Here is a 57,671-nt window from a genome sequence, read left to right on the forward strand (position 1 = left end):
TCCGAGAGGGCGGGATGCCGTTCGAGATGAGGGTCAGGACGCCGGCGCCCGACGGGGAGACGGCGAGATAGCCGGCAGGCCGGCATGTCAATCCTGGTCTAACAGAGCCTTATTTAATCCCCGTCCCAGAAAAATCATCCCGCGCGGGCGCTTGGCTCACGCGGGATGATGGCGTCTTATTTATCCTGCTCTAGCAGATCGGACGGCGTGCGGTCGGGCTTGCCACCGCGGAAGATCTCGCGGCCATGCAGACGATGCTCCAGGTCACGTTCGGCCTTTTCCTCGTCAATCTTGGTCTGGCTCACCGACGGGTCCTCAATCAGCGACGACACCGAGTTCACCTGCTTTTGAATGCGCTCGGAAATCGTGTCGTCCATACTCACGATATGCATCTTCCAGTCGATGTTCGTAGCGGTCGATGAGCTCTTGGTCCACACGAACGTCAGAATGGCGCTCTGATGACCCCTCGCGGGGAACATGCCAAAGAAGGAATCGTGCTGAATGTTGCTGTCCTCATCGATATAGGCGTGCACGTTGTACACCACGCGGTCAATCTTATCGTTGAGCAACGCGTTGGTCGCAAGCGCCGCAGCCTGAATCTGCCCGTTGGACAGCAGCTCGAGCTCGTTGGCAGACGACGTGTCCAACACCGTCACCTCTACCGTACCCGTGCGCTCGTCCGCCTCGTCGACGCTAAAGTCGAGCGGGAACTGCGTAAAGCCGTTGCCCCACTCAAGGCCGCCCTTGAGCGCGGTCGAAACGGTATCGACCGAAACGCTCTCGGACAGATTGGCGGTATTCAGACGGCGCATCACGCCGTAGCCAATCTGCATGCCCACGATCAGCACCAAGATGCCGATAACCACGACCATGGCAGTCTTCGTAATGGTATGGCTCACCTGCGAGCCCGAAGGATCGTCCTCGGACAGCGGGTCGATATGTTTTGCCTGGCTCGCGCGATCCTCGCTGCGCAGCCGCGCCAGCGTCGCCTTGTCACCGCGCTTGACGGCAGCCTCTTTCTCGCGCATGCGCTCGGTACGCTTTTTGGCGAGCGTCGGATCCAAGACGCCGGATGCATCGATTTCGGAGAATAACTCCGTCACTTCTTCCGGAGTCAAAGGGTTCTTGTCAGCCATAAACTTCCTGTCGTATCAATCAGTCGAGCTCGTGCGCACGCGCACCTTCGAACTGCATTCGATAGTAACGGGCATAAGTGCCGCCACGGGCGAGAAGCTCCTCGTGCGTGCCACGTTCCACAACGCGACCATGCTCAACAGTCGCAATCTCGTCAGCATGCTTAATAGTCGAGAGACGGTGGGCGATGATAATCGTGGTGCGGCCGCGCGCCAGCTCTTCGAGCGACTCCTGCACCGCTTCCTCGCTCTCGTTATCCAGAGCACTCGTCGCCTCATCCAAAATAAGGATCTTGGGATTCTTGAGAAACACGCGCGCAATGGCTACGCGCTGCTTCTGGCCGCCCGAAAGACGGCTGCCGCGCTCGCCCACCACGGTGTCGTAGCCTTGCGGAAGCGACTCGATAAAGGTATCGATATTGGCGCGGCGGGCCGCCTCGGCGATCTCTTCTGCCGTGGCGCCCGACTTGCCGTAGGCGATGTTCTCGCCAATCGTACCGTCAAACAGATAGACATCCTGCTGCACCAGGCCAATGGCGCGGCGCAGACTCTGTTGCGTCACGTCGCGCACGTCCTGGCCGTCGATGCTGATGGATCCGTCCGCCACGTCGTAAAAGCGCGGCAGCAGCGAACAAGTCGTAGACTTGCCGCCGCCCGAGGGGCCAACCAGGGCAATGGTCTGTCCGGGCTTGATGGACAGATTCATATGGTCGATAACAGGGCGTCCGTCGGCGCCGCCCTCGCCCAACTCAACATCCTCGTAGCTAAAGCACACGTCGCGATATTCAACCGCGCCTGCCGTCACCTGCAGGTCCGCGGCATCCGGCTTATCCTGGATATCCGGGGCGGTCGAAAGCACCTCGTCCATGCGCTTAAAGCCGGCGATGGCCTTCTGATACGTTTCGGCCGAATTGACGAGCGTCTCGAGCGGCGTGCAGAACAGTGAAATGTAGAGCGCGAAGGTCGCCATATCGACCGCCTGCAGTTGGCCTTGCGCCACCAGCCAACCACCCAGCAGCACCACGATCACGTACAACACGCCCGAGAGCAGGCCATACGTCGCGGTGTAAACGCCCATGGCGTGATACATATTCTCTTTGGACGAAAGATAGCGGTCGTTGGAGGCGCGGAACTTGGAGCGTTCAGCCTCCTCGTTCGCAAAACTCTTGACCACGCGCATGCCGGCCAGCGAATCCTGCAGCTGAGCATTAATACCGCTGATCTTTTTGCGGTTGTCGCTAAAGACCTCGCGCATGCGCATGTTCTGCCAAAACATGATGGCCGCAAACACCGCCGTCACCACGGCCATAGCAAGCGCCAGCACCGGGGCAATAGCAAAGAGGATCACAAACGAGCCGACGATCTCGATGCCGCAGATGATAATCCACTCGGGCACGTGGTGTGCCGCCTCGCAGATATCGAACAGGTCGTTGACCACGCGGCTCATCATGTCACCCGAGCTGTTGCGATCGAAGTACGCAAAGCTAAAGCGCTCGTACTGATCGAACAGGTCCTCGCGCATCTTGGACTCCATGCGCGCGCCCATCACGTGGCCCCAGTAACTCACAAAGTAGCGACAGGCGCAACGGATGGCATACATCAGCACCAGACCAACCGCGATCATACCGAGCGCCTGCATAATAGCAGCCTGACCCTGGGTAAAGAGCCCACCAGTCAGATTGCGCAGAATAATAGGAAACGCCAGGTCGATGGCGGCAAGCACCAGGGCGCAAACAGTATCGGCAACAAAAAGCCCCATCTGGGGCTTGTAATAAGACAAAAACCTTCTAAACATGCAGTCCTCGGAGAGAAATAAATAGCGTGAGAAATCCGGTTGAACCGGTCGGGTTGAAAACAAAGCATCCCAACAAACATAACACCGATGTTCTGGCAGCGTCAGCGAAAACGTCCCTAAGCGAGCAAGGTGCCTTGAAAGAGGAGCGACGCGTACTTCGGTACGCGAGCGGCGATTGAAAGGCAGATTGCCGCTTAGGGGCGTTTGCAGCGTCGACTCGTTACGCGGTTTGGTAAAACCGCGTAACCTAGAGCTCGGCTCCGCCCAACCTATGCGCGATGCTATCGCAGGCCAAGGCGCCCACGACGGTCTTAGCATCTTCGATCTTGCCGTCGAGTACGGCGTCGATCAGTTCGTGCAGCGGCACGAGGTCCACGTTGACAAACTCGTCATCATCGGGGTTGGGTGCATCGAACTCGAGCTTGGTGGCCAGGTAGATGTGAATGATCTCGTCGCAAAAACCACAGGACGTGACAATCGACGTCAAAAAGCGAATGCGACCAGCCCTAAAGCCCGTCTCCTCATGCAGCTCGCGCTTGGCGCAATCGAGCGGGTCCTCGCCCGGGTCGAGCTTGCCGGCGGGAATCTCGACCGTCACGCGGTCGATGGCGGTGCGGTACTGACGCACCAGTACGATCTTGCCGCTCTCAGTCAGTGCCACAACGGCCGCCGCACCCGGATGGCGAACGATATCGCGGGCGCTGCGGTGACCGTTGGGCAGTTCAACCTCAAGACGGTGGACGTCGAGGATCTTGCCCTTCCAGGCACACTCCTCCGAAAGAATCTTCTCGTGCAGCTCGGCATCGTGAGGGTCGTCGTCGCCCAGCACCAGCGCCGGCTCGTCTGCGACCTCGCCACCAGGCTCGCCCTCGGCGTGCCCATACATGCGGCTGTCCTCTTCGACGATCTGCGCGTCCACGAGCTCTTCGTTCTTCTCGTCCATCCGTCTCATCCCTCTCGGACTTTAGGCATCCCAGGCGTCGCGGCCACGCAGCGCGCGCAGACCGATGTCATGACGCAGGGTCTTGCCCTCAAAATCAATCTTCTCGCAGGCCTCGTAGGCAAGGTTGCGAGCGTTCTCAAACGTATCGCCCAGCGCGGTCACGGCAAGCACTCGGCCACCGTTGGTCACGAGCTGACCGTCCACCACGGCGGTGCCGGCATGGTACACGGTCACGTTCTCCATGGCCTCGGCATCGGCGATGCCGGTGATGACTTTGCCCTTCTCGTAGCTGCCGGGGTAGCCCGCGCTCGTCAGGACAACAGCCACAGCCCACTCGTCACGCCAATCGAGTTCAATCTGATCGAGCTCGCAGTTGGCACAAGCCAGCATGACCTCGACCAGGTCGTTCTTAAGGCGCGGGAGCACGACCTGAGTCTCGGGGTCGCCAAAGCGGGCGTTGAACTCCAGCACCTTGGGGCCGGCGGGGGTGAGCATAAAGCCGCCATACAGGCAGCCGCGGTAATCGATGCCCTCGGCAGCAAGCTCGGCCACGGTCCGCTCCATGACCGTCACCATGGTGGCGTGCTCCTCGTCGGTCACGATGGGCACCGGGCTGTAGACGCCCATGCCACCGGTGTTGGGGCCCTTGTCGCCCTCGAGTGCACGCTTGTGGTCCTGCGAGGTGGCCATGGGGCGCACGGTCTTGCCGTCGGTAAAGGCCAGCAGCGAGCACTCGGGGCCAACCAGCATCTCCTCAATGACAACGGTGTTGCCGGCATCGCCAAAGGTGCCGCCAAAGCACTCGCGCACGGCTTCCTCGGCCTGCGCAAGCTCAGTCGCCACGATAACGCCCTTGCCTGCGGCCAGGCCGTCAGCCTTCACGACCAGCGGGGCACCCTGCTCGCGCACATAGGCAAGAGCCGAAGCCTCGTCAGTAAACGAGCCGTAGGCGGCCGTCGGAATGCCGGCACGCTCCATGAGCTGCTTGGAGAATAACTTGGAACCCTCCATCTGAGCGCCCTCGGCACCCGGGCCAAAGCAGGGAATGCCCGCCGCACGCACGGCATCGGCAACGCCCGCCACGAGCGGAGCCTCGGGGCCAATCACCACGAGTCCGCATCCGTGGCTCTGGGCAAACGCCGCCACGGCCGCAGGATCGCAATCGTCGAGAACCACGTTCTCGCCGCAGCTCGCGGTGCCGCCGTTACCCGGCGCAATGTAGAGCTTGCCGGCGCGCGGTGATGCTGCGAGCTTTGCTGCCAGAGCATGCTCGCGGCCGCCGCTGCCCAACAACAGGATGTCGATGGTTTGAGTGTCCGCCTTCAAGGGTGCCTCCTCTATGGATGAACGGTCCGCCAACCATGCGGACCCATTACAAAGCAAATATACCCCTCGGCCGCCCGCCTGGGCTGCAAAGGGGTATATCGCAATAACCGAATAGTGCCGATTACTTCCAGAATCGGTTGATGATCTGCTCGCGACCGGCGCCGACGCCAATGAACGTCACGCGGGTGTGTGCCAGATCCTCGATAAATGCCACGTAGTCCTGAGCCTCCTGCGGCAGCTCCTCAAAGCTGCGGCAACCGGTGATGTCGCACTTCCAGCCCGGGAGCTCCTCGTAGATGGGCTTGGCATGCTCAAAGCGCACCTGGTGCTCAGGCACGCTCGTGTAACGCTCGCCGTCAACGTCGTAGGCAACGCACACCTTGATGGTGTCGAAAGCCGAAAGCACGTCGAGCTTGGTCATGGCGATATCGGTGAGGCCGTTGACGCGCGAGGCGTAGTTGGCGATGGGGCCGTCGAACCAGCCGCAGCGACGACGGCGACCGGTGGTCACGCCGTACTCATAGCCTTCCTCGGTCAGCGTATGGCCGGCCTCGGACTCATAGGAAAGCTCGGTGGGCATGGGGCCCGAACCGACGCGGGTGATATAGGCCTTCATGACGCCCAGCACGCGGTCGACATTCTTCATACCGACGCCGGAGCCGGTGATGGCGCCGCCGGCGGTGCAGTTAGAAGACGTCACGTACGGATAGGTGCCGTGGTCGATGTCGAGCAGCGTCGCCTGGGCGCCCTCGAACAGCAAATCCTTGCCCTCGTCGATCATGTTGTTGAGCAGCAGGCTCGTCTCGGTGATGTAGGGGCGCAGGCGGTCGGCCATGGGCAGGTACTCGTCGCAGATCTGGTCCACGGTGTAGGTGGGCAGGTGGTAGATGAGCTCGAGCTCGGGATTCACGCGGGCAAGAGCGGTCTCCAGCTTGTCGCGGAACAGCGTCTCGTCCAGCATGTCCTGCATGCGCAGACCGATGCGGGCCATCTTGTCCTGGTAGCACGGACCGATGCCGCGCTTGGTGGTACCGATGTTCTTCTTGCCGAGCTTCTGCTCAAAAGCACCATCCAGATCGATGTGGTACGGCATGATGATGTGCGCGTTGCCACTGATCTTGAGGTTCTTGGTGGTGATGCCGTCGGCCTCGAACATGTCAATCTCCTCAAGGACAACCTTGGGGTTGACGACGCAGCCGTTACCGATCACCGACACGTGGTCGGAATACATGATGCCGGAGGGCACCTGGTGCAGGCCGTACTTCTTGCCGTTGACGACGATGGTGTGGCCAGCGTTATTACCGCCCGAATAGCGCACGACGGCATCGAAGTCGCCGGCGACCAGGTCGCAAATCTTACCCTTGCCCTCATCGCCCCACTGGGCACCGACCAAAACGGTTGACGGCATGTTTACTCCTTACATTCATGGACTGTCTACGCGCCACGCCGGCACGCAGAAGCACAAAACATTCCCAGTATACCCGTGCAACGGGTGCCTGTCCTACTCCTCGGTATGCGCCCCATCAAGCTCATAGAACTTGGTGGATGCCGGCAGGAACATCAGGTCGACGTCACCGATCGGGCCCGAACGGTTCTTGGCCACGACGATACGCGTAACGCCCTCGTCGGGTCGATCGTCACGCGAGGCCTCGGCCTCATCGGCGGAGCGGTCCAAGAACATAACGATGTCGGCGTCCTGCTCGATGGAGCCCGATTCACGCAGGTCGGACAGCTGCGGGCGCTTGCCGGTACGGGACTCGACCTGACGCGACAGCTGCGACAGTGCAATGAGCGGGATCTTAAGCTCCTTGGCCATGATCTTTAAACCGCGCGACATCTCGGAGACCTCGACGGTACGGCTCTCGGAGCGACGTCCCGGCGGAGGACTCACCAGCTGCAGGTAGTCCAGGATAATGATGGCCTTCTCCTTGTTGTGGAGCATGCGGCGGCTCTTGGCGCGGATCTCGGTCACCGTGGTGCCGGGCGTATCGTCAATCAGAATGTCGAGCTTAGACAAGGTCTGCGTGGCCTCGTTGATATTGGCCCACTGCTCGGGGCTAATGCGGCCCGTACGGAAGTCGCTGATCGAGATCATGGCGTAGGCGCAAATCAGGCGCTGGGCAATTTCCTTGCCCGACATCTCCAGCGAAAAGAAGCCGACGGTATAGCCCGCAGCGGCGGCATTCAGCGCCAGGTTCAGAGCGAACGACGTCTTACCCACGGCAGGGCGGGCGCCGATAATGATGAGCTGGCCCTCGCGGAAACCCATGAGCATGCGGTCGAGCGACGGGAAGCCGGTGGGCACGCCCGCGGCCTGTCCACCGGCCTTACACACTTCCTCGGCCTCGTTATAGGCCTCGACCATAAACTCGGTCAGTGTCTTATAGCTCGACTTGACCTCGCGCGCCGTGACCTTAAGCAGCTTGCTCTCGGCCAGCTCCACGACCTCCTTGGTGTCGGTGGGGGCGTTATAGGCCAGCGCGTTGATCTCGTTGGTGGCACCGATCAGCTCGCGCAGCATCGAGTCGCGACGGACGATGGCGGCATGGTGCTGCCAGTTCACGAGCGACAGGGTCTGGCCCATCAGCTCCAAAATGTAGGCCTCGCCGCCCACGGCATCAAGCTTGTTGATGCTGCGCAGGTAATCGATCAGCGAGATAGAGTCGATGGGAATGCGGCTGTTGTACATATCGACCATCGCGGTGTAGATGGTCTTATGAATGGGCCGGTAGAAGTCATCGGGCTGCAGCTCGACCTGGGCCTCCTCTACCACCTCGGGTGACAGCAGCATAGCGGCCAGTACATTGGCCTCTGCATCTTGGTTTTGAGGGAGACCCAACTTGGAGCCACGGTCCTCGACCGTCAGCCCCGTCTCCCTTTCGTCATATGCCATGAGCATCCTCATTCATATCGCTTGCGAGCATCCATAGTATCAGCCACGGTCCCAAAACGGGCCGCGCCCCGGCAATCATCACCGAACGAAACGGATGAACGGTCCCGCATTTGGGACTTCACCACAACGCATGCCATGGCGCTCGCCAAGCGTAGAAAACAAAAGGGCGCCCTGGTCTCCCAGAGCGCCCTTCTTAGAACAAGATTGTTGCGTTGCAGCAAATGCTACTCGGCAGCAGCCTCAGTCTCGACCTCGGCGGTCTCGGCCTCGGCGACCTCAGCGGCCTCCTCGACCTCAGCCTCGGCAGCGAGCTCCTCGGCGGTAACGCCAACGAGAACGACAACCTCGGCCTTGATCTCGCGGTACAGCGAGATGGCAACGGTGTGGGCACCGGCAACCTTGATGGGCTTACCGAGCTCGACGCGCTTGCGGTCGATGTCCATACCGAGCTGAGCCTTGATGGCGTCAGCGATCATAGCGGCGGTAACGGAGCCAAAGAGGATGCCCTCGTCGCCGACCTTGACGTCAACGGTGACCGTCTTGCCCTCGAAGGCAGCCTTGGTCTCGTTGGCGGTAGCCAGACGGACGGCCTCGCGCTTGGCGATGTTGTTGCGACGCTCGTCAAGCTGCTTGAGGTTGCCCTTGGTGGCGGCAACAGCGAGCTTCTTGGGGAACAGGAAGTTCTCAGCGTAACCCTGAGCGACCTCTACGACGTCACCCTCGCCGCCCTTGCCCTTGATCTCATCGAGAAGAATAACCTTCATGATGCGTCTCCCTTCTTAGCCGCGGTCGCGGTTGCCACGAGAGGAAACCACGGGGACGGTGTACGGCAGGAGAGCCATCTCGCGGGCGCGCTTGATGGCGTTGGCGATGTCATGCTGATGCTGCGTGCAAGCGCCAGTGACGCGACGGGGCTTGATCTTGCCACGGTCGGTCATGTACTTACGGAGAAGCTGAGTGTCCTTATAGTCGATGAACTCAGTGTTCTCCTTGCAGAACTGGCAGTACTTACGACGCGGCTGACGTGCAGAAAAATCATTAGCCATGTCAAAATACCTTTCGTTTGGCAACTTCGGCGAACCAAAGCCGCCTCTCACTCAAAAATAGGTGAACAGCCCTTAAAACGGGATGTCCTCATCGTAGACGTCGACCGCGGGCGGCGTAGCCACCGGTGCGGCAGGACGTGCTGCGGGCGCGGGGGCTGCGGGGGCGTAACCGCCCTGATCGTAGCCACCCTGGCCACCACGGGAGCTCATAAACTCGATCTCATCGACGATGACCTCAAGCTTGCTCCGGCGCTGGCCGTCGCGCTCCCAAGAGCTGTAGCGCAGCTTGCCCTCGATCGCAACCTTGTTTCCCTTTGCCAGGAAACGGCTCACGGCCTCGGCGCGCGTGCCGAACATAGTGCAGTCGACAAAGTTGGGATAGTCCTCCCACTCGCCAGTCTGCGGGTTGCGGCGACGATCGTTCACGGCGACGCCAAAGGACAGAACCTGGGTTCCGCTAGCGGTGGCGCGCAGCTCGGGATCACGCGTGAGGTTACCGGTGATGTTCACTCGATTGATGCTCATAACTCACTACTTCCTCTTGGGGCACAAGCCCAGTCCAAAACGACAGTCTTACTCCTGGTCGTCGCGACGGACGATCATGTGGCGGACCACAGCGTCGGTGATGCGCAGGACGCGATCAAGCTCGGCGATCTGGGTAGGATCTGCGTGGAAGTTGATGAGGGTGTAGTCACCATCGGTGAGGTCGTTGATCTCGTAGGCGAGCTTGCGCTTGCCCCACTCGTCAACGGAGTCGACCTTGCCAGCGCCCTCAGCGATCGTGGTATCGATACGCTTCATAACAGCGAGACGAGTCTCGGGGTCGAGCGACGGGTCAACAAAGAACAGCAGTTCATAAGCCTTCATATTGTCACCTCCTCTGGGCAAATGTGGCTTCAGGTCGTGAAGGTGCGCCTGAAGCAGGAAAAGACTTGGTAATAATATCTTTCAACCTCCCAGGCTGCAAGAATATGCAGCTACAACCTCATGACCTCCACATATGTCCATACTCACACGGCACTTCATGCGTCTTCCAACCAAATGCTGACCAAATGCTTGACGGATCTGTGGACAAGACACGGCGCTGCGGGGACAAACTGAGCCAAGCCGCAGGTCAACAATTGCAAGGCTGTGGTCGCGAAATACATACCAGTGGTTCACAACACCGTTCAAAGATTTTTAAAATTGCTGCCATGTCGTTTATAAATACCCATTTTGAACAATTTGCCGCATGTAACCCTGCTGGTCAGAGCCCGTTTTTGCCCTCCTAGATCCCGTCACGAAGCCAAGCGTTTCAAAAAATGCCAACTTTTCTGTTTGCACTTTGCGATTCCTCGTGTATACTGACTTTCGCATTTAACGGAGAGTTGTCCGAGTGGCCGAAGGAGCACGATTGGAAATCGTGTAGGCGTCAAAAGCGTCTCCAGGGTTCAAATCCCTGACTCTCCGCCAGTTAATTCCAAAGCAGGCCTTCGAGCCTGCTTTGTTTTTACCCCACGCGGAGGGGTGGCAGAGTGGTTGAATGCGGCGGTCTCGAAAACCGTTTGGCCTGTATAAGGTCACGAGGGTTCGAATCCCTCCTCCTCCGCCATTTTGGTTGAGAAAGCTCCCGAGAATGGGAGCTTTTTTGTTATCGGATCCCCTCTCGGCCGCACATCCCAACCAAACATGTACGTCACCCTCCAAAAACGACATTTTTTGACATCTTTGAAGGCTGACGTACACGTTTGGATTGAGCTCACGGGAGTGGCACTATTCGGAAGGTGCCTCTTCGTCTCGCATGCCTTTCCAGTTGCGGATAAGCGTCTTGCGTAGTTCGTTTTGCTCTCGCTGGTACCCGGTGTCGGTACAGCGAGGCATGCCGAGTGCTTCGCGAATGTTGTTCATGGCGCGGTGAAAGGCGAGCTGGCTACCGAACTGAGCCGAAGTGAGCGTAACGATTCGATATCCCATTTGGGAGAGAACGGCCTCTCGCTCCGCATCTGCCCCCTTGCGCTCGAACTCATCGTGAAAGCCGCCCTTATATTCGATACCGAGCTCCCTGCGCTTGTAGGTAACGAGCGCATCGATTTTGAGTGTTCGAGCTTTGGCGCAATGCCAGAGACGTTGAGGGATCTCGAGCGGTTTGTTGAGTTCGATACCTCGGATGCCAACCCCGCCTTCGCTTGTTGGGAGCGAGAGGGCGATTGCCGAAGCGGTCTCCATAGGCGAGGCCGAGTGATCGTAGATGTGCCTGAGCGCGAGCCGTGCACGTGTGGCACCGGGTTTGCCGGGGTGCCGATCGAGCAGTTCGGTTATTTCATCCTTGGAGGTGGCGGCTGGTTGCTCGGTATAATGGTCGGCGGGATTGAGCCTCATGCGATAATCGCCGCAAACTTCATAGCCATATTCGAGATATTCGATCCTATCCATCCACTCGGCAGCGAGCACGAAGGTGAAGGCTTCGTCGGTGATGAAGATTCCGGGCGTCAACTCGTCAATATGCTCGTAGGGAAGATTTTGTCCAAGAATGTGGCAAATGACGCCTTTGGTGCGAATTCGCTCGAATTCGAATACAACCGAGATATCGATAGTTTTGAGCATATCGGACGGAATGCCGCAGTCGGTAAGGGCCTGTCGTATGCGCGCAACGCGTTGCTGGGTGGAGATGCCTCGTACGCCTATCTGGTAGTCGTGCCGCGCAAGAGACTGAACCAAATTCTGGGGCGCATGATGGACAAGCCATGCGGTTTTATGCGAAATGAGAACAGGAGTATCCATTGAGGGCCTCTCGCTCTGAGCCGGTATCCAACTCTTATGTCCGTTGAAGTGGGGGAATATACCGGATGTGAGTAAATTAACTCACTCATGCTGTGAGCTCAATCCAAACATGTACGTCAGCCTCCGAAGATGTCGAAAAATGTCGTTTTTGGAGGGTGACGTACATGTTTTGGATCCCTGGCATTCCAGCAACGCCACGCCCGCATCCGCTGCTAACCGTTTACCGAGCAATGGGGTCGCAATCGGCGCCGAACATGTACTATGTACGGGCATTGTCCAAACCCGTAACTCAAAGGAACCCATCTTGCCCGTCGTCGCCGCTATAACCGTTACCCCACATGCCTCGGATGCCATGGTCGCTATTCCCTTTTGGCTCGAGATGTTCGCTGTTGTCGCGGCATCGATCTCGGGTGTGCTGGTTGCGCGCGAACACAAGCTCGACCTGGTGGGCGCGGTCGCGCTCGCGGTGGTCTGCGGTCTGGGCGGCGGTCTTTTGCGCGATATGACACTCCAGGTCGGCAACGTCTACATCCTCAACCAGCCAATGGCGCTGCCGCTCTCCATCGCCACGGCGGCCATCATCTACATCTTCCCGGCAATCGTCGATAAACCAGAGAAACTCATCCCATTGCTCGACATCATCTCGGTCGGCATCTACGCCGCCACCGGAGCGGACAAAGCACTGGTTTATGGCTTTGCGCCGGCCGTATGCATCATGATGGGCTTCTTCACCGCGGTGGGTGGCGGCATGTTGCGCGACGGCTTTATGGGCGTGGTTCCGGGCATTTTCCAACGTACTAACTTTTATGCCATCGCCGCCATCGCCGGATCGACAAGCTATGTGTGTATCGTTATGAGCGGCATCATGAGCAATGTCGCCGCGCTGGTCGTATGCGTCGCGGTGACCATGGGCCTGCGCTGGCTCTCGCTGCGCTTTGACATCAAAAGTCCCACCGAGGAAGACATCGCGCGCTTCTTGCATCGCAAAAAGTAGACAGCGCGGCACGACCCTTCGAAATGCAACCGAGAGGTTCTTTTAGAGCGCGCGCACGTTGGGTACCCTGTTAGATATATGCCGAGTATCTAACGAAGGATTCACTATGCCTTGCAACCTAGAACCGTCGACCAAGCGCCGCAAAGCGCGGGTCCATATCGCCCTTCTATTCGCACTGATTGCGCTTGCGCTGACCGCGCTTCCCAAGACGTCGTTCGCCGGCACAGACACCGCGGGCAACGTGCTCGCAACCGAAGTTGACTCAAATCCGTCTGGCGTCGAAGGCGACCTGTACTGGGCCGGCCAGAGCCTTAACCTAGACGACGCCTCCATCGGCCGCGATATTATCGCGGCAGGCGAGAGCTTGTCGATTCGCAACTGCACCGTAGGCGGAGCCGTTCGCCTGGCGGCGCGCACCATCGATATCTCCAAAACCGCAATCGATGGCAGCGTGACGGTAGCCGGTCAGCATGTCGTGCTCAACACCGGTAGCGCCGCCAACTGTTTTTACGCGATGGGTGAGACAGTTGCCCTGCGCGGTTCTACCAAGTCGGCAGCGCTCGCGGGCGACACCGTGACCATCGACGGCACCGTCGAGGGCGATGTCGAGGTTTGGGCCGACAAACTCATCCTGGGCAAAAACGCTCACATCACCGGCACGGTGAACGCCCATGTTTCCGAGGACCCCGAGCGCGCCGCAGGAGCCGAGGTCGGCGCGCTCAAGATCGACCGTACCGAAAACGAAAGCGCCGCCACGACGGTTAACGATATCATCGGCGGCATCGTGGCCGCAGCCCTGTCGACCTGCTTTATCGCTCTGTTGCTCGAGCTCGTCTTTCCGCGTGCGACCGCCAGCGCCGCCGGAATGCTCCACCAGCGCCCCACACCCCTGTGGATGAGCGGTCTTCTGGGTACGGTAGCCATTGTCCCTGCCGTATTGTTGCTGATTATCTCGATTGCCGGCCTGTCGCTTGCTGGAGCCCTCATGTGCGCCGTGATCGGCGTCGCGTTGGTCTCCACCGCTTTTGCGGGCTGCGCGATCGCTCGCATGGTCGGACATAACCAGAACCGCTACGCCATGGCAGCCGTCGGCGGTGTGGCCGCAGGCGCCCTCACAGGACTTCCCCTCATCGGCGGCTTCATCAGCGGCGTGGCCTTTGTCTTTATGCTCGGCTACGTTATCCAGATCATCTGGCGCAACGCCCACCTCAAGCCGCAGCAGGCCGCCAACACCCCGGGCCTTCCCTCCGCCTAGCCGCTAACCATCACAAAAGGGCCAGGCACCTTTGTGGTGGTGCAAAGCAACCTGACCCCATTGCACCAAAAAGGGCGCCGACCATTGCGGTCGACGCCCTTTCTTGTTGGCGGTTATAAGCCCCAGCGCTTATTTGTTGACCTGGCCGGCGCGGACGGCAGCCTTCTTGCGGTCGGTGGCGTTGAGCAGACGCTTGCGCAGGCGGATGTTCTTGGGAGTGATCTCGACCAGCTCGTCATCGGCGATGTACTCCAGCGCCTCCTCCAGCGAGAAGGTGCGGGGCGGCACCAGCTGGACGGAGATATCGGAGGTCGAGGAACGCTGGTTGCCCAGGTTCTTGGTACGGGCGATGTTGACGACCATGTCGCCGGCCTTGCTGCGCTCGCCCACGATCATGCCCTCGTAGCACTCGGTGCCCGGCTCAACGAACAGCTGGCCGCGCTCCTGCAGCGTACCCAGAGCGTAGGCAACGGCCTTCTCGGTGGTCATGGAGATCATGGCGCCGTTCTGACGGTTGCCGATCTCGCCGGCGTAGGGGCCATACTCCAGGAAGGTGTGGTAGAACACGCCCTCGCCGTGAGTGACGTTCATGATGCGGTTCTTAAGGCCCATGATGCCGCGGGTCGGGATCTTGAACTCAAGATGGGTCACGATGCCCGAGGTGTCCATGCTCGTCATGATGCCACCGGAGGTACCGAAGACCTCGACGACCTTGCCCGAGTACTCGTCTGGGCACTCGACGACGGCCTGCTCGACAGGCTCCAGCTTGTTACCGTTCTCGTCCTTCTTAAACAGAACGCGGGGACGACCGACCTGGAACTCAAAGCCCTCGCGGCGCATGGACTCCATCAGGACGGACAGGTGCAGAATGCCGCGGCCAGAGACCTCGACGCCGCTCTTGTCCTCGAGCTCCTCGATCTTCATGGTCACGTTGTTCTCGGCCTCGTTGAACAGGCGCTCCTTAAGCTGACGGGCGCCCACGATGTCGCCGTCACGGCCGACGAGCGGGGAGGTCGAAGCCTCAAAGACGATGGACAGGGTCGGCGGGTCGATCTCGATGGGCTCGAGCTCGACGGGGTTCTCGGGGTCGGTGTAGACATCGCCGATATCGGTGCGGTCAATACCCACGACGGCGGCGATATCGCCGGCGCCGACTTCCTGGCACTCGGTGCGGCCCAGGTAGTCGAAGGTAAAGAGCTGCTTGACGGTAGCGGTGGCGCTGGAGCCGTCGTTCTTCACGACCAGAATCTGATCGCCCTGGTGAATGGCGCCGGAGTACACGCGACCGATACCGATGCGGCCAACGAAGTTGGAGTGGTCGATGGTCACGCACTGCATGGCCAGCGGGGCGTTCTCGTCAACCTCGGGCGCGGGCATGTCGTCGATGATCATATCGAGCAGCGGATACATGTCCATGTTGCCGTCGTTGGGGTCAAGGCGGGCAAAGCCATTCATGGCGCTGGCGTAGACCACGTGCTCCATGGCGAACTCAAGCTGGTCGTCGGTAGCGCCCAGGTCGGCCATAAGGTCCAGGCAGTCGTTGTAGGCCTTCTCGGGGTTGGCGCCCGGACGGTCGATCTTGTTGATGACGATCATGATCTTGAGGCCGGTGTCGATAGCGTGACGCAGCACGAAGCGGGTCTGGGGCATGGGGCCCTCAAAGGCGTCGACCAGCAGCAGGGCGCCGTCGGCCATACGCAGCACGCGCTCGACCTCGCCGCCAAAGTCGGCGTGGCCCGGGGTGTCGATGACGTTGATCTTGACGTCCTTGTACTCGATAGAGATGTTCTTGGCGAGAATCGTGATGCCGCGCTCGCGCTCCTGGTCGTTAGAGTCCAGGACGCGGTCCTCGACCTGCTGGTTGGCACGGAAGGCGTCCGTGGCACGCAGGAGCTTATCGACCATCGTCGTCTTGCCGTGGTCGACGTGGGCGATGATGGCGATGTTCCTCAGATTGTCTACGCGCATGTAGTTCCCCTATCTTCTATCCATATACAAACGGCACACGTATGCGGCCCGCCCAGCAACACAACGCTCAGCGGGAATATTGAGCCTTTTACCGAAAACTCGTTTATTTTAGCGATTTTAGATGAGAGGGGTTTCCTCACCTGCAGGTTCAGGGTCGCTCCACATAAAACCATCGCCGGCGCCCATGCCCTCATACAGCACATATGCCGAAAAGCCGCTCTCGAGCGTCGTCTCAAAGAAGCTCACGAGCAGAGCGTCGTGATAGCCACCGTCAATCTCGACACAGCCGGTGTAGCCGATGGCATAGCGGGCGATGCGGCCCAGGCCCTCGTCCTTAAGACCCATCTTGTGCTCGGAGATAAAGTTGGTGGCGGCCTCGAGGCACGCCTCCTCGCCATCCTCGTCGAGCGCGGCCAGATAGCGGTTGGAAGCAGCGTCCTCGATCGCCACAGCTACGCCCGGATTCTCGCCGGCGGCAAGGTCGTCCAAGAACGCGCCAATCAGGTCACACACCATGGCGTCGAGCTCGGCGGAGACGTTACCGGCGTCCTGCATATCCTGTGCCATCTCTAGACCTTCCCATCGAATCCGGCGTCGTTACAGTTCTTGTGCCTCGGCAGCGATCTTGGCGGCAGCGTCGCGGGCGCGCATCATATCCATCGCGCGCTTGTCGAGTACCTTGATCTGGTTGGTCAGCATGACTGCATCGACCACACCCCAGATTACCAAGCCTGTTGAAATCGAAAACCCAAGCGCACCAACTGTACCACGAAGACGAGAACAGATTACCGCGACAAGGGCGGAGATGATAACCATCTTGATATAGGAGCCGCGGCGCTCGCGAAGCGTGCGGGCCTGCGTCACATAGGCGATGCGAGCCGCCTCGGATGCCTCCGAGCGCATCTGGGCTTCACGCGCGATGGCGGCCGCTTCAGCTGATACGCGGGTACCCATCAGCGACCTCTCCGCTCGCGTGCCAGACATTTAGAAATCATCGGGGGAGAGCGTATGGACGAACTCGTCGAACTTCTCGAACTCCTGCTCGTCGTCGACTTCCTCGGCGTGCGGTGAGACGGTACCCAAGCGATTCATGATGTCGTCTTCGACGAACATGGGGGCATTACTGCGTACGGCGAGGGCGATGGCGTCGCTCGGACGTGCATCGATCCTATGCTCGCTGCCATCGGCCAGCACGACAACCGTCGCATAGAACACCGGCGGCTCGGCACGAACGATCTCGATGCGCTCGAGCTTGGCGCCCAGGGCATCGACGGTGTCAAGCAGCAGGTCATGCGTTATCGGGCGCTCGGCGCGACCGCTATCGATACCACGGCTAATGGCCGCGGCCTCAAACGAGCCGGTCTGAATGGAAAGCGAACGCAGGGGCGCCGTCGAATCCGACTTGCCGCAGCGCTCACGAAGCACGATAAGCGATGGCACGGGACCGGCGGCCATGACGATGGTCTCTATGTCGACACGAACCATGGAACACCTCCGGTACGTAGCGGTTAACACACGGCAGGGTCGCCGCATTGAATAGCTATACTACCCAATCTTTCGCCCAGCACACAAAATCAAAGTAGTTAATTTGGGACGGGGCTATTTTGACTACTTCTGTTAGATAAGAAAAAAGCCCCGAGGCAATGCCCCAGGGCTCTTAACGTTTTGATGGTGGACCTGACAAGATTCGAACTTGTGACCTCCCGGTTATCAGCCGGACGCTCTAACCAACTGAGCTACAGGTCCATCATGGTGGAGGTTAGGGGGATCGAACCCCTGACCTCAGGCTTGCAAAGCCCGCGCTCTCCCAGCTGAGCTAAACCCCCACGGAGAAAGTAATAAACACCCCAGCGGCGACTCGGCTCTCGCTGGGGTGTTTATTGCGAAAGAAAGTGGTGGACCTGACAAGATTCGAACTTGTGACCTCCCGGTTATCAGCCGGACGCTCTAACCAACTGAGCTACAGGTCCATCGCGCAAGGGATATATTAGACGAGTCGTTACGCGCGCGTCAACAACTTTTTTGAAAAACTTTGGAGGGCGTTCGCCCCGGTCGCACGGCGGCATGTGAAGTCGCCTGCTCGGACAGTCCTGACTCGCGCAGAGAGCACATTAAGTGCTCTCTGGCTCGTGCGGAACTCGCGATCGACTTCACATGCCGCCGTGCGACCGGGGCGAACACGAGTCCCAAGGTTTTCAAAAAAGCGGTCGGCGCGCAGGTGCGCCGACCGCCGATATATGGGGTCTGATATTTTCTACCAGCTAGTTCCTCTTACTCGTCGAGGAGATCTTCTGGCATGTCGTTGCCGTCGCCTAGATCGACTGGGGCCTCTTCGGTGTCGGCTGCGGCCTCGGTGCCTTCACCTTCGGGCTTCTCTTTGGCGGCCGTCATCCGGGCTACGGCGCAGATGCGGTCGTTATCGTCGACGGTCATCATCTTGACGCCCTGGGTGGCGCGACCGGTTTGGCTGATCTCGTCGGTCTTGACGCGAATGACCGTCGCGCCCTCCGTCACGATGAACAGCTCATGCTGCGGGCCCACCGTCTTCATGGCGGCGAGGTTGCCCTTGCGCTCGGTCATCTGGATGGTGTAGACACCCTGACCGCCGCGGTTCTGCTCCGGGTAATCCGAGACCGGCGTGCGTTTGCCGTAACCGCGCTCGGTAATGACGAACAGGTCGCCGTTACCGTTGGTAATCTCCATACCAAGAACGCTCACGCCTTCCTTCATGCCAATGCCACGGACGCCGCTGGTATCGCGACCGGTGGCGCGCACCTGGTCCTCGGGGAACATAATCGCCTTGCCCGCGGTGGTTGCCATGATGATCTTGTCACCCTCGCGCACGCGACGCACAGCGAGCAGCGCGTCGTCGTCCCTCAGGTTGATGGCGATCAGGCCGTCGCGGCGGCTACGGTCGTAGGCGCTCATCACGGTCTTCTTAACCATGCCGCTCTTGGTGGCAAACATCAGGTACTCGTCGGCGGGGAACTCGCGGCAGCTGATGACGCTCGCGATCTTCTCGCCCTCCTCGAAAGGCAGCAGGTTGACGATCGCGGTACCGCGCGCCTGGCGCGTACCCACCGGCAGCTCGTGCACCTTCAGGCGATAGACCTTGCCCTTGCTCGAGAAGAACAGCACGTACTCGTGCGTGGACGCGATAAACATCTCGTCGATAACGTCGTCCTCTTTGAGATTGACGCCCGACACGCCCTTGCCGCCGCGCTTCTGGGCGCGATAGGCGGCCACCGGGATGCGCTTGACGTAGCCGGTGTGGGTGATGGTCACGAGCATGTCCTCGTCGGCAATCAAATCTTCGACGTCCAGGTCCTTCTCGACGTGGCTAATCTCGGTGCGACGCTTGTCGCCGAACTTCTTGGAGATCTCGCGCATCTCTTCCTTGATGACGCCCAGGATTTTCTCCTCGTGCGCCAACAGGTCCTCGTAGTAGGCGATGGCGCGGCGCAAGCCGTCCAGCTCTTCCTGAATCTTGTCACGCTCCAGGCCGGTCAGGCGTCGCAGCTTCATCTCGAGGATGGCCGTGGTCTGCTCGGGCGTAAAGCCAAAACGCTCGATCAGGCGGCTGCTGGCCTCAGAGTCGGTCTGCGAGGAGCGGATGATGCTGATGACCTCGTCGATATGGTCGAGAGCCATCAGGTAGCCCTCGAGGATATGGGCACGCGCCTGTGCCTTCTTGAGGTCAAAGCGGGTGCGGCGGGTGACGACGTCGACCTGGTGGTCGATGTAGTGCTGCAGCATCTCGCGCAGGCTCAGGCATTTTGGAACGCCGTTGACAAGCGCCAGGTTGTTGGCACCAAAGGTCGTCTGCAACGAGGTGTACTTGTACAGGTTGTTGAGTACGACCTGCGGGATGACGCCCTTCTTAAGTTCGATGACCAGACGGATACCCTTCTGGTTGGACTCATCGCGCATATCCGAGATACCCTCGATGCGCTTGTCGTTGACGAGCTGGGCAATCTTCTCCTGCAGGGTGCCCTTGTTGACCATGTAGGGAATCTCAGTAAAGACCAGGCGGCTACGGCCGGTCTTGGTGGACTCCACATGGGCCTTGGCGCGCACGGTAATGGAGCCGCGGCCGGTCTCGTAGCTCTGCCTAATGCCGGCGCTGCCCATGATGATGGCACCGGTGGGGAAGTCCGGACCGGGCATGATCTGCATAAGCTCGTCGACGGTGGCGTCGGGATTGTCGATCAGGTAGCACGTGGCTTCGATCGCCTCGGTGAGGTTGTGCGGGGCGATGTTGGTGGCCATGCCGACGGCGATGCCCTGGCTGCCGTTGACCAGCAGGTTGGGGAAACGCGCGGGCAGCGCCTGGGGCTCGGCGAGCGATTCGTCGTAGTTGGGCTGCCAGTCGACGGTGTCCTTCTGCAGGTCACGCAGGAGCTCCATGGCGGGCTTTGCCAGGCGGCTCTCGGTGTAACGCATGGCGGCGGCGCCGTCGCCGTCGATGTTGCCGAAGTTGCCGTGACCGTCGATGAGCGGCGTGCGCATGGAGAACCACTGTGCCAGGCGGACCATAGCCTCATAGACCGCGAAGTCGCCGTGCGGATGGTACTTACCGATAACTTCGCCGACCGTCCAGGCCGACTTCTTGTGCGGACGGTTGGGGTAGATGCCGCTCTCGTTCATTGCGTACAGGATGCGACGGTGCACCGGCTTTAAGCCATCGCGCACGTCCGGCAGGGCGCGCGCCGTGATGACCGACATCGAGTACTCGATGAACGACTGCTTCATCTCACGGCCGAACTCCGAAATCTGGAGCTGGCCACCGTTGATATCCTCTCCGGCCGAGGCACCACGGTCGACTTCGCCAAAGCTCTCCTCGAGCTCACCGTCGTCATCCTCTTCCTCATCATCATCGGCATCGGGGTTATAGGCGTCCGGGTCGCCATCCTCGCCCTGCTCAGCACGGGCAAGCAGGCGCTTCAGATCGTCGGGCATGCCGGCGTCGCCGGCCTCGTCCATACCCTCGTTGTTGTTGATATCGTCTGCCACGTTACCTCCTCTTAAGCATCAAGGAAACGCGCGTCATGCGCATGCTTCTCGATATATTCGCGGCGATAGCCGACCTCGGAACCCATCAGTTCGCGCACGGCGCGGTCCGCCACCACGGCGTCCTCGATCGACACGCGCTGCAGAATGCGGGTCTTGGGATCCATCGTCGTCGAGGCAAGCTGCTTGGGGTCCATCTCGCCCAGACCCTTGTAGCGCTGGACGGTGTAACCCTTGCGCTTCTTGGTGATCTTGCCATCCTTGGCCTTGCCGTCCTCGTCGTTGTCGTCGGGGTTCAGTCCCAGGCTCTGGATGGTGTCGCGCAGGATCTCGTCTTCGGGCTGGCGGCCGTTGGGATACACGTAGTGAATCTTGTTGCGCACCTTGATGCCAAAGATGGGCGGGCAAGCGACGTACACGTAGCCGGCATCAATCAACGGGCGCATGTACTTGTAGAAGAACGTCAGCAGCAGGATGCGGATATGCGCACCGTCGACGTCTGCATCGGTCATGATGATGATCTTGTGGTAGCGCGCCTTGGTGATGTCGAAGTCGCCGCCGTCGCCGGCGCTCGTCGTGACGCCGCAGCCGATCGCGGTGATGAGCGACTGGATGGTGTCGCTCGAGAACGCACGATGATCGCCCACGCGCTCGACGTTCAGAATCTTGCCGCGCAGGGGTAGGATCGCCTGGATGTCTCGGCGACGGCCGTCCTTGGCCGAGCCGCCTGCCGAGTCGCCCTCTACGATAAAGAGCTCAGTCAACTCGGCGTCGCGCACCGAGCAGTCGGCGAGCTTGCCGGGCAGCGACGCCGTCTCAAGCAGGCTCTTGCGGCGGGTCGCCTCGCGCGCCTTGCGGGCGGCGTTGCGCGCCTTGCAGGCCTGTTGGGCCTTCTTGACGATCTCACGAGCGGGCTTAGGATGCTCCTCGAGGTAATCGGCAAGGCCGTCGGTCACAATCTTGAGCGTCAGCGCGCGCATATAGGAGCTGCCGAGCTTGGCCTTGGTCTGGCCCTCAAACTGCGGATCGGGCAGTTTGACCGAGATAACGGCCGACAGGCCCTCGCGCACATCGTCGCCGGTCAGGTTGGCGTCTTTTTCCTTGAGCAGGTTCTGTTTGCGAGCGTAATCGTTAATCACGCGGGTGAGTGCGGTACGGAAGCCCTCGAGGTGCATGCCGCCCTCGGGGGTGTAGATGTCGTTGGCAAACGACATGACGTTCTCGCCGTAGCCGCTATTCCACTGCAAGGACACCTCGACCTCGCCCATCTTGGTCACGGGCGCATCCTGATCCGATTTGCCCTCAATATAGATGGGCTCCTTAAAGGCCTCGGGGACATCCTTGCCCTCGTTGAGGAACTTGACGAAGTCGATGATGCCGCCGGCGTAGCAAAACTCCTCCACATGGGGAGTCGCCTCGCGCTCGTCGGTCAGCACGATCTTGAGGTTCTTGTTGAGGAATGCCGTCTCCTGCAGGCGGTTGTGCAGCGTGTCGAAATCGTAGATGCAGGTCTCGAAGATCTCGTCGTCGGGCCAGAAGGTGACAGTGGTGCCCGTCGCCTCCGAAGTGCCCACGACCTCCATCTTCTTGACGGTCTTGCCGCGCGAAAACTCCATCTCGTAGATGTTGCCATCGCGGCATACCTGTACGACCACACGCTTGGACAGCGCGTTGACGACGGAGATGCCCACGCCGTGCAGGCCGCCCGAGACCTTGTAGGCCGAGTTATCGAACTTTCCGCCGGCGTGCAGGATCGTCATGACGACCTCGAGCGTCGGGATCTTTTTGATAGGATGCTCGTCGACGGGGATGCCGCGCCCGTTATCGACGACCGTGATGGAGTTGTCGGCGTGGACCGTCACCTGAATCTCGGTGCAGAAACCGGCCATGGCCTCGTCAACGGAGTTGTCAACGATCTCCCACACCAGGTGATGAAGACCGCTGGCGCTCGTCGAGCCAATGTACATGCCCGGGCGCTTACGAACGGCCTCGAGACCTTCGAGAATCTTAATCTCGCCGCCATCGTAATCGTTTTCGTTTGCCACACGTCCTCCTTCAGTTAAGAAAATGTGTATAGCCTTACTAGTTTATCGTAAAAAAATACCCTCGGGAACGAGGGTATTTGGCTCTACAAGGCCACCAGATGCGATTTAAGGCTCTTTTTTGCTCTGCACGCCCTTGGTCCACTCGGCACTGGCTCTCATGGCGTTCTCGAGGGCCTCGCGCAGTTTTTGGTCCTCGATGGGTGCCACTTGGTGCTCGACCTCGGCACGCTCGGCATCGCTTAGGTCGGCATGCGGAGCCGGCGGACGCTCGGCCACGGCCGGACGCAGGCGCTCTTTTGCAGCGGGCGGTGTGTGGCCGGGGGCGGTCGTCTTGAACACCAGTCCATCGACGTGCGCGCCGGCGCGCTCCATGCGCGCGCGGATAATCTCGCGCAAAAGCGTCATCTCCTGCGTCCATGAGGGCGAATCGAGGTACACCAGCAGTTCGTTGGACTCGGGCAGGTAGCGCAGGCCCGTCACATGGCGTCCCTCGCGCGTGCCCGAGCACACTGCATTCCAGGCGTGATAGACCGCACGAGACTCCTCTGCAGCCTCCATCTGCGCGCGGCGCTCAGGTGTCGCGGCCGCCAGGATGCGCTGACGCTCGGCATCCAAAAAGCCGCCGAAGGCAACCGTCCCGTTCTCGCGCTCGTAATTAGCACGTCTCACCCATGCTCACCACCTTGGCTCGATCAAGCAGGTCATCGGTAAAATACCCCAGATTGGTGGTGGTTATGACTGTCTGGATATCATCACCGATCAGCTGCAGAAAAGCGCCTCGGCGCCCGGCATCGAGCTCGCTCATCACGTCGTCCAAAAGCAGCAGCGGCGCGGTGCCCAGGATATCGCGCGCCACGGCCACTTCCGCCACCTTCCAGGCAAGCACCAGCGTTCGCTGCTGGCCCTGGCTGGCAAATGAACGGGCCGATCGGCCCGCGACGGAAAACTCAATCTCGTCGCGATGCGGACCCACGAGCGTCACGCCGCGGCGGATCTCCTCGTCGGCGCGCTCATCGAGCGCCGAGAGCATGTGCCCATACGCCCAGCCCCTGAGCTCGTCGCGATCCTCGGTGCGAGGCAGGTCGCCAAGCGTGGACACATAGGACACACCGGCGGGCTCGCCGGATGCCACGCGGCCATAAGCGTCGCGCACATGGCCCGATAACCGGTCGAGCAGGGCTAGACGATGCACGAGTAGGGCCGAACCGGCGCGGGCGAGCGATTCGTTCCAGGCGCCGAGCATCTCGCGGCAGCACCAGGTCTCCTTGAGCAGGGCATTGCGCTGGGTCACGCAGCGCCCGTAGGCACTAGCCAGATCGGCATAGCGCGCACTCAGCTGAACGCCAAAGTCATCAAGTGCGGTGCGGCGCACGCTGGCACCCCGCTTGACCATATCCAGGTGGTCCGGGCAAAACAGCACGCTCGGCAGCACCCCGCGCACGCCGGACGCAGCGCAGCGCTTGCCGTTGCGGCTAAACGAACGCTTGCCGTCTTCCACGCTCAGCCCCATGTCCAGCACGCGTCCATCGCCTTCGAGCCTCAGCTCGACCTTGCATGAGCCCACGCCGTCGTGCACGAGCTCGGCTGCGGTCGGGTGCCTAAACGAGGTGCCGCTCGTCAGCAGCTGCAGCGCCTCTATGAGGTTGGTCTTTCCCGCCGCGTTGGGACCTGCGAGCACTGTCACACCGTCGCTCAGAGCAAGGCGGTAGCTGTCGAAGCTGCGATAGCGTGCAACGGAAAGATCGCGTGCGAACATGGTCATGGGCAGCGCTAGATGCGTACCGGCATGACCAGGTACAGGTAGTTGATCTTGTCGTAGGACTTGAAGATGCCAGCCTGCGAATAGCTCTTGAGCTCCAGCGTGATCTCCTTCTCCTTGGACAGGGCATTGAGGCAGCCAAAGATGTAGTGGTAGTTGAAGGCGATGGTGCCCGACTCGCCCTCGGCCTCGACATCGATCGTCTCCTGCGCCAGATCCTGGTCGTTGGAAATGGAGGACAGGCCCATCTGGCCGTTCTCGACGTCAATCTCAAACTTGACAGCGGGGTTGGCGCTCGCGATAACGGCCACACGTTTAAGGGCAGCGTTAAAGGCGGCTACGTCGATTTTGACGCTCGTCACGCACGAATCGGGGATGAGCTGCTTGTAATTGGGATATACGCCCTCGATGCGGCGCGACACGTAGGTGGTGTTGCCGGCCTCAAAGACAACCTGGGTGTCGGTTGCGCCGATCATGATGGTAGCCTGGCTCGCCATGATGCTCAGCGCGTCGTTGAAGGCGTCGGCAGGCACGTTGAGCTCAAAGGAACCTTCGAGGGTCGAGGTCTCGACCTGCGTATCGCACACAGCCAGTCGGAAGGAGTCGGTCGCGACCAGGCGCACGGTGTTGTTCTCGACCTTCATATGCACGCCGCCCAGGATGGGGCGGGCCTTGTCAGTCGAAGTGACGCGCCATACGCGACTTACCATTTCGGACAGGATATCGGTCGGCAGCTCGACGGCGCTCTCGATGGCGTATGCCGGGAACTCGGGAAAGTCGTTGGCATCGAGCGTGTTGAGGCGGAAAGAGCTCTTCTCGCAGCCAATCAAAACCTGACGCTCGGATAGCTCAAAGGTGACCGGGGCATCGGGAAGGGTCTTGGTGATGTTGGAGAGCATCTTGCAGGGAATCACCATCTCGCCCTCCTCTTCGACATGAGCCGCAATGCGGTGACGAATCGAGATGGTGTAGTTGGAGGTCTGGAATTCCAAGATGCCGTCTTGTGCCTTAACGAGCACGCCCGACAGAATGGGAAGGGTGGATGCCGAAGCGACGCCTTTCATAACGACGCCGATGGCTTGCGTAAGCGAGCTCTGGCTGACGGTGAACTTCATCTTTTAATACCTTTCTATAGATATAAATATCTTAATAATAGTAATAGTACTGACGAAACTGTTGATTACTCCTAAAAGTGCAGGTCAGCCCTAAAAAGAGAATCGACAGGAACCTGTGTGCAACCGGGCATGTTTTCCACGTTCAAAACCTGCGCAAAACTTTTCATCACCGCGGCTCGAGTTTTTGACACCTTATAACCGCCGTTTCGACAAGTTTTCAACAGGTGTGTCCATTTACCTACGAGCGCAGTGTAATTTTATCGCGCAGCGACTTGAGGTCTTCGGTAACGGTCCGGTCTTCCTGAATCATCTTCTGAACCTTTTTATAGCTCGTGCTGACGGTCGAGTGGTTGCGGTTGCCAAACTCGGCGCCCACGGCCGTCGTCGTCATCTCGCACATCTCGATCGCCAGATAGATAGCGATATGGCGCGCCTTGGCGATATTGGCGTTGCGGCGAGGCCCGATGAGTTCCTCGTGCGTCACACCGTATTGCTCCTCGATGACGGACTGGACCGTCTGCACATTGATCTTCTTGGCCGATGTGTCGAAGTACTGGTTGGCGATGGCGTCGATGTCGTCAAAGGTGAGCTCCCCGCCCTCGCGCTCGCGATCGCCCGCTTCGCCGGCACAACGCTCGCAAAAGCTCTCGAGCTCGCGAATGTTGGTGCCCGAGACCTCGGCCATGTGTTTAAAGTGCGCGTCGGTCAGATGTCCGCCGTCGCCCCCGTAGGCCGCCAGCAGCGAGTCGTTGCCCGCCTCGGGCGCGGCGGCGATCGTGTTCTCGTAATAACGCTGCAAAATCTTGTACTTCATCTCGTAGCTGGGCTCCGCCACCAGACACAGCAAGCCGGCATTAAAGCGACTGGTCAGGCGCTCGTCCATATTAAGGTCCTTGGGAGCGCGGTCGGCGGCGATCACGACCTTCTTGTTGTTGCGGATAAATTCGTCCATCAACTGGAAGAAGTAATCCACGCTCGCGCGCTTGCCGATGATGTTCTGGATGTCATCGATGATAAGCACGTCGACGCCGTGGTACGCCTGCATAATGGGGGCGTTGCTCTTCTTTTGGCGGTCGAATTCCGTCATCAAGTCGTCCAGATATGCCTGCGAGTTGGCGTACTTCACCTTGATCTCGGGCGATTTCTCTGCCAGCTCATTTTTGATGGCGAGCAGCAGGTGCGTCTTGCCCAGGCCCGATTTGCCGTAGATGAACAGCGACGTGCAGGTACCGGGCGTGTCTGCAAGCATGGCGAATTTGAGCGCCGATCGGTAGGCAAGGCTGTTCTCCGGTCCGAAGACGAAGTTTTCAAACGTGAATTTCGAATTCGCTGCGAGGGGTGCCCCGTCCGCGTTTTTCTCGACTGCCGCCGGGGTCGCCGCCGAAGGCGCTGCCGGCGCTGCGGGCGAACTCGCGCTTTTCGCCGGTGGCCTGCCATTCATTTGGGTCATCATGCGGCGGAAATCGTCGGCAGACAACGTGTTTTTGATTGCAATGCCCGATTCCTCGCCGGGTGTCGTCTCTTGTGCGACGGGCATATGCGTGGCGGTTGGGATGGGCGAGGGGGCTGGCTCTACCGTCGGTGCGACCGAAGCGGCCGCCTGCGGTGCCATGGTTTCACGGGAAACATCGTCGCGTCGAGGTTCGGGCGCCGGCGTTGCCGCTGCGGTGTCGGTCGCTACCGGGTGAGTGACCGGGGCCGTATTTGCCGAGGCACCTTGCGGTGCCACGATATTGAGCGCGATCGGCGCAAAGGCTATCTCTTCTAGGTACGCCTCGATGGTCGGTTGATGCTTTTTGAGCTGAGCGATGGCAAAGCGTGAAGGGGCCTCAATCGTCAAGGTGTCCTCGGTTAAGCTCACGGCGCGCGATTGTCCCAGCATATTGATGAGGCGTGCATCTTGGCCGTCGCGCTGACAAAAGGCGATGGCATCCCCCAGGATGATGCTTGCTTCCTCGTCCACTGTTTCTCCCGTTCCTTAACTTTGGGCTCGCACGCGAGCGCTGCCTATCTCGGTCAGATGATATTTCTGGCCATGTTTGATTACCAAGCCGGCTTGTGCCAAGTCGTTGAGCGTTCGCGACCACGTGGGCGCTGAGTTTCCAAACGCTCGTGCCAGGTCGGTTGCGCCACACTCCTGGTTTTGAGCCAGATAGCCCAGTGCCGCTTCGCCGCGTTCGCTCACAAATACGTTTTGCTGCGGCTGTGCATATTGATTCGCCGCATTAGGATACATCATTTGAGCTGCTGGTTGTTGAGAACTCTGCATGGGCAGCGGCTGCTGTTGAAAACTTTGAGGCCACTGTTGGTAAGGCTGCGGGGGCATCTGCTGGGCCCATGGGTTGTACTGCGCCTGGGGCATCTGTTGGTACGGCTGTTGGTATCCCAGCGGGTATTGCTGGGGGTATGCCTGCGTATATCCCGTTTGCGGCGCGTATTGAGCCGGATACCCTTGCGGGTTCGGTTGATAGGACATCTGCTGTGCAGCCGATGCACCCGCCATCTGCTGCAAGGTTCCCACATCCGGGCCCATCGCTGGTATTGCATCGTGTATGTTCTGGGGAATCGCGCCCGAGGGTGCCTGGGGCTCTTGCATGGGGGCCATACTAGGCTGCTGCATGGGAGGCATTTGCTGTTGCACCTGTTGCATCGCTGCGGGTTGCTGCGCGAAGGCGCCCGGCATGGGATATGCCCGCTGCTCCGTTTCGGGTCGCACGGCTGCCCCGCGTCCTCCAGCACGCTCGATTTCCTGCACGCGCTTGGGGTTCAGACTTACCGTCACGACGGTGCCGTTGCCCATGTTGTCCTCGATGGAGACGGCGCCTCCGGCGTTTTCCAAGTACTCCTGTACCATGGGAAAACCGGCTCCGGTGCCGCGGATATACCGTTTCATCTTGCTGTTTGCGCTGGTTACGCCAAAATCGAAGGCACGCTCTTTGTCGTCGATGCCCGGACCCTGATCGGCAAAGCGGATGGTATCGCCACCGTCGAGAATCGAGATGATGGGCTCTGCAAAATGCGCGTGGATAAAGTTTTCGACAATCTCGCGGATAACCATCAGCGAGATGCGTCCTCCCTGCTCTTTCATGCACTGGTAGACGGTGTTGGTTGTCTCTTCCAAATAGGTTCGGACGTCTTGCGGTTCGATGACGATGACACGCGGTGTCGACAGCATGTCATCGTAGACCGCGATGCGCGCTGCATACATGGCTTTTGGTGCTTGTGCGGTGACCTGTCCACCCTCGTTGCGTTCCTCGCGCACGCCGGTGATGTGCTCGTTGTCGGGTGCCGGATCACCGGAATCGACCATGGTGTAGAAGTCGTCAGACATGCCGCTCGCAATCTTTCAAAAGGTTTTGAACAAATAGTAGCTCACCGCGCAATGTTTCTCATCTTTCGACAAGTTTTCAAAACCTGTTGAAAACTTTGGAAAACGGACGAAAAGTTCTCAACATTTCCAACACGACCTGTTGAAAACTCGATGAAATATCGTGAAAAGTTGCCTGCTGCCTCAAATACCGGTTCTGCTTATGGGGGAACCGTGTACTCTTTGCAACCTTTTACCTTTGATTTCTTGACATTTGAACATTGATTTCCCTACAATCTTCAAGCTCACGTGTCTATATCTGCGTCCGCGCCCCCGCGGACACTCGAAATGCAGCAGGAGGAACTTAAGATGAAGCGTACGTATCAGCCTAATAAGCGTAAGCGTGCCAAGACCCATGGCTTCCGTGCCCGTATGGCCACTAAGGGTGGTCGTGCCGTGCTCGCCCGTCGTCGCGCCAAGGGCCGCAAGCGTCTCACTGTCTAGCAGCGATACACACATCTCGCATGAAGACTATTAAGTCTCGGCAAGATTTCGAGCATGTGTTCAGTCAGGGGCGTCGTTTCAATCACCCTCTGATTCGAATGACCATATGTGAATCGGTTGGCGAAGGCGACTCCGGAAGGGTCGCCTTCGTTGGTGCTAAACGACTCGGTTGTGCTGTTGTGCGCAACCGATCTAAGCGTGTGATGCGCGAGGCCGCCCGCAGCTGTGGATTTCCCGTTGCGGGTTATGACATCATCTTGTTCGCGACTCCCAAGACGAGGGTTTCCTCGCCGCAGGAGATGGACAAGGCATTGCGTTCGCTTATGAAACGCGCCGGCGTTGCCGGGGAGGAGCGATGAGCAATTACGTTTTGCGACGTGTTGCCATCGCTCCTATTCGCATATATCAACAGGTTATTTCGCCCTTATTGCCTGACGCCTGCATTTATTACCCAACCTGCTCGCAATACGCTATCCAGGCGATTGAGAAGTACGGTGTTTTGAGAGGCTGCTGGCTTGCCGTGAGGCGCATCGCTCGCTGCAATCCCCTGCACGTCGGCGGTTATGACCCTGTGCCTTAGCGGGCACTCGCTATCGGAGGAAAACTTACATGTGGGATTGGATCGTTAACATCCTTTTTGAGCTGCTCAAGCTCATCCAGACCTTTGCGGTCGACTGGGGCCTGTCCATCATCATCCTGGTGGTCATCATCCGTCTGCTGCTGACGCCGCTTATGCTCAAGTCGACCAAGTCGACGGCTCGCATGCAGGTGCTGCAGCCTAAGATGCTCGAGATCCAGGAGCGTTACGCCGACGATCCCCAGCGTCAGGCCGAGGAGATGCAGAAGTTCTACAGCGAGAACAAGTTCAACCCCATGGCTGGTTGTCTGCCGCTGTTGATCCAGATGCCTGTCCTGTTCGCCCTGTTTACGCTGCTGCGTAACCTGCCGAACTACTTTAACGACGGCACGTTCTCGTTCTTCAACATCCTGCCTGACCTTACCACCACGCCGAGCGCTTCCTTTGCCGACGGCTTTATGGTTGCGCTGCCTGCGCTGGTTTGCCTGATCCTGTTCGCCGTCTTGACCCTGATTCCGCAGCTGTATATGTCTCGCAATCAGACTGGTCAGCAGGCCCAGAGCATGCGCATGATGGCCGTCGTCATGACCGTCATGATGCTTTGGATGGGTTGGAGCCTGCCCGTCGGCGTTCTGCTGTACTACGATGTGTCTTCTGCTTGGCAGGTTATCCAGCAGATCTTCGTGACTCAGAAGGTTATCGACAAGGCCAAGGCCGATGAGGAGGAGCGCCTCAAGAACGCTCCGCTGCAGGTCGAGGTTACCCGTCGCGAGAAGAAGCCGCGTCCGCACAAGAAGAAGTAGTCGGGATATCAATCTTATTTAGGTACCTAACTTTTGGAGTACGTTATGTCTGAAGAGATCATCGAGGATATGCTTGAGGAGGTTGCCCCGCAGATTGCGGGCGATTATCCCGAGATTGCACAGCGCTACAAGGCCGGTGAAGAGCTGACCGATGAGGAGCTCGACACCATTGCCGATGTTGCGATTTCCATTCTGCGTTCCATCCTTTCGCACTTCGATGCCGCCAACTCTCCTATCGATGAGTACGAGGGCGACGAGGGCGAGCTGATTTTGGATGTTACGGCTCCTGATCTTGCTGTTCTCATTGGCCGTCATGGTCGCACCCTTGATGCCCTTCAGGTTATGTTCTCTTTGCTGGTGAGCCGCAAGCTTGGCTTTAGGTATCCGGTTGTGGTTGACGTTGAGGGCTACAAGAGCCGTCGTCAGGACAAGGTTGCCGCCATGGCTCAGTCAGCCGCCGAGCGTGCCATCCTTACTCATAAGAGTGTTTCGCTTCCGCCCATGAATGCCTATGAGCGCCGACTGGTTCATATTGCACTTCGTGGCAATGATGCCGTCGATACCCATTCTGAGGGTTCTGACCCTGATCGCCATGTGGTGATTGTTGCTCGATAATCTACTCGAGCTTATGCTAAGGGGACGTGGTTTCCACGTCCCCTTTTTTTGTCAAAAGTTCTCGATACACTGATTTTTGTCAGAAAGGAGCTTCTGTTGTTTGTACTTACTGATCAGCAGGCTGACGAGATGCTGAGTCGTCTAACTTCCTATTGCAAAGAGTATTCCTTGAGCGTAACTGATACTGAGCTGAGGAAATGTATTCAGCATTTGGATTTGGTTCTGGAAACAAATAAGACAACCAATCTCACCCGTATTCTTAACGTAGAAGATGCTGCGGTACTTCATATCCTCGACTCACTTGTTTTGCTCCCTTATATCAATAAGGCTCCTGAGGGAGCTTTGCTCGACATGGGAACAGGTGCAGGCTTCCCTGGCATTCCGTTGACGATTGCAAGTGGACGAAAGGCTACCTATATCGATTCCGTTGGCAAAAAAGTTGATGCTGTTAACTCCTTTGTAAAGGAGCTCGGTCTTAAGCATGCTCATGCCGTTCATGATCGCCTTGAAGAGTATGCTCGAAGCCATAAGAAGCAGTTCTCTGTTGTAACCGCCCGCGCATTGGCCCCTCTACCGATTCTTGTTGAGTATGCGGCTCCGTATCTCAAGGATGGCGGGCTATTTGTTATCACCAAGGGCAATCCATCGAATGACGAGCTTGCTTCCGGCATGTCAGCAGCTAAGATTTGTGGCTTCACTTTGCTTCTAAACGACGCAATCGAGTTGCCTGAGGGCTTGGGCCACAGGGAGTTCATTGTTCTTAAGAAGAGCCATACCGCATCCGTTTCATTGCCTCGTGCAAATGGCATGGCAAAGAAGAATCCGCTTGCCTAGATGTTTCACGTGAAACATAATGGATAGTATCGACTCGTAATGTTTCACGTGAAACATTGATGTTGATAATGAATCGGAATGTTTCACGTGAAACATCCTCCGTTTAACAGCTTAAAACACACCAGGAGGGACCGTGGGATTTCGCGACGTTAAGCGTTCTAAGAGCGCAAAAGACACGCGTATTATTGCAATCATCAATCAAAAAGGCGGCGTAGGTAAATCGACGACAGCCGTAAACCTTGCGGCAGCATTGGGTGAGCAGGGTCGTAAAACGCTCATTGTCGATTTTGACCCGCAGGGAAATAGCACGAGCGGTTTTGGAATTGAAAAAGAGGACCTTGATCACTGCATCTATGATGCGTTGTTGAATGATGTACCGGCAGAATCACTTGTTTTGGACACGAACTGCAAAAAAGTCTTCGTTATTCCGGCAACAATTCAATTAGCAGGTGCGGAGATTGAGCTGGTGAGCGCAATTGCTCGCGAAACTCGCTTAAAAGATCTGCTTGAGCCGATTCAGGATGAGTTCGACTTCATTTTCATTGACTGCCCTCCTTCGCTCGGCCTGCTTACAATCAATGCTTTGACCGCAGCAGACAGTGTTCTGATTCCGATTCAGTGCGAGTATTACGCACTCGAGGGCGTTACGAAGCTGCTTGAGTCAATGAAGATGGTCAAATCACGTCTGAACAAGGGTTTGGACACGTATGGCGTGCTTATGACCATGTATGACTCGCGTACCTCCCTTTCAAATCAGGTAGTTGAGGAAGTTCAGGCGTACTTTGGCGATAAGGCTTTTAAGACCTTAATTCCCCGTACCGTAAAAATCTCTGAGGCTCCGTCTTTTGGAGAACCGGTAATTACCTATGCACCTCAAAATAAGGGTGCAAAAGCGTATATGAACCTTGCAAAAGAGGTGATCAAGCGTGCCTAGTGCAAAGAAACGTGGCGGATTGGGGCGTGGACTCAATGCTTTGGTCTCAGAGGCCGAGTATGAGACCGGTGGTTCGGCTGCATCGGCTTCAAATGCCGCATCTGAAACGAAATTACCTATTGAGGACATCGTTCCCAACCCTAATCAACCGCGAATTCACTTTAACGAAACTGAACTTCGCGAGTTGAGCGAGTCAATCCAAGAACATGGCGTTTTGCAGCCACTGTTGGTTCGCAAGCATGGAAACGGCTATGAGATTATTGCCGGTGAGCGTCGTTACCAGGCTTCAAAACTTGCTGGTCTTGAGGAACTGCCAGTCATCATTAAGGAAGTTAATGATGAGGAAATGCTCGCTCTTGCACTTATCGAGAATCTTCAACGTTCTGATTTGAACCCTGTCGAAGAGGCAAAGGGTTATCGTCAGTTGATTGATGCAAGCGGCATGACGCAGGAGGCGTTATCAAAGGCTGTCAGTAAGTCTCGTTCTGCAATTACAAATTCACTTCGTTTGCTAGATCTTCCCGAAGTCGTACAGCAGATGATTTTCGAAGGCAAGCTTACAGCCGGTCATGCGAGAGCGATTCTTGCAGTTCCATATGAAGATGCCAGGATTCGACTTGCTGAGAAGGTTGTTGCAGAAGGCCTTTCCGTCAGAGCGACAGAAAATCTTGCTCCGTTGTTTTCTGCCGGAGAAACACCTAAGACGCCGAGGCCAGCAACACCTCAGTCATTCAAAAAGGCCGCTCGAGTCCTTCGTCAAGTATTTAACACGAATGTGCGCGTGAAGAGCTCGCGTGGCAAGAACAAGATTGAAATCGAGTTCAAAGACGAAGAGGAGCTCTCCCGTATCCTTGGCGAAATGATTCAATTCGGGCAGGAGGATCAGGATGAAGAATAAGGTTCTCTCGATCGTTGCGTTGGCAACCACCGTCGTTGCTGGCGCTTTTGCTGGTTATAAGCTTGCGACAGATGATGAACTGAGAGGTCGACTGTTGCGTGGAGCACAGGATATCGTCGATACATCCAAGAAGAAAATGGATGTGATGACCGAAGATGTCGCTATGCGTACCGCTCAGGTGACTAAGAATCCCAAGATTAACCAAGACTGGGTTAACCATCAGTGGGAAAATGTTGGTTTTTAGGTACCTAACAATTACTTGCCTGTTTTGAAGGGGCCCTTGTCTGATTCATGAGACAAGGGCCCCTTATTTTGGCTAAAAAACTAAGCTAACGAAAATCAAATCCAAGAGTATGAAAATAAATGAAACAGCCCTGGCTGCATTATTTGCAACCAGGGCTGTCGGATGTTTCACATGAAACGTTTTGAGGTGCGACTCCCCTATGCGTTCTTCTGGACCTTAAAACGTTGCTTCAGCTGTCCGCAGGCGGCGTCAATATCATTGCCGCGAGAATTACGGATCGTGGTCTCGATGCCACGAGACTCAAGGCGGCGCTGAAGATCCTCAACCTTATGAATCGGCGACGGCTTGAGCGGGCTGCCCTCGATGTCGTTAAGCTGAATCAGGTTAACGTGGCACAGCGTTCCCTCACAGAAGTCGCAGAGCGCCTGCATCTCGGGATTCGTATCGTTGACGCCTTCGATCATGGCGTACTCATAGGTCGGGCGGCGCCCCGTCTTCTCGGTGTAGAGCTGAAGCGCCTCGTGAAGGCGGAGCAGCGTGTACTTCTTAACACCGGGCATGAGCTTATTGCGCGTCGACTGGATGGCGGAATGCAGGGAAACAGCAAGCGTGAACTGCTCAGGGATGTCGGTGAATTTGCGAATACCGGGAATAACGCCGCTGGTAGAGACGGTGAGGTGACGGGCGCCGATACCGATGCCATCGGGGTCGTTGAGGATGCGCAGTGCCTTGAGAACCTCGTCATAGTTAGCAAACGGCTCGCCCTGGCCCATGAATACGACGCTCGTGGCACGCTCGCCAAAGTCGTTGGAGACATGAAGTACCTGGTCAACGATTTCTTGGGCGGTCAGCGAGCGCTTGAGGCCGTTGAGGCCGGTAGCGCAAAAAGCGCAGCCCATACTGCAGCCGGCTTGGGTGGACACACAAACAGACAGCTTGTTGCGACGAGGCATGCCGACGGTCTCGACGGAGATGCCGTCGTGATACTCGAGCAGGTATTTACGAGAGCCATCCTTAGACACCTGCTTGGTGAGCTCGGTCGGCGTATCAAAGGCAAAAGCCTCTTTAAGCTGCTCGCGGAAAGCCTTGGGAAGGTTGGTCATATCGTCAAACGAACAAACGTTCTTCTCAAAGACCCATTCGATGAGCTGCTTCGCGCGGAAGGCGGGCTGGCCGAGTTCGGCCACAAGCTCGCGAATATCGTTTTGGCTCAAGTCGCGAATGTCCTGAGATTTAGTCCTGGGATTCATGGAAGCCTTTCGATTTTGGGGAAACGTAGAGGGTATCGCTACAATATGGTATCAGCTGCAGAAATTATAGAGGAGGAGTCTGCCCATGCCGGGTAAAAGCCTAGAGAACATGCACGTAGCGGTCTTGGCGGGCGGTCATTCCGCCGAGCGCGAGATCTCGCTCAATTCGGGAAAGAACGTCGTGGTGGCCTTGAAGGAAGCTGGCTACACTTCGGTGGAGCTGCTCGACACGGCTGCCGATGATTTTATGGTAACCATGGCGACCGGCGGCTTTGACGTGGCGTTTATCGCCATGCACGGTGCCGGCGGCGAGGATGGTGCCATGCAGGGTGCCATGGAGACCCTGGGTATCCCCTACACGGCGTCGGGTGTGCTGGCGAGCGCCTGCGGTGCCGACAAGGAGGTCTCGAAGCTCCTATACGCCAAGGCGGGCATTCCCATTGCCCCCGGCCTGGCGCTCGAAGTGGGCGATGAAGTCGATATCGATCATATCGTCGAGGTTTGTGGCGAGCGCTGCTTTGTGAAGCCGGCCGTAAACGGTTCCAGCTATGGCATTTCCCTGGTCCATGAGCCCTCCGAGCTTCCCGCGGCAATCGCCAAGGCGTTTGAGTACGGCGACAAAGTGCTGGTCGAGAAGTGTATCGAGGGTACCGAGATCACCGTCGGCGTATACGGCGAGGATGACGTGCGCGCCCTGCCGATCGTTGAGATCCGTAAGCCCGAGGACTGCGAGTTCTACGATCTGGACGTGAAGTATGTCGACCCTACGGACATTCATCGCATTCCGGCGCAGATTTCGCCCGAGAACTACGCTCGTGCCCAGGAGCTAGCCTGTGCCGCCCATAGGGCGCTCGGTTGCTTGGGCATCTCGCGCAGCGATTTTATCGTGAGCGAGGACGGCCCCGTTATCCTCGAGACCAATACCATTCCCGGCATGACCGATACGTCGCTGTATCCGGATGAGATCCGCCACACCGACGATATGACGTTCCCGCAGGTCTGTGACAGCCTGATCCGTATGGGTCTTCGTCGAGCGGGCATTGCATGCTAATCGAGGACGCGGTTTCATCAGGAACGCCGCAGTTTGTCATCGACTCCTATGCCACGCTTGCCGAGCGCGCCAAAACCCAATCGTTTGGTCTCATCGAGGAAGATGTTATCGTCCTCGATACCGAGACCACGGGTCTTTCGGTGCAGGACAACGAGCTTATTGAGATATCGGCGGCCCGCCTTTCGGGCCGCGAGATCGTCGACCGCTTCGATACCTTCGTGCATCCCAAGCAGCTGATTCCCGCCGAGATTACCGAGCTCACGAGCATTACAAACGCCGATGTGGCAGATGCCCCATCGGCCGTCGATGCCGTGGCCGCTCTCGCCGATTTTGTCGGCGGCTGCCCGGTGATCGCACATAACGCCACCTTCGACCGCTCGTTTATCGAGTCGGTCAAGGGCGGTGTCAACGTCAGCGACATCTGGATTGATTCGCTGGCACTGTCGCGCATCGCGCTTCCGCGTCTGGCATCGCATAAGCTGTCTTTCATGGCCGACCTGTTTGGCTGCGACTCGGTGTCGCACCGCGCCAATGCCGATGTCGACGCCCTGTGTGGCGTATGGCGCGTGTTACTCGTGGCGCTCACCGACTTGCCCCAGGGCTTAATGGCGCGCCTGGCCGACATGCACCCCGACGTACCCTGGTCCTATCGTCCTATCTTCTCGTTCTTGGCGGGGCAGAACCCCGGTTCCATCTTCTCTCTCAGCGCCGCCCGCGCCGACGTACTCAAGGCCGATCGGGCCGATGATCGCGTTGATGCGGACGAGCTACCGGTCCTTAAGATGCCGAGCCGCGAGGAAATCGAGGCGGACTATGCCCCGGGCGGCCTGGTTAATCGCATGTATCCCACGTACGAGCCGCGCGATGAGCAGATCGCGATGGCGCTCGAGGTCCGTGATGCACTCGTTACGGGAACGCATCGCGTGATTGAGGCGGGCACGGGCGTCGGCAAATCGATGGCTTACCTGGTGCCTTTTGCCGAGGCCGCGCGCCGCAACAACATCACGGTTGGTATCGCGACTAAATCGAATAATCTTGCCGACCAGCTCATGTATCATGAGCTGCCCAAACTTGCCGAGCAGCTGGACGGAGGCCTATCGTTTTGCGCCCTCAAGGGCTATGACCACTATCCATGCTTGCGCAAGCTTGAGCGCATGAGCCGCGGGCAAGTCGAAATTACGACTAAGCGTGATCCTGCCGACACGCTTACGGCAGTCGCGGTCATCACGGCGTACGTGTGTCAGTCGGCCGATGGCGACCTCGACTCGCTCGGCATTCGCTGGCGCAGCGTCAACCGTCCCGACTTTACGACGGCGTCGCGCGAGTGCGCCCGTCGCCTATGCCCGTTTTTCCCCGATAAATGCCTGGTCCACGGCGCCCGCCGTCGCGCGGCGCATGCCGATGTAGTGGTCACCAACCATTCCCTGCTGTTCCGCAATGTTGCGGCCGAGGGCAGAATCTTGCCTCCGATTCGTCACTGGGTGATCGATGAGGCCCACTCCATCGAGCGCGAGGCGCGCCGTCAATGGGCGCGCGTGGTGTCGGCGGATGAATCGCGCGTTCTGTTTGAGCGCCTGGGTGGCTCGAGCACCGGTGCGCTGAGCCAGGTTTCCCGCGATTTGGCAACCTCGGAAGGCTCTACGCTCTACCTAGGCCTTACCGCCAAGGCGACGTCGACGGTTGCACGTGCGAGCATGGCGATTGCCGATGTGTTTGACGGCGTTCGCGAGCTTGGCCGCCGTGCGCGCGGGGGCTATGACAATGCGAACCTATGGATTGGCCCCGAGCTGCGCGAATCTGACGACTGGCATGATTTCTTACAGTCTGCCTACACTGCCATCGACGCATTGGAACAAGCGGACAAGAGCGTCGACGCGCTGGTACAAGCCGTCGCCGCCGACAAGCCCGAGGTTGTTGTCGACCTGGGTGATATCTCGCGTCGCCTGCATGAGCTTGCCGAGAACCTCAAACTCATCATTGACGGTACCGACGAACACTACGTGTACTCGCTGCAAGTCAATCGCAGATTGCGCGCCGGCGGCGAGTCGATGACCGCGGAGCGCATCGATATTGGCGAGGCCTTGGCAACCGAGTGGCTGCCCGAGGTCCACACGGCTATCTTCGCATCGGCGACCATGACGGTTTCCAAGAGCTTTGAGCACTTTAACCACGCCGTCGGCCTCGATCGCATCGGTACCTCGACATCATCGTCTCTGCACTTGGATTCGAGCTACGATTTCGATTCGAATATGGCCGTGGTCGTGGCTGGGGATATCCCCGATCCGCGCGACCGCGAAGGCTATCTTTCGGCGCTCGAGCGTGTGCTGGTCGACGCTCATCTTGCCATGGGCGGCTCGGTGCTCACGCTGTTCACCAACAGGCGTGACATGGAGGAACTGTACGCTCGTGTCGAGCCCAAGATAGCTCGCGCGGGTCTGGAACTCAACTGCCAGCAGCGCAACTCGTCTCCTCGTCGCCTGCGCGATCGGTTTATCAACGAACCGACCTCGTCGCTCTTTGCGCTTAAGGCCTTTTGGGAAGGGTTTGACGCCAGCGGCGAGACGCTGCGCTGCGTCATCATCCCCAAGCTGCCGTTCTCGAGCCCCACAGACCCGCTCTCATGCGAGCGCAATCTGCGCGAAGACCGCGCTTGGGCGCGCTATTCGCTGCCCGAGGCCGTGCTCGAGGTCAAGCAGGCCGCCGGTCGCCTCATTCGCTCATCGACCGATTGTGGCGTACTCATCTTGGCCGACCCGCGCCTGGTGACGAAGGGCTACGGCAAAAAATTCTTAACGTCGCTGCCCACGAGCTCCTATCAGCGCATCGAATCGGCACAAATCGGGCACTATCTACAGCTGTGGCGCGCACGCCACGAGCGGCGCCGCTAAAGCGGACAGACGAGGGATTTTGCCATATCGCACAGACGTTCTGACAGGGCGGGGTCATCCAAGATGCGGATGGCCCCGCCCGCTGCGATTACCTGGCTTAACAGCCAGCGCTCGGAGCCGTAACGCACATTCACCGTTGAGCTGTCCGCCCCATTGGGTTCAATCGACATGATGCCGGGCCAGTCTAGGCGCTCTGCCAAGGCGCGCGGCATGAGAAGCTTCGCGCTCCGCTCCGCCTGGGCGAGGGAGTCGTGGAGGGTCGCGGGTTCCGGTGCGTGGCGCACGACGGAATCGTCGGTCAAGACCAGGCCCTCGATTTTATCCATACGATAGGTACGCTGTTCGTCGATCGCGACATCCCAGGCAATCAGATACGTTTGGTCGCCGTTTGTTGTGATGCGCAAGGGGTCGACCAAACGCTCACGCGCTTGTGTGTCATCCATCGAGCGATACGAGATACGGCAGCGAACGCCGTCCCGAATGGCGCAGCTCAGCTGCTGCCAGTGCGATCCGTGGGCGACGGTGTCAAAGACGCGCTGGTTGTAGCCGAGCTCTTTGGGAAGAAGGGCGCGCCGTATTCGAGCCGCCGCTTGGGGTTCGATCCCCAATGATTCAAGTTCATGGTTGAGCACGGCGCCCTCGGCGGCACTCAGGCGCAGCGGAAGCACGCGCCCCGCATCACCGGTGAGGACCACGCACTCGCCGCGGCGTTCGCAGATAATACGTGCGCCCGATTCTCGGTCCGCAAGCGTCGAGACGATCTCGAGAATCTCGTCGAGCGATGCCCCCGTGATATCAAAGCGGCTGCAAAGCTCGTCTCGTGTCATGCCATTCTCGCCGGCGGCGTAGAGGGCCTCCATGATGTCGATGGCGCGCGAGAGTCTTTGCTCGCTGGTGAGTTTACGCACGGACATGCTCGTGCACCGTCCTTTCGATGAGGTGATTCCACGCCTGCTTGAGAGAATCGGGCGCGACGGGCCTCATGCCATCCATGGCATGGGCCATGCAAAACGAGGCTGCAGCTTCAAAGTCGCGCACGTCAACGGTCCAGGTCCAACCTGCCTCGGTGCGTATGAGTTCGCCTCGTCCGCGTGTGAGACCGCTGATCATATCGGCCTGCGCTTCACGCGCGAACGAGAACGTAGCCGCAACGGGTGGGCGGTCGGCAAAATCGAACTCAAAGAATAAGTAATCGTTGAGGTTGAAATCCGCAGGAATGGCGTAGCCTTTCGAAGGCCTCCAGGCGCGAATGATGCGGTCGCAGCGGAATGTTCTGATATTGTCGGTGGCATTGTCGAGGCCGCAGAAGTATGCCGTACCCTCGCGCTCGAACATGCCGTAGACGCAAACGGTCCGCTCGCGTTGCTCGCCGCGTCCGTTTTGGTACAAAAAGCGCAGCGCGCAACGCTCGGCAAAGGCACTCCATACCGCATCGACGGCGGGAGAGCGGCGGATCGGTGCCTCTCCTGTCGTCGACATGCCGGTGAGGTAGGCAATCTTGGAGCGAATGTCGGCAAGTGGCGCGGCAAAGGTGGATGAGCCTGCCGCGAGTGTCTGGTCGATGGCATTGAGCAGGATGTCGGCATCGTCTGCGGTGATGAGACCGCCCGCGGCAAACGTGTGCTCGCGGTCGATCGTCCACGCGCTCTCTTCGGTTTCCTGCGCTCCGGCAGCACGAACCTCCCTGATAACGATGCCGCGTTCGAGCAGCTTGTCGCGATCGCGGCGGAACTTGCGTTTGTCTGAGTCGATATTGCCCGAGCCGTACCCCAAATCGGAATCCAGGACGATTTGCTCGGTCGTCAGCGGTTCGGGAGAACTGTTGAGTACAAAGAAAAGGTTGAGGATGCGCTGAGCCGTTTTATCGAAACCGGGCTCGGGTGCCCCCTTTTTAATTGTCGCGGTCGCGTCGCTTGCCGTCATAGAATCCTCGCATGAGAAGGTCGTTTGATGCCATGATTTTAGTCCGATATGGAGATTAGGCTATATCCTTGTCCGCTCGCGGCGTTAAGATGGCCCGAATTCGGTCGTTTGCGCTCGCTCGGGGTATACTTTCGACTATATACGGTTCTAATGTGCATGCATTGGGCCTATTTGTCGGATTATGGATGTGGAGCGCACATGGCGAACACCCAGAACTATATTAACCACCTGCTGCAGAACACCGGCATTACGCCGGCGTGCAGTGAAGAAGAGCGCCTGGCTGCCGAGGATATCGCTCAGATTTTCCGCAACCACGGCTTTGACCCCGAGGTGCAGGAATTTAATGCCCCCGCGCCCAGCAGGTTGGCGTTTGCCGTTACCGGTATTCTGGCGTTTGCCGGCGCCCTGCTGATGGGCATCGGCGGCGGTATCGGCTTGGTCGGCACCTTGCTGGCCATTGTCGGTGCCGTGCTCTACGTGCTCGAGCGCACGGGGCATCCCGTGGTTTCGCGCCTGGGAAAGACCGGTGTGAGCCAAAATGTCATCGCCTATCACAAGGCCTCGGGCCCGCTTGCGTCTCCGCGCAACCGCCCGGTCGTCGTGGTGGCCCACTATGATTCCCCCCGTGCCGAGCTCCTTGCTCGCGAGCCCTACGCTCCGTATCGTGCGCTCATCGCCAAGCTCCTGCCTGTCGCCTCGATCGCGCCCGCGGCTGTCGCCATCCTGCGTATTCTGCCGCTCCCCGGCGTGCTCAAGGTGCTGCTGTGGGTTGTCGCGATTCTGGCCTCCCTTGTGGCGCTGGCCAACGCCGCCAATATCATCTCCAACCGTTTTGTGCTTCCCTACACGTCTGGCGCGGTGTGCAACAAGTCCTCTGTTGCCGCCATGCTCGGTGTCATGGACAACGTTGCCCCCTATCAGGGCGAAAACGAGTTCCCCGACGACATTCCGTTCGATACCTATTTTGGCGAGCAGAAGCGTCGCGCCGAGGAAATGGCGCGCGCGGCGGCCGAGTATGCCGCGGCCCAGCAGCAAAACGACTACGGTAACACCATTGAATATGAGGAGCCTTCCTACGACGAGGACGAGTTTGGCCAGCCGGTTGCGCCTGTCGACGCACCCGAGCAGGACGAGACTTTTGATGGACAGATCGATGGTTTTGAGGGCGCCTCTGCCGACGAGACGCTGATCGGCGTTATCGCGCCCGAGGCTCAAGACCAGACTGCCCAGGCCGAAGCACCCACCGAGGAAAAGTCCACCGCCGAGCCGGCGGAGGAGCCCGCGGTGGTCGAAGCCGCCGAGCCCAAGCTCTATCGCAATGCCGCCGGCAATATCCGCTTTGGTTCGGATGCCATCCGAGCGCTCGGCATGCTTCCCGAGTCCTGCACGCTCGATTACGAAGAGGGCGAGGAGCCGACGTTTGAGCCGGAGCCTGCTCCCGTTGCACAGGAGCCTGCGCCCGCGGCCAATACGGCTGTTGCTCCCGCCGAGCCGGTCGCTGCCCCTGTTGCTGCCGCGGAGTCTGACGCAAAGCCCGCGCTCGATTCTGCAGCCGGTCTGGATATTCTGGCGCCTGCCGCTCCGGCACAGGTTGAAGACGAGACCGCCGACGAAGACTATGACGAGTATCCGCAGCGCGTGTCCTATGAGAGTGACACCGATTTCTCGGCCGAGCTTCCCTCGACAACGCCCCATGCCGATATCGCTTCCGCGTTCTCCTCGATTGGTGCCAGCGCTTCTAGCTTCTTTAAGGGTGCCTTTGCGAAGGGCAAGAAGTTCGTCGACGACTTTGAGGAAAAGCGTGCCGCTGCCCGCGAGGCCGCCGAGCGGGAGGCCATCGCCCAGCAGCAGGCCGCCGAGGCCGAGCGTGAGCGTGCGGCGCAGGAGTTCGAGCAGAGCGAGGCCGAGCAGCCGGAGCCTGTCGATGTCGCCGAAGCCACGACGTCCTTCGAGGCTCCGCAGCCGACATCCGCTGACGTTGCCGAGGCTACGACGTCCTTTGAGGCGCAGCAGCCGGTCGATGGCACCATGTCATTCGATGCCACGATGACGTTTGAGAAGCAGGGCACCGCAATTGCCGAGCCCCTTCCCATCTCCGATGATGCCAAGGATGCCGCCGATGATTCGGCTGTCGACGAGGCCGATTCCGTTGAGGCCAGCGCACCCGAGCAGGTCGAGGCTCCTGTTATGGAGCAGGAGCCCCCTGCGATTGACGAGGCTCCCAAGACGGATGAGTCCAGGCCTTATTCTACGCAGATCTTTACCATGCCCGCGCCGAGCGACCCCGGTGCCACGGTGGCCAATGTCGCTCCCACGCAGGACGAGACAGTGGACTCCCTCATGGCGCAGATTTCGTCTCAGGTGCCTCCGCGCCAGCAAATGAATATCCCCGATCCGGCCTCCGCGCCCGCACCCTCTTCGTCGCCGCTGGCCTCGGTCCCCGATCCGTCGCTGCCTTCGATGCAACAGGCCAACGTCGCGTCCCGCACGTCGCTGTTCGATCTTCCCGATCCTTCGGCACAGACAAATGATCCCTTTGCGACGGCGCAGGGCCCCGAGCCCACATCGGCACCGGTCGCGACCCCCATGCCCATCTCCTCGGGCGCACAGCCGCTCGAGACCATCTCGGCTCCTGCTTCGACGGGCGCCAAGCCGCAGAAGCGTGGCCTAGGTGGCTTGTTCGGTCGCAAAAAGAAGAACGAGCAGGACAGCATGAGCGACTGGCTGGGCGTCGAGGACGATTACGATGCCAAGAAGTCCGGCCGCGGCATTGGCTCGTGGGATAACTTCGAGGATGACGACGACGGTTGGAAGGGCGGTGCCACCTCCTCCGATGGTGCTTCTGCCGAGGATATGCTCTCGGCCGTTGCCTCCATGGGTGACGATGAGCTGCTCGGCCACGATATCTGGTTCGTCGCAACGGGCGCGTCCGATTGCGACGGCGCCGGCATGAGGGCTTTTTTGGCCTCGCATCGTGACAAGCTCCGCGGTGTGTTCTTCATCAACCTCGAGTCTATCGGTGCCGGCAGGCTTTCGGTGGTAACGGTCGAGGGCGAGCAGCAGCTGTTTAAGGGCGATCGCCGCATCATGAATCTTGTCAGCAAGGTGTGTAAGTCGTTCCACGTCGATTGCGGCGCGTTCGAGATGCCCTATGCAAAAACCGATGCATCCGCAGCGCTCGAGGCGAGCCGTCGCGCCCTTACGATCGCCGGTGTGGACGGCCCGCGCCTTGCCTGCGCTCGCACCGAGGATGACCTGCCGTACAACGTCAATCCGACCAATATCGCTACGGTGTCCGAGGTCGTGACCGAGGTCATTCGTCGTTCGTAGACAGACCCGCTAAGGAGTCAGCGTGTTTTCGTACATCAAGCGCCATTGGCCCATCTATCTGATTTTGACCCTGATCGCTATCGCATTGGGTTTTGGGGCCGCGTATGTCGTTGGCGTTAAGGGCTCGACGCCCGAGACAACAATGAACGAAGAGGTGGAGCAAGAGCAAAGTTTGGGTGCCGACGGTATTTCCGAGTCCGATCAGGCAGCCATCGATGGCGGTTCGTCATCTGCTGAATAGCCGATTCATCGTTTATGCCCAAGGCGGGCGAGCCGGGAGACTGGCTCGCCCGCTTTTTTATCGTGCTAGCGCTTCTTTGTGGCTGACTTAAGGCGAGCGAACCATAGGGCCGCAGTACCCGAGGTCAGGAGTGCGGTGATGCATGCGGCGACGGTAGCAGATCCCGTTGCCGGCAGGTTCTGAGGCAGGGCGCATCGTTGGATGACGCGGTCCTCATCATGCGCCTCGAGCTTATCGCCACCGCCGTTGCGGCAAAGATCGACGCGCGCACTGTTGGCAAGTGCGGTTTGGGGCGTATAGGACGACGTTGCCTGCATATGCACGACTGCGCCTCGGGCATCTGAGTTAAGGGCCGCCTTGACATCGTCAAGATCGTCGTGTTCGTCTTTAAGGTCATCCCGGGTCCAAGAGCCCGCCTCGCTTCTGGTTGTAAAGTCGGCGGCCACCGCACCGTATTCAAAACGGATGCCCGTGATGACGGCGTCGTCTGTAAGATCAATCTCTTTCGTATCGAGCGTGACGGACTTGTCCGTCGGGATATCTGCTTTCCATAGGTGCCACCCGTCGTAATCGACGAGACGCATATCGTCGCCCAGCAGCTTTGTAACCTCTTCTGTTTCGAGCCAAGGATTGCGATGCCCGTCGTCAAGCGTTGCATTGACCTGCCTGCCCGTATCGCTTGTTCCTGCCGGAGACGTTCGATACCACACGTTGCACAGCCCGTTTAGATCACCGACCGCAATGGGGGTTTCAACGGCAACGAGTTTCGCTGCACCATCTTTGACGCACTCAAGGTCGTCGGTGATGGTTAACTCGTCGACCCAGGTGCTCGACTCATTTTTGGCGTCGATGGTATAGGAGAAGGCGCCTTGCGTATTGGCCCGTGCTTTGGCTCGGTTTTTTCCGTCGCCGTTGGCAATGAGTTTGCTTACGACTGGCTGTGCAATCTCTTGGCGCTTATCGACGCTTCCCCTGATCTCGATGGGGGTATCCTTCATGGCTACGGTTTGAACTTCTCCCGTGGCCTTTACTTCAAACGTTATCTCTTCGGCGAGGTCGTAGGTACGCGGAGACATCGTTTCGCGTAGGGTGTAGGTGCCGGGCGAAAGGTGCTCAATGTGGTGCGGTTTGCCGGATGAAGTCCAAGAATCGATTTCGTTGCCATTGGAGTCGCAGAGGACAAGCTCGGCGCCTGTCACTTCCTGACCTCCGCACGCGTCGACTTTGGAGACATCGATCTTGGTGTAGTCGTTGGAAACGTCAAGGCGCACTTCGATCACGGGCGTTTGCTGGTCGGCGTACGATAACTTCACAGTATGTGGGGTCGGGTTGAGCAGATAACCTTCGGGCGCTTGTGTCTCGACGACCTCGTAGGTGGCGGTACCGCATCCCAGCGAAAGATGGTCGACTCGCGCATGCCCCCGTTCGTCGGTTGTAACGGTGGCGACGGTTTCGCCATCCAGGGCGACGATGCTGCCGTCGGTTCGCACGATGTCGCCGTCAGCGCGGATGTCAAACGTGGCTCCAGCGAGGGTGTGCCCATCTACGGCATCCGTCTTAATGATTTCGATGCTTCCGGTTGCGGCGTCGTCATAGAACGAGGCGACGGCGACCGGTGTCAGATTCCTGTCGGCGGGAATCGTTATCTCCAGGTCTTCCCCGCGCAGATACGGTTCCTTGGCCGACGCCTCGTGCACGTAGTATGTTCCGGGATTAAGTGATTCGGGCAGCGTGACGGCGCCGGATGTATCGGTTGTGAAGGTATTCATTACATTGTGGGCCGGATACCAACATGTTTGCGAGACGGGCTCGTGATGGCTATCGAGCAGCTGGAACGTAAAGCCGGCAAGTGGTACGGTGCCGCCGGTCTGAGCATCACGCTTTACGATTTGAAGGTGTGTCGATAGGGCATGGTTGTCAACGATGTACTGAAGCTCGGCGCCGTCTGCGGTCTGCTCTGCTGTGATGGTCCATTCCTCTGCTTGCTTAAATCCTTCAGGGACCGTTTCTGCAACCTCGCGAACGGTGTAGCCCGCGCGGTCGTAGGGAATGGCACCGTGAGCGCCGGCGGGTCGCTTGCCTGCGCCAAACCATGCTTCGGGCTGGTCTTTGGTGGAGGCAAAGCCATAAACGTTTGTGGTCAACGTGCCGACGACTTGTTGGGAGCTATTGCTGACAACTTCAAAGACGACGCCTTTCGCCGGCTGCTCTAGGCCGGACTCATTGTTATCGCCATGATCCTTAAACTTCGAGATTTCAAGGTCAAAGGCGATGGGGATGTTGGGAATACGGCTTTCGAGCTCAACGATACCCGTATCTCCGAGTTGCTCGGCACCGACGGTGTAGCTCCAGCTGTCGTTTGAAATCAGGTAGCCCTCGGGCGCTTTCGATTCGTAGATGGTAAAGGTGCCCAGAGGAACGTCATTGAGGATCGCCCGTCCGTTTTCGTCAGTCGTAAGGGTGCGAGTCCAGCCGGGAGTTGATTGCGAGACGCAGGTGAATTCAGCGCCCGCAAGCGACGCTCCAACCTGGGCGCCGGCATCCGTGGCGGCATCGATTTTTGCAATACGCAAGGTGATGGTGCCGGGCTGCTCGTTAATAGTGACATGTTCGCCGCTGTTTTGTGTGGTGAAGGCTATTCGGTCGCTTCGAGGGATATAGCCTGCCGGGGCTTTGGTTTCGACCAGGTAATATGCCGTATTGGGCAAAAGTGTTGCTTGTGCACGCCCGTTTTCGTCCATCTGGATAGTGCCGACACGTGCATCGCCCGCACTTTCAAAGATATCGAAGGTTGCGCCACCGAGTCTGTAGGTGTCGTTGCCGGCGGTGATGCCAGCCTGGGACGATTGTTTTTGGAAAGATACGGAGACGGCGGGCAGAACATAGAGCATGTCCTGGTGTCGACCCTCGCCCGAGACCGGGCCGTGATAACGCCTGGCTCGATGTGGGGCTGCCTTAATAGATCCGGACTTAGCGCTCTCGTAGAGCCAACGTGCAGCCGCTACGGCCTCGGCGTTTTCGTAAAACCTACCGCTCCTGGCAACTCCCTTGCTATTTGTATACGAATAGGTGCCGTCGGGGCGCGTGGTTCCGTTGAGCATCCACACGGCAATCTGGGTGGCGGCACGGGCGAGATCGGGCGACAGATTGTGGCCGCCAAAGGATGTACTGGAGGGGTATCCGTGACAGACGATGGCGGCAAATTCGTCATCGAGCCATGTCCAGCCCTGGCTATATGTGCGCCATGGCCCTCCCGGCTTGCTGGGGCCGGGGCAGTCTTGATTCATGCAGTACGAAATCGAAGTGTCCTGTGCCTCGTATTTACCGACGCCGAAGGGGCCGCAACCGTCGCTTATGGTGCGGAAATTAAGGGCGTCACTCCCGTCGACGGCGAGTGCGGCTCCTGGTGCCAGGCAGCCGATCAGAAAAAAGAGGAGCAGGAGCAGCGGACCTGTTGCGATTGCGCTGTGGACAGAGTGCGTGGGTGCGTTGGACATGGCTGCTCCTTATCCCTCGTGCGCCGCACGGGGAGGCCGCGGCGCTTGGGATGAGGCTACCGCCATGGTTCATGCGGGTAAGTACCGGAAGCTGACCAAAAGCTTGCCCGATTTCTGACAAATCGAGTTCAAATACAACAATCAGATAAAAGCGCAGGTAGAAGAAGGCAAGAAAAGAAGGACAAAGGTCCTCATCTCCACAATTGGCGCGGTTTTCAAACGATTCTCCACAGCTAAAACAAGCATCGACACCCTTGTATCGAACAAGACAACCGCGTTATACTAGCCAACACACAAGCGGGCATCGCCAAGTGGTAAGGCATCAGCTTCCCAAGCTGACACTCGCGGGTTCGAGTCCCGTTGCCCGCTCCATTCGAATTTCAGGCACGGTAACGTTTCGTTACCGTGCCTTTTTCAATAAAGTGCCGGGACTCGAACCCGACAGGGTGCGAGCGTAAAGCAAACGCGAAGCGTTTGTAGCGAGCAGGCGAAGGCGCCGGCAGGCGCCTGAAGCCGGTGCGGATTTGCGAAGCAAATACGCGGACGTCCCGTTGCCCGCTCCATCAGCCAAGGGGGATGCTGGGACACTCGGCTCGATCTGGTCTCCTTCGGCGGTTTCGTGGACCGGGGCATGCCGACCGCAGCCGGTGCGTATTTGCAAAGCAAATACGCGGACGTCCCGTTGCCCGCTCCACCGAGCACGGGAGGCATGGGGACGGCAAATCCAGCAAAGTCTTCCCCACCGTCTCCGTGAATCCGAGGAGATCGCCTGAAGCCGCTCTATGCTACAAAATGTTAGGTTAATGCCCGTTATCGTTACTTGCACCCGCGCACGGTACAATGGTTGGGTTACGACCAACGTGCCAATAACCAAAAAGGAGCCGCTATGATCGATCGCTATACCCGCCCGGAGATGGGACACATCTTTTCCCTCGAGAACAAGTACGCCATTTGGCAGGAGATTGAGGTCCTGGCCTGCGAGGCCCAGGCGGAGCTCGGCAAGATCGGTATTTCCAAAGAAGAGGCCCAGTGGATTCGCGACCACGCCAACTTTGAGAAGGCGAAGGTTGACGAGATCGAGGAGGTCACGCGCCACGATGTCATCGCCTTCCTGACCAACATGAAGGAATATATCGACGCCGATGTTCCCGAGGGCGAGCCCAAGCCTAGCCGCTGGGTTCACTACGGTATGACCAGCTCCGACCTGGGTGATACTGCTCTGTGCTATCAACTTACTCAGGCGTGTGACCTGATTATCGAGGACGTCAAGAAGCTTGGCGTGATCTGCAAACGCCGCGCCTTCGAGGAGCGCAATACGCTCTGCGCCGGCCGCACCCATGGCATCCATGCCGAGCCGATGACCTTCGGTATGAAGTTTGGCTCTTGGGCATGGGAGCTCAAGCGCGATCTCGATCGTCTTGAGGATGCTCGCAAGAACGTTGCCTTCGGTGCCATCTCCGGTGCCGTCGGCACCTACAGCTCCATCGAGCCGTTCGTCGAGGAGTACGTCTGCGAGCACCTGGGCCTGGTCCACGATCCGCTGTCCACGCAGGTCATCAGTCGCGATCACCACGCCTACCTTGCCGGCGTGCTTGCCACTACAGCGGCCACCTGCGAGCGCATCGCGACCGAGGTCCGCAACCTGCAGAAGACCGATACGCTCGAGGCCGAGGAGCCCTTCCGCAAGGGCCAAAAGGGCAGCTCCGCCATGCCGCACAAGCGCAACCCCATCACCATGGAGAAGGTCTGCGGCCTGTCGCGCGTCGTGAAGTCCAACGCTCAGGTCGCCTTTGACAACGTTGCCCTGTGGCACGAGCGCGACATTTCGCACTCTTCCGCCGAGCGCGTCGCCCAGGCCGATAGCTTCATCGCACTCGACCATATGTTCCAGTGCCTCATTCGCGTTATCGACGGCCTGCAGCTGTATCCGGCCCGCATGATGGCCAATCTCAACAAGACCCGCGGCCTCATCTTCTCCTCCAAGGTCCTGCTGGCCCTCGTCGATACGGGCATCACCCGCGAGGACGCCTACGCTATCGTGCAGGAAAACGCCATGGCCACCTGGCACGAGGTGCAGGATTGTGTCTCCGGCCCCACCTTTAAGGAGCGTCTCGAGGCCGATCCGCGCTGCACCGTTAGCCAGGAAAAACTCGACGAGATCTTTGATCCGTGGGACTTCCTCACCCGTATCGACACGGTCTTCGACCGCCTGGAGCAGCTGAGCTTCGAGTAGGGTTAACCTAATTCGACCGCTTGCGGATGCATTTCAACCTTTGGCGCCTTGCCCATCTTGGGTGAGGCGCTTTTTTATCGCCGCATCAGCCCCGGGTATAAAATGAAATCCGACTGCTGTTTCGATGAAGGGAGGCGTGTGCCCGGACGTATCAAGCGAGCCGCCATCGTCTCGTTTACGCTCATACTTCTTGTTGCCGTCTGTGTGGGCGCCCTGACGTATATCGTTCGAAGCAGTTCTTCCTCCCCGAATGAAGCCGACAAAGACCTCCCGGTTCTCAAAATCGGCGTTACGGATAACGACCCCTATGTGTATGTCGATACCACGGGCGATTACGCCGGTATCGATATCGGCATCGCCCGCGAGGCCTGCAAGCGCGCGGGGATCAAGCCGCAATTTATCGACATTTCTTGGAATGACCGTGACCGCCTACTCAAAAACGGCGATATCGATTGCCTGTGGTGCGACTATTCTCCCTGTTATCGCGAGGATAAGTATTACTGGACTGAGCCGTATTTGACCCTGACGGTTTCGGTCGCCGCCAAGAAAACGAGTGGCATCAATTCCTTGGCGCATCTCGATGAAAGCAAGACCATTGCGGTGATTGCGGGCTCGGTGAGCGAACGCCGATTGCTCGCAGGGGATCTGGATATCTCGCCGGACGTGCAAATCAAATCGTATGGTTCTGCCGAACTCTGCAAAGCCGCCCTCGCCAAAGGGTATGTCGACTGTTGGATGGCGGACATTCAGTCGCTTGATCGACTCGTTGCCCAGTATCCTGGCGTTTATCGTGTGTTCGCCGGCAACGTTATGACGGTTGACCTGGGCGTCGCGTTTGATGATAGCTATGAGGGGGAGTACGTCAAAAACCTCGATACCGCACTGTCCGACATGGATCGAGACGGCACGATAGAGCACATTGTGGACAATTACAAAGCAGGAGCGACGACAGGCGGGCAAGGAGCGGAATCATGACAAATGACGAGCGCCGCTTTCGCCGAAAGAGTTTAGCCGCAGTGGGCATCGGCATCGTGGCCAGCGTTGCCCTACTGAGTCTGCTCTATATGGTTGGCACGCATCGCTGCCTTGATAAAACGCTTGGGTTCGGCCAGGAAACCATGGTGTTTTTAAAAAATGCCTGCGAAAAATATGACCGATATGAACAGGGAAGAAAAACCGAGGCGACGCACAATTTGGATGCGGCGCTCGAGTCGTTTGCGACGTTCTTGCCGCCTGATCGATTTGAAGTCAACGACGATCTGGTCGAGGAATATGTCCATACCGAGAGCCTTTCGGGAATGTTGGTCATGGACGCCGATGGTCATATGGTCGCCCATTACGATATCGACGGCCGCGATCCACTCATGCTGTGGCGAGAGGAGCTGGCCTGTTCGTCGATTGCATCGATGTATCGAGGGTCCAAAGTTTCCTACTCGACCGCTGTCGAGCGCCGCGGTGTCGACTTTGCCGTGAGTGCCGTTCCATACGGTGATGGGGTGGCGTTGGGGTATCGATCCCTTGCGGCTGAGCCCGCCGATGACTATTCATACACGATCGCCGACGTCCTTGTGAACAACACGTTCCATCAGAGTCCAACAGTGCTTGTGATGCGCGATGCGCAAATCGTTTCTTCAAACGATTCGACCGTCGATATAACCCTTGCCCGGCTTCTCGCCGATAGCGGAATTGACTGGAAAGACGAGGGCGTAACACGTATCGAATATCGGGGGACCACCTTATATGCCGTGCGTGCGGCATATAAGGACTACCGCCTGTTTGCGCTATATCCCAAATCTGAGGTCATGTCCGACAGGATTTCATTTGTCGCCGTCGGCGTCTTGGTGTGCCTTGCGTTTTGGGTCGTGGTACTGTTGGCTCGAAATATCGCTGACCACCGCAATTTGGTCGAAAAGGATAAACAGCTCGGCATTATCAATGCCATAAGCGCCATCTACGATTCGACCTTCCTTTTGCATCTTGACACCCTCGAGATCGAGGGAATCAATATGTCGCCGGCGATAGCGAAGATGTTTGCCGAGCATAGCGAGGCATATGACTTTATGGACACGGTCTGCCGGGATATCGTGAGCCCCGAAAGCCGCGAAGCGGTCGTGGGGCTCGTAGATATAAGTACGCTTCGTGAACGCATGGAGGGCGTACCGTACTTGGCTGCCGAGGTGCGAGATTGTCGAGGCACTTGGTACTCGCTACAGGTTGTCCCCCAGCATCGCGATGAGCAAGGCCGGTTGGATTCGGTCGTCGTGGCGACGCACAACATATCGATGGTCAAGCATGCCGAGGAGCTGTCATACCAAGATAAACTGACGGGGCTTCGCGACCGCAACTATCTGGAATCGCGTGGAGATAGCCTGGTAAACGAGGACTTGCCAGTGAGCGTGATTATGGTGGACTGTAATTATCTCAAGCGGACCAACGACATTTATGGTCACGAGGTGGGGGATGAACTGCTGCGACGGACGGCGTCCGTGCTGCGGCGGGTGGCTGGTGCGGATTACCTGCCGATGCGCGTTGGCGGCGACGAGTTTTTGCTGGTTTGCCCCCATACTGACAACGAGTCTGCGCTCGGGCTGGAACAGGATCTTCGTCTCGGTCTTGCCGCGGTAAGCGATGAGACCCTGACGGTCAGCGCATCGATTGGCGTGGCGACCGTCGAGACGGCTGGAAATACGCTGGCCGATGTATATCGCGTCGCCGACCACAATATGTATCGGGAGAAGCGCATGGTCCACGCACAGGGTGCGGACTGCTAATCTTGCCCCCGCCAGTCCAAGCATCGTAGGATGTTGAATCGGTGCTTGCGATAATAAGTCGGTCCAGGCGGGGATAATAGACGTCTGAAATTTCTTTCTGAGAGGGGATCTCAATGATTAGTTTTGACTACAAGCCTCAGGGTGTATGCTCTCGCAATATTCACCTCAATCTCTCTGACGATGGCAGCAAGGTGCTGGGCGTCGAGTTTACCGGCGGCTGCGATGGCAACCTCAAGGCCATCTCCAGGCTGGTCGAAGGCGCTCCCGCCGATCGCGTAATCGAGGTTCTCGCCGGTAATACCTGCGGTATGAAAAAGACCTCTTGCGCCGATCAGCTTACGCGCGCTATCGAGGCCGCTCGCGCAGAGATCGCCTAATGAGCATCGCTGATCGCTTTAAGAATGGAATAACGCGTCGAGGTTTTGTGCTGGGTGGCGCCGCTACCGGTGCTGCTGCCGTACTGGCCGGTTGCTCGAAAAAAACGGGCACGAGTGATGACGCCGCTGGCGAGCCGCAGGTTATCAAGGACGATTCGAAGATTGTCTCGATCACTGATGAGTACGAGGCTGTCGATATCGATCTTGAGCCCGCAGCCTCGTGGACGCTGCCGCTGGGCACGCTGCTGTACTACTGCGATGGCGACTACGCTGCCGCGATGATGGCGCCTGCTTCTGCCCTGCATGCCAATACGCTTGGTGTGCTCAACCTAGGCGATGGCTCGCTTACCACACTTATTGAGGATCCCATTGAGGGAACCGGTTATGCGTTTTACGACGTTCGCGCGGGTGATGGCGTGTTCGCGTGGGTCGAGATGAACTTTGCCAATGCGTCCTGGAAACTCTATGCGCAAAACCTTGCAGGCTCCTCCCTTACCGGCAACGCTGTCGAGCTCGACCGCGGTGGCGAAAACTACGATCCGCCGCTCTTCACAGCGTATGGGTCGTCGGTCATCTGGTATAAGATGCCTTCGTCCGGCGGCACCAAGACGAGTAACGATTCGTACTGCTACCGTCAGTCGCCCAGCGAGTCCAAGCCTGAGACTATTTGGAAGTCGACGGGCCGTTTCGCATCCGCCCCGCGTGTGAGCGACGGCATCCTGACCATCTCGCCCCGCGTGCACAATGATGAGGGCGTCTATTACGGTATGACGGCGATCGACCTGACTGACGGCAACAACACGAAGCGAGCTCAGCTGGTGCTGCCTTCGTCGGTTTCGCCTTTCGAGGCCGTGTATATGGGCGACACCTTCGTGTTCTCCATCGAGGCGACGTATAGCGGTGTGGGTAGCCTGGGCAATATGGGCACCTATATCGGTAGCGAGGGCGGGCCGTACCTCTTCCTTTCGCGTGAGCCGCTCGCGTGCACCGCGGGAAGGAAAAATAAATACCTGGTTAAAGTTCAGGCGTCGCATTTTTTGATTGACACTTCGGCTAAGACCTACGGCTCGCTTCTGTCGCCCGACCGAGCCTTGGAGTATGGCGATTATCCTGCTACGGCGGGTAAATCGAACTCGTTCTTAACGTACGCAACGGTGCGTAACAGTCAGGGGATTCCCGAGACGGTTACCGCTCGCTTGTTCTCTCTTTAGTCTCCGAGGGGTTAAAAAGGCGTCGACAGGGGAATAAGCGCGTTGTGACTATGAGTACCGCCCGCCGAGCTATCGCACCCATGCGATACCCGGTGGGCTCAGGTGCGTTAAAATGAGCTTGTTCTTAGCTAATTGAGACAGGGGGGCCGTGTTATGGCTTCAGATGCAAAAAAGATTCTGCTGGTCGAGGATGAGAAGGCAATCCGTGACGCTGTCGCTGCCTATCTCGAGCGCGAGGGCTATTGGGTTGTGGGCGTGGGCGACGGCCAGTCCGCTATCGAGGAGTTCGAGAAGCATCGGTTCGACCTGGTCGTGCTCGACCTCATGCTCCCTAAGATTCCCGGCGAGCGCGTTTGCCGCACCATTCGCGACACCTCGGATGTCCCCATCATTATGCTGACGGCCAAGGGCGAGATCGAGGACCGTATTATCGGTCTCGAGCTCGGTGCCGACGACTACCTGATCAAGCCGTTCTCGCCGCGCGAGCTTGTCGCGCGCGTGCGCGCCTTGTTCCGCCGTGCCCACCAGGCCGATGAGCCGGCCGTCGAGGTGCTCGACTTTGGCGATCTGGTCATTGACATCTCGGGCCACAAGATTTTGGTCGAGGGCAAGGAAGTCGACCTGACGGCTTCCGAGTTCAAGCTGCTCACCACGCTTGCCCGTCACCCCGGCCGCGTCTACAACCGCATGGAGCTGGTCGAGAAGGTGCTCGGCTACGACTTTGAGGGTTACGAGCGCACTATCGACAGCCACGTGAAGAACCTTCGCGCCAAGCTGGGCGACGACCCCAAGAAGCCCAAGTGGCTCTACACCGTCCACGGTGTCGGCTACCGCTTCGAGGCTCCGACCAAGACCGATAAGTCGGACGAGAAATAAAGGAAATCACATATGACACCTGCGCGCTTTGAAATCGGGCAAAAGCATAAGCAGGAGAACGAGGCGGGTTCCAAGGCTAGTTGGAACACGCCTCGTTCCGATTCACGGCCAACGATGAGCTATCCCTCGCGCATGGCCCTGGCTTTTGCCCTGACATCGCTCATGACGGTATTGGTATTGGTGGGCGTAGTCTCCGTTGTATGGGGCACGGTTTTTACGGATTACACGCGCTCCAATATTGTCGAAATCGCCAATTCCGCTGCCGAAAAGTTGGCAACGTCATATGAGGAAAACGGTTCTTGGACTGCGGGGGAGCTGCGTACGGTCGCGACATCGAGTTTGGTGTCCGACGATCTTGGTATGCAGGTCGTCAATAAAAAGGGCGTCATCGTCTACGACGACTCGTGGCCCTCGGCAAGCGCTACTGCCGATGTGCGCGAAAATCAGGCGACGACCGACGATGCGAGCGGAAAGAGGGCATCGCACAGCCCAGTCTCGTCTGCTCCCACCGATTCCAATAGCGTTGCCAACGTTGAGATCGTGACGTCCTCCGGCGAGCACGTGGGTCAGGTCAAATTGTGGGCGGTTGGCTCCGATGCCCTGCTCACCAGGGCAGACTCGGCATTCAGAGAGAAGACCTTTAACGCCATGGCCCTTGCCGCGGTTGTGGCCGTCTGCATCTCGGTCGTTATCGGAGCGCTCATGTCGCGCATGCTCACCAAGCCGATTCATCGTATTACCAGCACCGCCAAGCAGATTCGCGATGGAGACCTGTCCGCTCGTACGGGCTTGCGCGGCGATGATGAGATCGATCAGCTGGGAGAGACCTTCGACGAGATGGCCACCTCACTCGAAAAGGATATGAAGCACGAGAAGCGCCTGACCTCTGATGTTGCCCACGAGCTGCGCACGCCGCTCATGGCCATGCTTGCAACGGTCGAGGCCATGCAAGACGGTGTGTATCCCACCGATGACGAACACCTGGAAACGGTCGCATCCGAGACGCGTCGTCTGGCCCGTCTGGTGCAGCAGATGCTCGACCTGTCGCGCATGGAAAACAGTACCGCGCCACTCAACCTGGAGCCGGTGGATATGGTGCCGTTTGTGCGTTCGATTGTGAATGGCCAGGAGCGCTTGTTTGCCGACCGTGACTTGCGTTTGCGCTTTGCAGATGAGACGCAGGGCCACGATGACGTTGTCGAGGCGGATCCCGACATGATCACGCAATGCGTCATCAACCTCTTGAGTAACGCCATGCGCTATAC

The 57,671-nt window shown here is 58.6% G+C and carries 48 protein-coding genes and 6 tRNA genes (1 of these 54 running past the window's edge); 25 read left to right on the forward strand and 29 right to left on the reverse strand.

The window, feature by feature from the left end; genetic code table 11:
- Window positions 1–176 precede the first annotated feature (176 nt).
- The 10 genes from AAA138_RS07270 to rpsF form a co-directional block, all read right to left on the reverse strand.
- On the reverse strand, window positions 177–1,136 hold the full coding sequence (locus AAA138_RS07270) for a hypothetical protein (protein ID WP_349090212.1): 960 nt from the start codon (window positions 1,134–1,136) through the stop codon (window positions 177–179).
- 19 nt (window positions 1,137–1,155) lie between these two features.
- A complete protein-coding gene (locus AAA138_RS07275; RefSeq protein WP_349090214.1) occupies window positions 1,156–2,928 on the reverse strand; it encodes an ABC transporter ATP-binding protein in 1,773 nt (590 codons plus the stop codon).
- Window positions 2,929–3,175: 247 nt separating this feature from the next.
- A complete protein-coding gene (locus AAA138_RS07280; protein WP_195232596.1) occupies window positions 3,176–3,871 on the reverse strand; it encodes an NUDIX hydrolase in 696 nt (231 codons plus the stop codon).
- Between the two features lie 21 nt (window positions 3,872–3,892).
- Window positions 3,893–5,197 carry a phosphoribosylamine--glycine ligase gene (gene purD / locus AAA138_RS07285; protein WP_349090217.1) on the reverse strand — a complete coding sequence of 435 codons (1,305 nt, stop codon included), beginning with the start codon at window positions 5,195–5,197 and terminating at the stop codon, window positions 3,893–3,895.
- 121 nt (window positions 5,198–5,318) lie between these two features.
- Entirely contained in the window at window positions 5,319–6,605 is a 1,287-nt protein-coding gene (locus AAA138_RS07290; RefSeq protein ID WP_349090219.1) for an adenylosuccinate synthase, read from the reverse strand.
- Between the two features lie 93 nt (window positions 6,606–6,698).
- The gene (gene dnaB / locus AAA138_RS07295; RefSeq protein ID WP_195362310.1) at window positions 6,699–8,096 is read right to left on the reverse strand and encodes a replicative DNA helicase; all 1,398 of its coding nucleotides are present in this window, start codon (window positions 8,094–8,096) and stop codon (window positions 6,699–6,701) included.
- A 218-nt stretch (window positions 8,097–8,314) separates the two neighbouring features.
- A complete protein-coding gene (gene rplI, locus AAA138_RS07300) occupies window positions 8,315–8,854 on the reverse strand; it encodes a 50S ribosomal protein L9 (protein ID WP_022094073.1) in 540 nt (179 codons plus the stop codon).
- 15 nt (window positions 8,855–8,869) lie between these two features.
- Window positions 8,870–9,136: a 30S ribosomal protein S18 gene (gene rpsR / locus AAA138_RS07305; RefSeq protein ID WP_006235829.1), complete on the reverse strand. Its 267-nt coding sequence runs from the start codon at window positions 9,134–9,136 to the stop codon at window positions 8,870–8,872.
- A gap of 72 nt (window positions 9,137–9,208) precedes the next feature.
- Window positions 9,209–9,661, reverse strand: coding sequence for a single-stranded DNA-binding protein (ssb, locus tag AAA138_RS07310; protein ID WP_349090221.1), 453 nt, complete (start codon window positions 9,659–9,661; stop codon window positions 9,209–9,211).
- A gap of 48 nt (window positions 9,662–9,709) precedes the next feature.
- Window positions 9,710–10,003 carry a 30S ribosomal protein S6 gene (rpsF, locus tag AAA138_RS07315; RefSeq protein ID WP_006235831.1) on the reverse strand — a complete coding sequence of 98 codons (294 nt, stop codon included), beginning with the start codon at window positions 10,001–10,003 and terminating at the stop codon, window positions 9,710–9,712.
- A 494-nt stretch (window positions 10,004–10,497) separates the two neighbouring features.
- Here rpsF and AAA138_RS07320 point away from each other — a divergent pair.
- A tRNA-Ser gene (locus AAA138_RS07320) sits at window positions 10,498–10,588 on the forward strand.
- A gap of 48 nt (window positions 10,589–10,636) precedes the next feature.
- A tRNA-Ser gene (locus AAA138_RS07325) sits at window positions 10,637–10,727 on the forward strand.
- A gap of 161 nt (window positions 10,728–10,888) precedes the next feature.
- Here the strand turns inward: AAA138_RS07325 and AAA138_RS07330 are convergent.
- Window positions 10,889–11,896, reverse strand: a complete 1,008-nt coding sequence (locus AAA138_RS07330; protein WP_349090223.1) for a hypothetical protein — start codon at window positions 11,894–11,896, stop codon at window positions 10,889–10,891.
- Between the two features lie 304 nt (window positions 11,897–12,200).
- On the opposite strand from AAA138_RS07330, the gene AAA138_RS07335 reads away from it, so the two are divergent.
- Complete coding sequence (locus AAA138_RS07335) at window positions 12,201–12,890, forward strand: TRIC cation channel family protein (protein ID WP_349090225.1); 690 nt, start codon at window positions 12,201–12,203, stop codon at window positions 12,888–12,890.
- Between the two features lie 106 nt (window positions 12,891–12,996).
- On the forward strand, window positions 12,997–14,145 hold the full coding sequence (locus AAA138_RS07340; protein ID WP_349090227.1) for a polymer-forming cytoskeletal protein: 1,149 nt from the start codon (window positions 12,997–12,999) through the stop codon (window positions 14,143–14,145).
- A 129-nt stretch (window positions 14,146–14,274) separates the two neighbouring features.
- Here AAA138_RS07340 and typA read toward each other — a convergent pair whose 3' ends face one another.
- The 14 genes from typA to AAA138_RS07410 form a co-directional block, all read right to left on the reverse strand.
- A complete protein-coding gene (gene typA / locus AAA138_RS07345; protein WP_196026169.1) occupies window positions 14,275–16,113 on the reverse strand; it encodes a translational GTPase TypA in 1,839 nt (612 codons plus the stop codon).
- 117 nt (window positions 16,114–16,230) lie between these two features.
- A complete protein-coding gene (locus AAA138_RS07350) occupies window positions 16,231–16,680 on the reverse strand; it encodes a hypothetical protein (protein WP_349090229.1) in 450 nt (149 codons plus the stop codon).
- Between the two features lie 30 nt (window positions 16,681–16,710).
- Complete coding sequence (locus tag AAA138_RS07355) at window positions 16,711–17,067, reverse strand: hypothetical protein (RefSeq protein WP_196026174.1); 357 nt, start codon at window positions 17,065–17,067, stop codon at window positions 16,711–16,713.
- 30 nt (window positions 17,068–17,097) lie between these two features.
- Entirely contained in the window at window positions 17,098–17,598 is a 501-nt protein-coding gene (locus AAA138_RS07360) for a bifunctional nuclease family protein (RefSeq protein WP_349090232.1), read from the reverse strand.
- A 184-nt stretch (window positions 17,599–17,782) separates the two neighbouring features.
- Window positions 17,783–17,859: transfer RNA gene (locus AAA138_RS07365), tRNA-Ile, on the reverse strand.
- A gap of 4 nt (window positions 17,860–17,863) precedes the next feature.
- Window positions 17,864–17,939, reverse strand: a tRNA-Ala gene (locus AAA138_RS07370).
- Window positions 17,940–18,006: 67 nt separating this feature from the next.
- Window positions 18,007–18,083 (reverse strand) — tRNA-Ile (locus AAA138_RS07375).
- 301 nt (window positions 18,084–18,384) lie between these two features.
- Complete coding sequence (gene gyrA / locus AAA138_RS07380; RefSeq protein ID WP_349090274.1) at window positions 18,385–21,096, reverse strand: DNA gyrase subunit A; 2,712 nt, start codon at window positions 21,094–21,096, stop codon at window positions 18,385–18,387.
- Between the two features lie 41 nt (window positions 21,097–21,137).
- Window positions 21,138–23,168: a DNA topoisomerase (ATP-hydrolyzing) subunit B gene (gyrB, locus tag AAA138_RS07385; protein ID WP_349090234.1), complete on the reverse strand. Its 2,031-nt coding sequence runs from the start codon at window positions 23,166–23,168 to the stop codon at window positions 21,138–21,140.
- A gap of 105 nt (window positions 23,169–23,273) precedes the next feature.
- Complete coding sequence (locus AAA138_RS07390) at window positions 23,274–23,837, reverse strand: DciA family protein (RefSeq protein ID WP_349090236.1); 564 nt, start codon at window positions 23,835–23,837, stop codon at window positions 23,274–23,276.
- Window positions 23,824–24,930, reverse strand: coding sequence for a DNA replication and repair protein RecF (gene recF / locus AAA138_RS07395; RefSeq protein ID WP_349090238.1), 1,107 nt, complete (start codon window positions 24,928–24,930; stop codon window positions 23,824–23,826). The genes AAA138_RS07390 and recF overlap by 14 nt, the downstream gene beginning before the upstream one ends.
- A gap of 8 nt (window positions 24,931–24,938) precedes the next feature.
- A complete protein-coding gene (dnaN, locus tag AAA138_RS07400; protein ID WP_117647803.1) occupies window positions 24,939–26,042 on the reverse strand; it encodes a DNA polymerase III subunit beta in 1,104 nt (367 codons plus the stop codon).
- 238 nt (window positions 26,043–26,280) lie between these two features.
- Window positions 26,281–28,005: a DnaA/Hda family protein gene (locus tag AAA138_RS07405; RefSeq protein WP_349090241.1), complete on the reverse strand. Its 1,725-nt coding sequence runs from the start codon at window positions 28,003–28,005 to the stop codon at window positions 26,281–26,283.
- Between the two features lie 15 nt (window positions 28,006–28,020).
- Window positions 28,021–29,352: an ATP-binding protein gene (locus AAA138_RS07410; RefSeq protein WP_349090243.1), complete on the reverse strand. Its 1,332-nt coding sequence runs from the start codon at window positions 29,350–29,352 to the stop codon at window positions 28,021–28,023.
- Window positions 29,353–29,718: 366 nt separating this feature from the next.
- On the opposite strand from AAA138_RS07410, the gene rpmH reads away from it, so the two are divergent.
- The 9 genes from rpmH to AAA138_RS07455 all read left to right on the forward strand — a co-directional run bounded on the left by rpmH (window position 29,719) and on the right by AAA138_RS07455 (window position 34,758).
- Complete coding sequence (gene rpmH, locus AAA138_RS07415; protein ID WP_019127408.1) at window positions 29,719–29,853, forward strand: 50S ribosomal protein L34; 135 nt, start codon at window positions 29,719–29,721, stop codon at window positions 29,851–29,853.
- Between the two features lie 20 nt (window positions 29,854–29,873).
- Window positions 29,874–30,212: a ribonuclease P protein component gene (gene rnpA / locus AAA138_RS07420; RefSeq protein WP_006236191.1), complete on the forward strand. Its 339-nt coding sequence runs from the start codon at window positions 29,874–29,876 to the stop codon at window positions 30,210–30,212.
- Entirely contained in the window at window positions 30,209–30,433 is a 225-nt protein-coding gene (yidD, locus tag AAA138_RS07425; protein WP_349090245.1) for a membrane protein insertion efficiency factor YidD, read from the forward strand. Before rnpA ends, yidD begins: the two co-directional genes overlap by 4 nt.
- Window positions 30,434–30,462: 29 nt before the next feature.
- Window positions 30,463–31,233, forward strand: coding sequence for a YidC/Oxa1 family membrane protein insertase (locus tag AAA138_RS07430; RefSeq protein WP_349090247.1), 771 nt, complete (start codon window positions 30,463–30,465; stop codon window positions 31,231–31,233).
- A 45-nt stretch (window positions 31,234–31,278) separates the two neighbouring features.
- A complete protein-coding gene (locus AAA138_RS07435) occupies window positions 31,279–31,848 on the forward strand; it encodes a R3H domain-containing nucleic acid-binding protein (protein WP_349090249.1) in 570 nt (189 codons plus the stop codon).
- A 96-nt stretch (window positions 31,849–31,944) separates the two neighbouring features.
- The gene (rsmG, locus tag AAA138_RS07440; protein ID WP_349090251.1) at window positions 31,945–32,682 is read left to right on the forward strand and encodes a 16S rRNA (guanine(527)-N(7))-methyltransferase RsmG; all 738 of its coding nucleotides are present in this window, start codon (window positions 31,945–31,947) and stop codon (window positions 32,680–32,682) included.
- Between the two features lie 133 nt (window positions 32,683–32,815).
- Entirely contained in the window at window positions 32,816–33,616 is an 801-nt protein-coding gene (locus AAA138_RS07445) for a ParA family protein (RefSeq protein ID WP_349090253.1), read from the forward strand.
- Entirely contained in the window at window positions 33,609–34,514 is a 906-nt protein-coding gene (locus tag AAA138_RS07450) for a ParB/RepB/Spo0J family partition protein (protein WP_346979429.1), read from the forward strand. The genes AAA138_RS07445 and AAA138_RS07450 overlap by 8 nt, the downstream gene beginning before the upstream one ends.
- The gene (locus AAA138_RS07455; protein WP_349090255.1) at window positions 34,504–34,758 is read left to right on the forward strand and encodes a hypothetical protein; all 255 of its coding nucleotides are present in this window, start codon (window positions 34,504–34,506) and stop codon (window positions 34,756–34,758) included. Before AAA138_RS07450 ends, AAA138_RS07455 begins: the two co-directional genes overlap by 11 nt.
- A 197-nt stretch (window positions 34,759–34,955) precedes the next feature.
- Here AAA138_RS07455 and rlmN read toward each other — a convergent pair whose 3' ends face one another.
- Window positions 34,956–36,008 carry a 23S rRNA (adenine(2503)-C(2))-methyltransferase RlmN gene (gene rlmN / locus AAA138_RS07460; RefSeq protein ID WP_349090257.1) on the reverse strand — a complete coding sequence of 351 codons (1,053 nt, stop codon included), beginning with the start codon at window positions 36,006–36,008 and terminating at the stop codon, window positions 34,956–34,958.
- Window positions 36,009–36,093: 85 nt separating this feature from the next.
- On the opposite strand from rlmN, the gene AAA138_RS07465 reads away from it, so the two are divergent.
- Both AAA138_RS07465 and AAA138_RS07470 read left to right on the forward strand, forming a co-directional pair.
- Window positions 36,094–37,059 carry a D-alanine--D-alanine ligase gene (locus tag AAA138_RS07465; RefSeq protein ID WP_349090258.1) on the forward strand — a complete coding sequence of 322 codons (966 nt, stop codon included), beginning with the start codon at window positions 36,094–36,096 and terminating at the stop codon, window positions 37,057–37,059.
- The gene (locus AAA138_RS07470) at window positions 37,053–39,947 is read left to right on the forward strand and encodes a helicase C-terminal domain-containing protein (RefSeq protein WP_349090260.1); all 2,895 of its coding nucleotides are present in this window, start codon (window positions 37,053–37,055) and stop codon (window positions 39,945–39,947) included. The genes AAA138_RS07465 and AAA138_RS07470 overlap by 7 nt, the downstream gene beginning before the upstream one ends.
- Here the strand turns inward: AAA138_RS07470 and AAA138_RS07475 are convergent.
- Both AAA138_RS07475 and AAA138_RS07480 read right to left on the reverse strand, forming a co-directional pair.
- Window positions 39,944–40,861, reverse strand: a complete 918-nt coding sequence (locus AAA138_RS07475; protein WP_349090261.1) for a WYL domain-containing protein — start codon at window positions 40,859–40,861, stop codon at window positions 39,944–39,946. The genes AAA138_RS07470 and AAA138_RS07475 overlap by 4 nt on opposite strands.
- Window positions 40,848–41,870, reverse strand: coding sequence for a WYL domain-containing protein (locus AAA138_RS07480; RefSeq protein WP_349090262.1), 1,023 nt, complete (start codon window positions 41,868–41,870; stop codon window positions 40,848–40,850). Before AAA138_RS07480 ends, AAA138_RS07475 begins: the two co-directional genes overlap by 14 nt.
- 198 nt (window positions 41,871–42,068) lie before the next feature.
- Between AAA138_RS07480 and AAA138_RS07485 the strand changes: the two genes are divergently transcribed.
- Together AAA138_RS07485 and AAA138_RS07490 are read left to right on the forward strand one after the other, a co-directional pair.
- Window positions 42,069–45,200 (forward strand): hypothetical protein, encoded by a 3,132-nt coding sequence (locus AAA138_RS07485; protein WP_349090263.1) that lies wholly within the window; start codon window positions 42,069–42,071, stop codon window positions 45,198–45,200.
- Between the two features lie 22 nt (window positions 45,201–45,222).
- Window positions 45,223–45,441, forward strand: coding sequence for a hypothetical protein (locus AAA138_RS07490; protein WP_117803434.1), 219 nt, complete (start codon window positions 45,223–45,225; stop codon window positions 45,439–45,441).
- Between the two features lie 65 nt (window positions 45,442–45,506).
- Here AAA138_RS07490 and AAA138_RS07495 read toward each other — a convergent pair whose 3' ends face one another.
- Window positions 45,507–48,938, reverse strand: a complete 3,432-nt coding sequence (locus AAA138_RS07495; protein WP_349090264.1) for a SpaA isopeptide-forming pilin-related protein — start codon at window positions 48,936–48,938, stop codon at window positions 45,507–45,509.
- Between the two features lie 297 nt (window positions 48,939–49,235).
- Between AAA138_RS07495 and AAA138_RS07500 the strand changes: the two genes are divergently transcribed.
- The 8 genes from AAA138_RS07500 to AAA138_RS07535 all read left to right on the forward strand — a co-directional run.
- Window positions 49,236–49,310, forward strand: a tRNA-Gly gene (locus AAA138_RS07500).
- Window positions 49,311–49,824: 514 nt separating this feature from the next.
- Window positions 49,825–51,171, forward strand: a complete 1,347-nt coding sequence (gene purB, locus AAA138_RS07505) for an adenylosuccinate lyase (protein WP_117803432.1) — start codon at window positions 49,825–49,827, stop codon at window positions 51,169–51,171.
- Between the two features lie 138 nt (window positions 51,172–51,309).
- Window positions 51,310–52,146, forward strand: coding sequence for a transporter substrate-binding domain-containing protein (locus AAA138_RS07510; RefSeq protein WP_349090265.1), 837 nt, complete (start codon window positions 51,310–51,312; stop codon window positions 52,144–52,146).
- On the forward strand, window positions 52,143–53,942 hold the full coding sequence (locus tag AAA138_RS07515; RefSeq protein ID WP_349090266.1) for a GGDEF domain-containing protein: 1,800 nt from the start codon (window positions 52,143–52,145) through the stop codon (window positions 53,940–53,942). Before AAA138_RS07510 ends, AAA138_RS07515 begins: the two co-directional genes overlap by 4 nt.
- A 113-nt stretch (window positions 53,943–54,055) precedes the next feature.
- Window positions 54,056–54,319 (forward strand): TIGR03905 family TSCPD domain-containing protein, encoded by a 264-nt coding sequence (locus AAA138_RS07520; protein ID WP_055287275.1) that lies wholly within the window; start codon window positions 54,056–54,058, stop codon window positions 54,317–54,319.
- Window positions 54,319–55,530 carry a hypothetical protein gene (locus AAA138_RS07525; protein WP_349090268.1) on the forward strand — a complete coding sequence of 404 codons (1,212 nt, stop codon included), beginning with the start codon at window positions 54,319–54,321 and terminating at the stop codon, window positions 55,528–55,530. Before AAA138_RS07520 ends, AAA138_RS07525 begins: the two co-directional genes overlap by 1 nt.
- Window positions 55,531–55,683: 153 nt before the next feature.
- Complete coding sequence (locus tag AAA138_RS07530) at window positions 55,684–56,406, forward strand: response regulator transcription factor (RefSeq protein WP_349090269.1); 723 nt, start codon at window positions 55,684–55,686, stop codon at window positions 56,404–56,406.
- Between the two features lie 12 nt (window positions 56,407–56,418).
- Window positions 56,419–57,671: the 5' portion of a HAMP domain-containing sensor histidine kinase gene (locus tag AAA138_RS07535; protein WP_349090270.1), read on the forward strand. 313 nt of this gene lie beyond the right edge of the window; only the first 1,253 of its 1,566 coding nucleotides appear in the window; its start codon is at window positions 56,419–56,421; its stop codon lies beyond the right edge, outside the window.

This window comes from Collinsella sp. CLA-JM-H32B (genome assembly GCF_040098065.1).
In the GTDB taxonomy this organism is placed as follows: Bacteria; Actinomycetota; Coriobacteriia; order Coriobacteriales; family Coriobacteriaceae; genus Collinsella.

Bases quoted from the DNA above. Each gene is read 5' to 3' on its own strand.
- ssb (WP_349090221.1), bottom strand. From the start codon at position 9,661: ATGAGCATCAATCGAGTGAACATCACCGGTAACCTCACGCGTGATCCC.
- AAA138_RS07530 (WP_349090269.1), top strand. From the start codon at position 55,684: ATGGCTTCAGATGCAAAAAAGATTCTGCTGGTCGAGGATGAGAAGGCA.
- AAA138_RS07340 (WP_349090227.1), top strand. From the start codon at position 12,997: ATGCCTTGCAACCTAGAACCGTCGACCAAGCGCCGCAAAGCGCGGGTC.
- dnaN (WP_117647803.1), bottom strand. From the start codon at position 26,042: ATGAAGTTCACCGTCAGCCAGAGCTCGCTTACGCAAGCCATCGGCGTC.
- rlmN (WP_349090257.1), bottom strand. From the start codon at position 36,008: ATGAATCCCAGGACTAAATCTCAGGACATTCGCGACTTGAGCCAAAAC.
- AAA138_RS07290 (WP_349090219.1), bottom strand. From the start codon at position 6,605: ATGCCGTCAACCGTTTTGGTCGGTGCCCAGTGGGGCGATGAGGGCAAG.
- AAA138_RS07525 (WP_349090268.1), top strand. From the start codon at position 54,319: ATGAGCATCGCTGATCGCTTTAAGAATGGAATAACGCGTCGAGGTTTT.
- AAA138_RS07280 (WP_195232596.1), bottom strand. From the start codon at position 3,871: ATGGACGAGAAGAACGAAGAGCTCGTGGACGCGCAGATCGTCGAAGAG.
- AAA138_RS07355 (WP_196026174.1), bottom strand. From the start codon at position 17,067: ATGGGTACCCGCGTATCAGCTGAAGCGGCCGCCATCGCGCGTGAAGCC.
- AAA138_RS07435 (WP_349090249.1), top strand. From the start codon at position 31,279: ATGTCTGAAGAGATCATCGAGGATATGCTTGAGGAGGTTGCCCCGCAG.
- rpsF (WP_006235831.1), bottom strand. From the start codon at position 10,003: ATGAAGGCTTATGAACTGCTGTTCTTTGTTGACCCGTCGCTCGACCCC.
- yidD (WP_349090245.1), top strand. From the start codon at position 30,209: ATGAGCAATTACGTTTTGCGACGTGTTGCCATCGCTCCTATTCGCATA.
- AAA138_RS07270 (WP_349090212.1), bottom strand. From the start codon at position 1,136: ATGGCTGACAAGAACCCTTTGACTCCGGAAGAAGTGACGGAGTTATTC.
- rnpA (WP_006236191.1), top strand. From the start codon at position 29,874: ATGAAGACTATTAAGTCTCGGCAAGATTTCGAGCATGTGTTCAGTCAG.
- AAA138_RS07485 (WP_349090263.1), top strand. From the start codon at position 42,069: ATGGCGAACACCCAGAACTATATTAACCACCTGCTGCAGAACACCGGC.
- AAA138_RS07480 (WP_349090262.1), bottom strand. From the start codon at position 41,870: ATGACGGCAAGCGACGCGACCGCGACAATTAAAAAGGGGGCACCCGAG.
- recF (WP_349090238.1), bottom strand. From the start codon at position 24,930: ATGACCATGTTCGCACGCGATCTTTCCGTTGCACGCTATCGCAGCTTC.
- AAA138_RS07360 (WP_349090232.1), bottom strand. From the start codon at position 17,598: ATGGTTCGTGTCGACATAGAGACCATCGTCATGGCCGCCGGTCCCGTG.
- typA (WP_196026169.1), bottom strand. From the start codon at position 16,113: ATGCGCGTAGACAATCTGAGGAACATCGCCATCATCGCCCACGTCGAC.
- AAA138_RS07475 (WP_349090261.1), bottom strand. From the start codon at position 40,861: ATGTCCGTGCGTAAACTCACCAGCGAGCAAAGACTCTCGCGCGCCATC.
- AAA138_RS07470 (WP_349090260.1), top strand. From the start codon at position 37,053: ATGCTAATCGAGGACGCGGTTTCATCAGGAACGCCGCAGTTTGTCATC.
- AAA138_RS07515 (WP_349090266.1), top strand. From the start codon at position 52,143: ATGACAAATGACGAGCGCCGCTTTCGCCGAAAGAGTTTAGCCGCAGTG.
- AAA138_RS07275 (WP_349090214.1), bottom strand. From the start codon at position 2,928: ATGTTTAGAAGGTTTTTGTCTTATTACAAGCCCCAGATGGGGCTTTTT.
- AAA138_RS07495 (WP_349090264.1), bottom strand. From the start codon at position 48,938: ATGTCCAACGCACCCACGCACTCTGTCCACAGCGCAATCGCAACAGGT.
- AAA138_RS07520 (WP_055287275.1), top strand. From the start codon at position 54,056: ATGATTAGTTTTGACTACAAGCCTCAGGGTGTATGCTCTCGCAATATT.
- gyrA (WP_349090274.1), bottom strand. From the start codon at position 21,096: ATGGACGAGGCCGGCGACGCCGGCATGCCCGACGATCTGAAGCGCCTG.
- dnaB (WP_195362310.1), bottom strand. From the start codon at position 8,096: ATGCTCATGGCATATGACGAAAGGGAGACGGGGCTGACGGTCGAGGAC.
- AAA138_RS07455 (WP_349090255.1), top strand. From the start codon at position 34,504: ATGAAGAATAAGGTTCTCTCGATCGTTGCGTTGGCAACCACCGTCGTT.
- AAA138_RS07330 (WP_349090223.1), bottom strand. From the start codon at position 11,896: ATGGATACTCCTGTTCTCATTTCGCATAAAACCGCATGGCTTGTCCAT.
- AAA138_RS07430 (WP_349090247.1), top strand. From the start codon at position 30,463: ATGTGGGATTGGATCGTTAACATCCTTTTTGAGCTGCTCAAGCTCATC.
- AAA138_RS07465 (WP_349090258.1), top strand. From the start codon at position 36,094: ATGCCGGGTAAAAGCCTAGAGAACATGCACGTAGCGGTCTTGGCGGGC.
- AAA138_RS07350 (WP_349090229.1), bottom strand. From the start codon at position 16,680: ATGGCACAGGATATGCAGGACGCCGGTAACGTCTCCGCCGAGCTCGAC.
- rpsR (WP_006235829.1), bottom strand. From the start codon at position 9,136: ATGGCTAATGATTTTTCTGCACGTCAGCCGCGTCGTAAGTACTGCCAG.
- purB (WP_117803432.1), top strand. From the start codon at position 49,825: ATGATCGATCGCTATACCCGCCCGGAGATGGGACACATCTTTTCCCTC.
- rplI (WP_022094073.1), bottom strand. From the start codon at position 8,854: ATGAAGGTTATTCTTCTCGATGAGATCAAGGGCAAGGGCGGCGAGGGT.
- rpmH (WP_019127408.1), top strand. From the start codon at position 29,719: ATGAAGCGTACGTATCAGCCTAATAAGCGTAAGCGTGCCAAGACCCAT.
- AAA138_RS07410 (WP_349090243.1), bottom strand. From the start codon at position 29,352: ATGGTCGATTCCGGTGATCCGGCACCCGACAACGAGCACATCACCGGC.